The sequence below is a fragment of the Chitinophaga agri genome (assembly GCF_010093065.1).
GTDB lineage: Bacteria > Bacteroidota > Bacteroidia > Chitinophagales > Chitinophagaceae > Chitinophaga > Chitinophaga agri.
Genome location: NZ_CP048113.1, coordinates 519044 through 576714 on the forward strand (window position 1 = coordinate 519044; position 57671 = coordinate 576714).

A 57671-nucleotide genomic window follows, 5' to 3' on the forward strand; every position below is an offset into this window, starting at 1 on the left:
TTTATCGGTAGAAATATAGATGCTGCCATCAAACCCGATCACCGGTGTGGCGGTTGCCTGTGCATTATTGGCAAGTTCTCTGGAAAAGGCCATATTGCTGTTCGGATCAAAAACGTTCAGGAGGTTACCTGTATTGCCGGTGAGACAATAGGTATAGCCTTTCCTGTCAGCGACAGGTCCGTACTTCACCACTCCCGCGCCGTCTATAGAAGATGCGCCTAACTGTTTGCCCCGCTGCGATAATGTCAGTAACCAGTGTGCCGGTGATGTAGATGTCACATAATACATCATGAGCTTATCATCATTTAGTATGGGGTCCGACTTAATATAATTGGGGCCGGCAAAGAATGGCATTTCTACCCGGAAACCGGTAGGGTTCGTATTACTTTGCCATCCCTGCATGGCTGTATGCTGAGCATCGTATTTGTATTGCGGCCAGCTTTTTTTCCTGATCTGGTCAGCAGGCATGTGGTAGTAAATGACCAGCTTCGGCTGTCGCGACATATCATCTGACCGCTCTGTATAATACCCATACGTTTGCGCTTCTTCTGCTGCCAGGATGCAATAGAAGTTACCTTTCCGCTCTGTTACCCAGGTATTACCATTGGTGATATCCGGCCGCAGATGTATTGCCTGTGAGATGTCATTTTTTGATACGAGGCTCATGGCACTGCTGGAGGAGTCGGCAATATTTATCGTTTGATTGTCTCTCGGACGATTGAGCTCGTAAAGGTTCACTCCCTGTTCAAATACAGCGGAAGTATTTTTAACTTTCTTCAGATAGATGAGCAGATCTACAGTATCGATGATCGCGCCTTCGGGTATAGACGCCAGACTAAACTGCAGGTAGGCGGAATAATCATGATTCACCTTACGGCCGGTAGTAGAAGAGGAGATGAAGAAGAATGTATCCGCACGGCAGAATGTCCTGGTATCTTCACTGACAGTAGCTTCCCCGGGGCGCTGGGTCTGTGTAACATTAGGCAGGATCACTGCTACCCTGGTATCATTGTATTGTTGTGCGGTACCGTTTGTAGCAAATACCAGCAACAGCAGTGTCGCTATCAGCTGTATAGATAGAGATCGTGTATATTTTATCAGATGTATTTTCATTATCGTTGTTTTTGGGGTGATCAGGTAAGCCTTGTGTGTACGCTATGGCATCGGACAGGCATAGTATAAACGGGATACTTCAATATTCCCCTTCGACACATAAGCCATTACAATTGTCCACGCACAGCCATTGAATCCTATCGTGGCCGCAGCGAAGCTTCGTGCCGTATCAAAGGCTGCCGTCAGCTCTGGTGTAGTGACAGCCACATTGCTCCACTTACAATAGTTACGTGCGGTATCCACAGCTGATATCCAGTTACAGGATAATTTTTTTCCTACGCCTGTAATGTCATTAATGTTACTTGATAATATGTAACGGTAAGAGCCGGTGGCAGGATCCGGTACGCTGTTATTATTCGTCCGTACGTAGCACAGTGATGCTGCGGTGAGCCACTCATCACTATACTGCAGGTCTGCACTGCCATCGCTGTTCCGTACCTTCTGCCAGCCAGCTCTTTTATATACCCACAAATCGTTCAGGGTACTGCCATTGTACCTGACAGCGCCCCCGCCGATCCAGATGCTTTTTTCGCCGTTGACATCTGTTTGTACCGTAGCGGCAAACTGACAACGTTTTGGAAATATTACTCCGGTAGTAGGTACTGCTGCCCAGGTGTCGCCATTATACCGCCAAACATCGTTCAAACCATTACCATTCTTGTCGGCTCCGCCGATCACCCAGATGTTGTCATTCCCGGTTGTATCCGGATAGACGACCACCGCATGCATGGCACGTGGCTTCATGTCGGCAGGTGCATCAATGTAGCTTCTGCCGCCGTTGGTGAGACTGACTACCGTGATCCTGTTACTATATACACTGATATCGGTCTTGCTACCCCCGACAAAATAGAGAGAATCATTACCAAAATGTACACAGGGGCAATGTGCCAGTTCAGCAGGAATAGACAGATGTACTAACCGGTACTGTTCATCATCTCCCAGGATATTGATGAGATGTGGTTCCCAACTGGCGCCATCGCGTGACTTCCAGATGTATGCCAGCGGATCCGCTAAAGCAGTAGTGCTCCTTTTCTGCATCACTGCCCACATCATGTCTTTGTATTCGTTTAATACAAGATCGACCGGCTTATACTGCTCCAGTCTCGAAATGATCGTTCCGTCCTCTTCCACCGTTTCCACCCACGTACTAAAATCATCCATCACATTCCAGTCTGCATTATCTACCCTGATGACATTTGCCACGGTATTCTCCTGCGCTTCCATTACGCCATCCCTGGCACTAAGATAGAAGGGGGGACGGATAGAAGAAGTGGCGCTTCCCAGCTGTACCTTGTAATTAACACGAAAAGGCTTTGTCTGGTCGATATGGGTATAGGTACATATCACATTCCCTGGCTTATCCTTCACTTCACAGGTAGTAGCGTTTATAGTCTCAAACGCAATGATCACCTCATTGCTGTTACGGGTGATAGAAGGACTTATCCTGAAGGTCATAATCTCAGGTTTCTTCGCAGAGACGAGTATGTTATTAAAAACGTAGTCGTCCGGATAAGTGCCGATCACTGCGGAAATCGTTCTAAGTTTGAATTTAATAGGAGCGGATGCGGGAAAAGTCTGTCCCTCCTTCTTTTTCAGATTGACCAATGTAAATTCGATCCGGTTACCACAATCGCTGAAGGAAGTCGCGTAGCTGAAGGTGAATGTAATCGTACCGGTTTTTGTTCCCGACGATTCTACTTTTGCAGACGCATGCGGTTCCCGGATATTGGTGATAGATGGAATGACCCCCGTCCAGTCTACGATCTCCGCCAGACTTTGTACATCAATCTCAATTGCTTTTATCTTTGCCGTATTGTCCGGATTGTCACATGTGATGGCAAACCTCACGTCTGCATTGTCGTCAGATATTGTGTTATTGACGGTGTTTAAAATAAATTTGTCCATGATCTTTAAATGCTGCGGTAAAGTATTATTGATGGGGTGTAGCAGGTAGTAACGATAAAAAGCCTTCCTGTATGAGTTGGCTGTTGATCGAGCCGGTTTGTAATGGCATTTGATTGTCGACGTTGGTTTGTTGCCAGCCTGCTGCTGTTTGTTGTTTTAATATCCATTGCCGGTCGGGTTCCGCGCCCAGTGGTACAAAGGGGGTTGCCGGTGCTCCCAGGAATGGTGCGATGAGCATATCCAGTTCCATATGTTTGAGTCCTTCGGTATAGGTAGCCGGCAGATCGATGAGCTTCGCGGGTAATATCCCGGAATCTGCCTGTACACCACCTCTGGGATCCATCAGGATCGTGATGCCCTCAGGTGCTGCGTGGCTATTGATCGTCAGCGTAATGTCTCCGCTGGTGAAATACTCACTTGCCGGTTTTGGTGTACCAAACGGGATATGCATTTCGCTAAAGCCCTTTCCCTTGTCAGTGAAATAACCGATCAGGCCATCTTTGTTATTACGGCTGTCTCCCAGCGCAACAGGGAACTGTATATTATCTAATCCCGGTGGTTGTGTTTTCGTTTCTTCCGTGATCGTATGTGCATAGTGCTGCGGTTGCGCCGGTAAGCCCCTTAATTCAAGTTTCAGTGAGGCCCTGACCACTGCAACGGGTTGTCCCATCAACCCGGCAATACCCGGTGCCTGTTCCGCTCCGGAGGTGGAGAGGAACAGGGCGGTACGGTTACACAATGCAAACAATGAGCGTAGTGCCGCGCCTCCTGCCAGCTGACCATTGTTATCCCGGAAGTTAAGCAGGCCCTTCACAAAGTCCAGCAGGAACGTATTGCTGATCGCTGCATCCGGTGTCCGGTCGGCGGCGATACCCGGTGGATTGCTCCATTGTAACTGTATCACACCGTTGATGACTCCCATTTTCAGCGCACCGCATTTTACGCCTTCAGCAGTGTATACATCCAGCGACTGATCCAGGTGATCGGGGAGTATCCAGCCACAAACGGGATTAGTCGCAGGGTCAATGGTACTTTCTTCCATCGGCCCCGGTTTGGCTGCACACCATCTGAATAAAAGCCTGGCCGGCTGTATGATCTTAGGAGAGAGCGTTATCTGGAAATTACTATTCAGTTTGTTCAGGTTCTCTGCGATATGCAGCTGTCCTTTCTGAATGACATTGCCGCTGGTATCTGTGTCAATGATTTTCTGTACCTGGCCGAAAGTATCTGTGATCCATAACCGCGTCAGCCGAAGGTGCCCTGCCCTGAGGGGAAAGAATCGCGCAGCCCCGCCTGATACCGCGTCTGCATCCGGGAAATAATAGTCTTCTTTATACAGATAATCAGCCACGCTATTGTCTGGTAACAAGACCCCATCTGTGTCCGCGAGGTTCCTCAGCAGCGGTATATGGATCGGTTGTTCCCGCATCAGTAATGCATCTGAAAAAGACCCCAGTGCCTGTGATAAATGCGCGCCTGCATTTACGTGACCGGGAAGCCGCTGCTGTATCAGGCTGGTCACCATATCAGTGAGCAGCACCTTGCCGGCATACTCAATCGATTTTGTGATATCAGGAGCGGCGCCTTTATAACGATATTGCTTATTCTCCCATTGCCAGTCTTCCTGTTTATATCGCCATTGTCCGTTGCTGACACTATAGGTGGGGATGAATCTGGCATACCATATCAGGTTTAATGGTGTCCAGGGGTGTTGCCAACGCTGGATACCTCTTGTTGCCAGTAATTGTGAAAGCGTATCAGCCGTCCAGTTGTCCGGCCTGATCTGCGTATTATTCCGTAACACCACCGCTTTAAATTTATCCGCCGGTACACCTGCTGACAGTTGCAGCATATTTCTAAGGTAGGTGGCCAGCGCCTGTATACTGACGTTATTACCAGGACTATCTTTATAATATTGCTGGGCCCATACGAGTGTCCACGCCGGGTCAAACAGGATCGCTTCCTGATAGAGCTGGCTGATAAGCGGAATATTGTTTTTCAGCGAGCCTAACTCCTTCAATGAAAGCGCAATAGTGCCTGGTGTGATCGTGCGGCCATCTCCCGTGCTGAGATCATTCAATACCATGCCGGCTATGACCTCTGGTGGGATGCGGCAGGGCAGCTTATCAGTCTTACCCGGATTTTTGTATTTGGAAGATGTTGTCACACCCGGGCCTGTAAATAGCATTGTCGGTTCGTTCGGCTGCCAGTACCGCGCCATCTTTTTCTCTGACAGTTCAAATAATGCAGGTTTGTCGCCATCGGGCAGGAAAGCAGGCAGTTGCCTGATAATATCCTGTTGGACAGTGACAGCATTATGGTGTTGTGCTATACCGGTGGTGGCAGCGTCGATGTCCTGTTGTAATGCGTTGCGGCGGGTCATCAGGGAGGCGGCTAATGCTGTGTCTTCGTCCCTTTCTGCCATAATGATCTTATCACTCAATGCCCTGAATTCAAGCATGTATGACTTTTTCATTTCTGTTAGTCTGTCCTTCGCCTGCTGTTCGGTATTGATCTTTTTAAAAGCTGCTGATAGTCCCGGGTTCGTTACCGGATCAGGAAAAACAGGTATTGCTTCTTTCTCTTCTCTGGTACTGGCGTCTTTTTCTACCTGTTTGATCTCCCATAGGGTACCGCCGTCATAAGCCGTATAGGCATGACTGTCTATCTGGGTGTCCAGCACAGTCGCATCTACCGTGTCTTTCAGGATATCATAGAAGTAGCCGCTGAGCAGTTTTTCGGCAGCGCCTGTTTGCCTTGAGAGTTGTGCTGTCTTTGCTTCGATGGCTGTCATACCTACCCCTGTATTGACTGCGGCGCCGCTTACCGGCAGGGTATATAGCCGCGCAGGGTCCCAGTTGACGCTGTGTATAAAACCATGACACAGGATGCTGTCGGGGAAAGGATTATTGGTAGCGCCTGATAACTCCCACCTGTTCCTGATATTATCAATGATGAGCGCATCGCCGTTCATCAGCGGCTCAATAGCCGGATCAGAATACCAGCCCGTCACCAGGTAGGAGAAGGAGGCGACCGTCGCATCCATTCCGGTCAGGTCGTCCCAGAGGCCGAATACATTCCGGCAATACTGATAGATACCTGCAAAGCTGGCGTTGCCAGGCGCCATGGCTGTCAGCGGTGTCGTGCTGCGTGGCTGCTCTACCGTCCAGTTTTCAAGCACAGTTGCCTTGCCGATGTTGTGCGAAGGAGAGTAGCTGCCATCTTCATTTTGTATGGCCCAGGTGCTTTTATCAGATCGCAGTGGCGTAATGTGATCACTTTCGAGCAGCCATTTTTTAATAACAGGCTGGTTATTGACCAGATGTGTCCTGATCACCAGCCACCTGTTAGGCACTGCCGGGAACAACGCGCTACCTTCTTTCTGTATACCGTTGGTCAGGACGGCAGGTAGTGCCCAGTGCAGGTGTATACCTTTTTCACAGAAACCTCCCTGGTTCAGCGATTTCAGGTCGCCGGGTTCCAGTTCTGTACCCAGGCGGGCATATAGTCCTTCATAATCTATGTAAAAGTTCTTCCAGTTAAATGCAGTGTCTTTCGCCGTGACCTTATCAACTACCAGCGCTTCTATTTTTACCGGCACTAATATTTTCTCACTCATGACCGAATCGGTTTACTTGTTGGGGTGGGGTTATTTGTTCCAGTTATCTAAAATGTTGAGGGTGTATATCACCGGACTTTCGAGCAACTGAAAAGCCAGTTCGGCGGACGTACTGACGGTGGTACCTTTTTCAGTGATAGCGCCCGCAATGTTATTCAGGGACAGTACACCTTTACTGCTCACCGCGAGCGTAACTTTTGTCTGTCCTACATTGCCGGCTTTATCCCGCAGCGCTTTCTGCCATCCTTCACTGCTCTCATCGACACCAAAGTGTGTTCCTTCCGGTGGTTGTATGAATTGCAGCTGTTGTACCTTACCTGAAAATACACAGAGCTGTATATCGTCCGATAACCGTTCTATCTTCAATGGATGCTGCATCCAGGCGCCTGTTTCGTCCCTGGCAAAGACCTTAATGCCCTTCCATCCCGATACCAGTTGTGAACGGAGAAAGAAGCCCGTAATGTGTCCGCTGATGACTTTGGGTAATGGAACTGCTTCCCCTTCTCCGCGTGGTACAAAAGAGGCGTTCGCTTTATTCACCATGATGTTATCAGGGAGGAAGCGGCCATCTTTCAGCATATTCAGCAGGGATACCGAATCTGCTGTATCAACAATGCTTAATGCGCCACCCAGCAGGGCTTCAATCCAGTCATAGTCTATATAGAAAGTGCCTACTGCTTCTTTTTCAATGGTTCCTCCTTCACGGCTGATGAGATAATTTTCATGTGGCAGTAGATAATTCACCGGCACGCCTTCCAGCAGGAACAGTTTGCCCAGCCAGTCAGTGATGGTGGATGGTATTTCATGTATGCCGCCACCACTGCCGGCGATATTGTTTAACTGCTGATCAATATCTTCCGGTTTATTGGAAAAGGGAACGGGTGTTTCGGTAAAGGGATTACCTGCGTTATAATGACTGGCCAGAAAACCTTTCATGGTGTCTTCCAGTGAGGCCGTCTCCGTGATATTGCTGCCGTATCCGGCAGGGAACAAACCGGCTATCTGCTGCCGGGCAGCTGATTTCACTATCTGTCTTTTACCCTGCAGTTTCCACTGATACAGGGCCGTGTTGAATGTTTTGTCTTTTAAGGCCAGTAGTCGTCCCAGTTGCCAGGCGGCCGCATAGGAAATGTCCGTCATGCCGGTCGTGTGGTCAAACCGAAGTGCTTCATCGGCGGTCTTGTACGTCTTGGTCTTCGGATTGGCAGGCAGGAAGTTCGGATTGAACGGACCCCGATACCAGGAATAGGTCTGTGCACCATTACGCGTGACATGTGGTAACAGGGTATATCCGTAGTCATATGATCTTTTCAGCGCCTCATGGGTCCCTGCGGGATAGTTGATCTTGAAGGGACTTACATGTAGTCCTTCACAAAGCTCCAGGAAGTTTTTACCCGCGGCTACTGTAAAACTCCAGGATTGCAGTACCACCAGCCGCACCTTATTTTTTCCTTTGCTTTCGATGTACTGATCTTTCAGGTAATGGTTGTGATAGCCTTCCAGTGATACAAGGAAGATGGTATTCCTGACACCACTGGTGTTGTCGCTGCTGCTGACCGGTAGCCGGTTACACATGAGCGTGGAAAAGTAGCCATCATCTGCAATGGATGCGCGTTCTTTGCTATCATCCACTGTTACCTTTCTCACATGTGCGAGATAGGGCAGGTCGTCCTTTGCAGGTGCTACCTGCCTGAATAGTGCCAGCGGCACATCTATTACATCGTAAGAGGTATTGATGTCTTCCCAGGGGGCCAGCTTGGGATTTTTGCCATGGACGATATCGGCTGATATTTCCGGTACGAATACCTGGCTGCCGGGGTCTTTCAGACTCTTTTTGGTGGGTATGATGGCATTTTCTGCGATACCTGATCCCTGCATTTCATCTTCGCTGAATAGTAACAGGGCCATCCAGGGGGCATGCCGCACCGGATGACTGAATTTAAACTGTGTGTTGGTATGCTGCTCTCCGTCTATTGTCCTTTCCCAGGGTAATGTACGGCGGTTGAAGACGATCTGTGGTAAGGTTGTTTCAAAATGTCCGGTCGCATCTTTCGGAGGGTAGACCGTATAGACAGTTGCTTCTTCAAGGATAAAACGGGGGGCGCCTACCCAGACCTTTTTAACAGCCTTTTCAAAATCGGCGTCGCTGGCCTTTGCCACAGACACTGACAGGTCAGCGCTTACCGTATATTCTCCGGCCACCAGTTGCGGCAAGCTTTCATGTATGAACGTCAGTAGCTCCGGGTTTTGTAATAGTTGTTGCTCAGTTGCCATTGTCCGCTTTATTAGTATTACCTGTTTCGTTCCTGTACTGTGGAAGGCCACCTAACTGCACGATCACCGGATCGGCATTGAATGTGGTCACCCATTCTGGCAGATTGCCTGTGGTATCAGCCTGCTGCATGTCCTGTACAAGCAGGGCAGCCTCGATGATGCTTTGGCGTTTTGCCGTGATGCTCACATCGGTCAGCTTATTCGTGATGATCGTTTTAATGGCCTCGCTATACGCGGTATTATCGGGGCCTGTCAATGCTGCCACATAACTCCAGCTGAGTGATTCATTGACTGCCCTGAACTTTCCACTGAGGTCGAAGCCTGGCGGATCGGGTGGGGGCGGTGCTTCTCTGGCCGTGATAACAACTCCTTTCAGGGTATTTTGTAAGATCTTTACTTCCTCCGGATGGTCCTTGTCATTGCTGCCGGGTGTATTGCTCCACAATGATCCGGGCACGCCAGTGGTATATGTAGCGTAATGAGGGGCGAAGTCGCCGCTGAGCGGACTACCATTCATCAGTACTTCTACCCTGAGTGTAGCAGGAAGCGTAGCGGCCCCCATCGGCCGGATACCGAGCGTTGTGTTACGGTCTGCATACTGCAGCATACCGTTGGCTGTCTGCATCTTTGCATCCGCCGCCATTTCATTCACCACACCTGACTGATCGGGCACTTCCACGGTGGTCACCGGCATTGGTATGTCAACATTAATGCTAAGCTGATGCGGATTGACAAGCAGGTATTTTATTTCACCGGAGGCTGTCTTTACCTTGTATTCATTAATAATACCGGTATTGATAATGATCTCCGGTGCGATCTTCTTATTCGTATTGGTAGGGATAAACTGCTGTTTGAATCCGGGCCAGTCCAGCCATTCCTTTTTCGTTCTGCCAGCGTTGCCGAATGGAATTGTGAAAGAGAAAATATGCCAGTCCACGTAGGCTTCGCCTGCAAATGGTGGTCCCCAGATATGCAGTTCTGCACCCATTTCAAGTTTGAAGTGAATGGTGAACAGTCCCATGTCTATATGGGCGTCTATCTTCACGCGGATACCCATATCGATCGCATACTGGAAAGGCGCCCAGGCAATGAGCATGTCGGCCCATAAATTAACACTGGCGGTCAGGAAGCTGAGGCTGAAGGTGACTTCTAATCTTCCACCCGCCATGATCGCATTAGGTGTAAGTGCATAATACAGTCCGCCTTTGATCTGTAACTGGTTGGAGATTTTCCAGTTCAGTCCTAAACGGTCTACATCAGGATAGTGGTCCGGTTTCTTAAATTTGGGATGGTATCCACCCAGGGTAATGACAAAATCTCCGGCGTGTTGTCCTTTGACCCATGCATAGAATGCAAAGCCGCCGGTGAGTTTACAGTTTTTGTCCAGCACGTATGAGTTGGAAGTCAGCATGGCTTCCACAGCGATCACGCCGCTATCAGGACCAAAGCTGACCCTTACGGCCAGTTCTACATAGGCAATGGCTTTCTCTTTTGAAGGCCATGCCAGAATAGAGAGACCGAGGATGGCAAATTCGGTGCGGGTACCAAATTGTGCCATGACGAGTATAAATGAATCGATCAGTTTGAACGAGGTGAATTTGATACCTACGGCCAGCCAGTAATCGCCGGGGGATGCAGGGATCCATTGCTTCGCTACTAATTCTGTTAATATATCATTCAGTGATTTGTCTGGGTTCGGATGCAGCGCCATGGCCACCAGTGGGAAGGTATTGACTTCCCGGATCGCAGGTGTTTTTACCCGGCGGTTGTATCCAAAACCTGCTGCTATACCCGTTACAAAGAAGAAGGCGGGTCCACCAATCGTGCCGGCATACATGGCATAGATGAACAGGGAGACCGTACCATCAGGTTTAGGCGCTATCAGTTTGCTATAGCCGCCGATACCGCTCACGCTGAACTGTGCAAGTGAGAGTTGTGCGGAGCCATAATAGGAGTATTGTTCAGTTTCCAGCGGTGTTGCTCTGAGGAACATACCGCTGATGCGTACAGGGTCTTTGGTATATGATAATCCTATGCCGTCTATATAAAATTCAGGCAGCGCAGGAGGAAATTTCCATTCCAGTTTGAACCCTAGTCCCAAACTTATCAGCTGCATACCGATATCTGCCATCTGCACGGAAGCATCCAGCAGTAACACCACCCGGCCGTTATTGTACATGAAGCCCAGTCTTTGCAGGATAACAGGCCCGATCTGTTTATTTACTTTCGTCCACTTTGCCTTAGCCGCAATTTCTCCGGGAAGCGTGCTTACCTGCGCTGTATTGCTGCCATCTTCTGTTGGGGTAGGGTAGGTTTTACCCGGGCCGTCATTGAGTGCATAATATGCTGAACGTCCATTGATCAGCAGTTGCGCGGAGATGTTAAATCCGGCAGTGACATGAATGTCGGGCATGCCTGCATAGCGCTGCAATTCGGTTTGGGTGAAGTTACCACTGGCATACAGTGCCAGTACCTCGCGGAAGGCGAACGCATCGTCTTTGGCAAATAGTGATCCCGCAAGCGGGAGGTCTTCAAGATCGAGATGGAGGCCGGCACCCAGGCCGACCAGTACATCCGTATCGCCTTCACCTGTTTTCCGGTAGAGCAGGAAGGCTTTGAAATCATTCAGGGTGAGTGCCGCATCAGGGATCGCATTGGGGTTGCTGAAAACTTTACCAGCGATGTCTCTCAGATTGAGGGTGGTTATGCCTGTATGGATATAGGTCGCAAACATATACCAGGTATCATCCACTTTGGTATAGCTGAGCCCAAATTTGTGACTCTCTATGCGCAGGATGCCACTAAACGTAAATGAGGCATCAGTATTATCTGCTTTTTTATAGGCGATCAGCAGCGTGCTATCGATCTCTTTACCGTTGATGTTAAGTACTGTCTCGATAGATAGACTGAACTCACTGGAATGGGCCCCAGTACCATATTTTATTGAGATCTCCCTGATGCCTGGCAACTGGTCCAGGAAACCGGGGATCTCTGTTTTATCATCCGGATCAAACGCGTTGAGTAATGCTGGTAAAGTGATACCGTTGGGATTTTCCGTTTTCAGTATGGCATACATCGATTTGTCGGCGCCATTTATCCGGAAGCCCAATGCAATTTCAAACTCAACCGCATTGGTAGTACCAATGCGGGTTGAGCCTGAAATGTCCAGCAGGAAGTGAGATGGATCTGCCATAATGTTGACTACCAGTTAAGGGATGATATTCCGGGCAGGTAATATTGCTGCGGGTGTGTTAACGTCAGTGTTCAATCATTTGTAAAGGGCGGGGCCTTAGCTTTTTGGTGCTTCCAGGGATGGGTTTACGGCAATATTCGTTACCCTGAAGCCTACTTTCTTGATAGTGAAGGCGCCGAATGTAATGGTCTGACCGTCTTTTGACGTTACCCAGAAATCAAATGTTTTCTGTGTAATGTTGTAATAGAAGTCTTTGAACTCGATGATGAAATCTTCTGGTTTTTTTGCCACACCGTCTTCACCCTTTACCGGTGGCAGTTCAGGTACAGCGCCGGTGTCACCGGTGTTTCTCTTGATCCAGTCGATAAGTACTTTCAGGTTAATGGAACTTCCACCCGCATCATCTGTTTTGTCGCTGAAGTCAATGATCCAGTCGCCTTTCGGATTGATCTTCGTTACCAGGTTGCCCATTCTGACATTCACGATGGCCGCAGCGTCATCCTGGCCTTCAGGGCCGATGAGTAACTGACCGTTTACGCCTATACTATATTTTGAAGCGTTAGCGAGACCGCTGATCGTAACGGTGGTGCCGGTTTGTGCGAATGTACCGCCTACTGCACGACTGACAACGGTAGCGCCGTTTGACCAGGTTACCTGAATGTTGTCATTGGCGGTAGCGAACGTCGCCCATGTGGCGGCTGTCACGCCTGTGGCTGTGATCTTTTCAGCAAATGCGTCTTTGCTATCAAATTTTGCCAGTTCTGCTGCGTCGGTGATAGGGGCGATGTTGTTTGAGAGATTCTCAATTTTAGTAATTGCCATTGTATTTGTGTTTTGAGGTAAATGTTATGGGTAATAGCCGGCGTCGCCGGATGTTTAGTTTAGTATTTGATAATGTAATTGAGTGCAAGCCATTTTGGGCGGGTTTTCCCGGTGGTACTGCTGGTGTACAGCTGAAGGCCTGTAACAGTTACCTGATGCGCGTGATTTCCTGAGTCTTGTGTAGCTTGATAGGTCACGTCGTCTCCACCTGTATCAATGCCTGTGAAGCCACCTTTTGCAAATCCTCTGAAATACCATTTAGTGGGAAATCTATGGCTATGAATACCTGCCGGTGTGGTGGAAAATGTTCTTTCAGGCATCCAGACACTGTGACTATGCTGTTCTGCGCCGCCTGCGAGGCCCAGCCCATCGCCAAGACCGGTACCCTGAATGAAGGTGCCACGCAGATCAGGTACCCTGAAGGTATTTGCATCGCCACCATACGTAGTGCCGATAACGTCAAAGAGTTCTTTCTGATCGCCGGCCTTCGGATAGGAAGTACCATCACAGAATACCCATCCGGGAGGAGGTGTGCTGCCTGCATAAGGGATGACCGCACCAACGGGCATCACAGATCCGGATTTGTCTATGAACCTGCTATTGGATTTGATGTTACCATCTACCTGAAGCTTTTCTGAAGGAGTCTCCGTACCGATACCGACATTGCCATTTGCCGAAATGTTGAGGGCATTAGTTTGTGATTGCGCATTTATTTTTCCGATCGTTGTGGCGCATACAAATGCCGTAATGAAAAAATGTTTCATTAGTTTTTGAGTATGGGATTAAAAAAAAATAATAAATGACCAGTTATAGCCTGCGTTGCATTTTCGTTTGGAATTTGCCGTGAGGAACAGGGGATCGTTCCGGAGCTGTTACAACAGCGCCCGGGAACAACAACAATGTACCGTTATGTTGAGGTTGTATACTGGGATGCTACATGTTTTGGACTGTTAGTATTGTTAGGGTAACAGTGAAATATGCCAGCAAAACTATATCGGAAACAAATATCCGGCAATGGTTTTCTGTATGAGCGGCAAGCACCTGCTTTTCATGGGTTTACCCCGGAAACCTTTGCCAGTTATTTTTTTCGGGGTGATGGGCGGAATAAAAAATTATCGAGTCGGCGGAACAAAAATCCGGTTTCAACGGTTGGAAGGCGGGCTGTTGACATTCATTGCCAATTCGTTTTGTTTTGATTAAATTCGCATGATAACGCCCTATCTATGAGCCAGTGCGCAACCCTATACCGGATCAGCCAACTGAATTTCGGCCATCTTACAGAGAATCCTGACAATTTTCAGGTGTTTCCCAATGCAAAGTCATATCTTACCCTGGATCAAACGTTCGAGGCACTAAGATTCATTTTATCCAAAGAACAGGATGATGCTAATTCATACTAAAGACACTATGCGCGACAAACGACCTATATTAACTGCCCTATCCAATTTCAGAACTAAAGATAAATTTTCCTACAATGAATTTCAGGAAAGAGGATTAAGCCCTTCTGACCCTGATAAGTGTAATGACATGCAGTTGATCGTTAATGATTGCACTGATGAAATAATTGCCGGAATAACAAATGACCTGAGCAAACGGGAACTGACAAAGATCTTCCGGAACCATTTGCATGCAGTGAATAAATTCCATTATGATACCGGAGAGCGGGAGTACCTGTGCGATCGTCTTTATGACCTTTCTGTGATCGTAGATGCAGATATCAAACATGATCTGAATAGCTGGCAGTATGGTAGCGTGTTTAATACGCTGATGCGTATCACCAATTTTCTGAGAGGGGCAGGAAAAGTCGTGGAAGTGAGGCAGCAAAGATGTACCGCATGTGATACGATGTTAAAGACTTCCATTATGGGCAGGCAGGAAGGAATACCTGATTATAACTGGCATATCATCAGGTGTGGTGGTTGCAGGGAATATAACCTGTCGTCAATCGGGCCTGGTGTGAACGGGTATAGATCTGAGAACTATCAGTTGGTAGAGCAGTTGCCGAAGGCGAATTATAGCGAGGAGGAGGCGCATGTGCGGTTAGAGCAGATAAAGTATTTCAGGAAGGATAGGTGAGGGGAAGTTGCTTTCATGATACAGGCTGTAAATAAAACGCTAAATCAGACAATAACGACGCCCAATACTACAACAAAGGTGTTACACTAATAACCTGACTGCATATTTAACCCTTCCGTTAACAGTTTATTAACCAGTCGGCGTTGGCAATACGTTATCATTGTAATAACATCGCTTATACCAAAATAGCTAACCACAACATCGCCGGACTATGTTCTCTAACAAAAACACAAGATTCCTGGAGGAAGTACAGCAGCAGATTCATATTATCAATTTGGAGAATGAAAACCTGAAAAAGAGTTTGCAGGATTGCACCTCACAGATCGACCTCCTGAGGAGAGAATATCCTGGATTCATTCATCCTGACTATATGACAAACAATAAGGCAGTAAATTCCCCTGATCAATGGACAATAGATATCATGAAAGGAAAATTTACACGCACCCTGGACCTTCATATGTAATAGCGGGCTAACAGAACCAAATGTGTCAATGATCAGGTATTAGATCTGAGGCAATCACCATGCAGTTATAACTAGCGCCAATGCTGAAAGCGGCTGTACTACAGCCACGATTCCCGGCAAGCCAGGTATAGCAGCCGATGTCCTGTATCACTAATAGTAGTGACAGGTATACCAAACCAGCATACCCCAATCAAAACGCGCCTGTAAGATCGTTGTAGTCCAACATCTTACAGGCGCTTCTTTGATCATATATCACTGACAACCATGCTGTGAGACATATCACATAAATCAGTATCTTTAATGTACAACGCTACTAACTATTGCTTTTCTCATCCCTTCGTGACCGACATGCACGAATGTCCTGATATGCCCGGATAACCTCAATATTCTCAACCACGTGTATCAAATATGATAGTACGATGCCAAAGTCTTTTTACCAGAACATTTCCATTAAATTCCTGGCTGCCGTAGCCGGTGTTATGACACTTGGCGGACTGTTTGGAGCCATCAACGACGCGCGTGAACTAGTGAGCAATTTCACCATTGCAATATGGGCGACCACCGTTTTTTTGCTCTGCGGTATCATTGCTTATTTATTCCTGAAATATTGCAAGCCGGAATGGGGCAGTGGGCCTGGACCGTTGCCGAGAGTGATCAGGTTCGGGGAAAGCATCTATTGGGGACTGGGAGGAATGCTGACCCTGATATGGACCGGTGCATTATTAAATGCCGCAAGTGTCGTGGATAGGCCCACAACGGCTACCACCTCTCAGAACGTGACTGCCGATACTGCTGTAACTTTTACACGTCCGCTATTCGATCGTAATGATAAACGTTTCAGGATACTGATCCTGCCCTGGGTACAGCAGTGTCAGGAAAAGATGCAGCAGAATAATTCTATTGGGTAATTGTTGTGAGCGGACGCTCACATCCATGGTAAAATGTAATTATGTAACTTTGTTGCAAAAAGGGAAGAGCCATGCTAAATGATACCAATAAGCCGGAGTTCTGGGAGACTGCCTTTAAAGAAAAGCAGGAGATGTGGGGTTTTCAGCCGTCAAGGTCCGCCGTAATAGTGAACGACTTTTTTGTCAGGGAAGGCGTGAGGAACATCCTGATTCCCGGTATTGGCTATGGCCGGAATGCGCAGCTATTCAAAGACAACGGCATGACGGTTACCGGCATAGAGATCTCTGAGACTGCCATAGAAATGGCTCGGAAGCATTATGGACCGGATATGGTGATACATCACGGGTCCGTCACTGCGATGCCTTTTGATGCGTACAAGTATGATGGCATATTCTGCTATGCATTGATCCATTTGCTCGATGGTGAAGAAAGAGCTAAGCTGATCAGCGATTGTTACAATCAGTTGTCCGAAGGTGGATATATGGTTTTTACTGTCATCTCCAGGACGGCACAGACCTATGGACAGGGAACCATGATCGGGAAGGACCGCTTTGAAATGTTTGGAGGGGTGAAGATGTTCTTTTATGACCATACCTCCATTCAGGAGGAGTTTGGGAATGCGGGGTTATTTGAAATAACAGCGGTACAGGAGAACTACCCGTTCTTCCTCATCAAGTGCAGGAAGGATGGGAGTAGTACTGCCGGATAGTATATAAAAGAAAAGCCTCCGGTTTAACCAGAGGCTTTTCTTTTATATACTATCCGGCAGTAATTAGGCTATGTCAAATCTATCCAGGTTGGATACTTTCGTCCAGGCAGCTACGAAGTCTTTGAGGAACTTTTCTTTTCCATCGCTGCTGGCATACACCTCTGCAATGGCTCTCAGTTCAGCGTTAGATCCAAACACCAGGTCTGCACGGGTGGCAGTCCATTTGTTAGCGCTGGTCGTACGGTCGGTACCCAGGTACAGTTCCTTGTCGTCTGACATCGCTTTCCATGCGGTGTTCATGTCCAGCAGATTTACGAAGAAATCGTTGGTCAGTACACCCGGAGTAGCCGTGAATACACCATGATTGGAACCATCATAGTTGATGTTCAGCACGCGTAAGCCACCTAATAATACCGTCAGCTCGGGCGCTGTCAGCGTCAGTAACTGCGCTTTGTCAATCAGCAGTTCTTCAGTAGATGCAGGTACGCGTGACCTCCGGTAGTTACGGAAGCCATCGGCCAGCGGCTCCAGGTAAGCAACTGATTCAACATCAGTTTTATCCTGTGTAGCGTCCGTACGGCCAGGTGTGAATGGCACTGTTACGGCCTGTCCGGCGTCTTTCGCTGCTTTCTCGATACCCGCAGCACCTGCCAGTACGATCAGGTCCGCCAGGGAAACTTTCTTACCGCCGGACTGTGCGCCGTTGAAAGCCTGCTGAATACCTTCCAGCTTGTCTAATACTTTCTGTAACTGGATCGGATTATTCACCTGCCAGTCTTTCTGAGGTGCCAGGCGGATCCGTGCACCATTGGCGCCACCGCGTTTGTCTGACCCACGGAAAGTAGACGCTGAGGCCCATGCTGTACCCACCAGTTCCGATACAGTCAGACCTGCGTCCAGTATAGTTGCTTTCAGCGATGCAATATCATTGTCATCGATGAGTGGATGGTCTACCGCCGGTACCGGGTCCTGCCAGAGCAGCTCTTCTGCCGGAACATCAGGTCCCAGGTAACGGGCGCGTGGTCCCATATCTCTGTGTGTTAATTTAAACCATGCCCTCGCGAATGCGTCTGCAAAAGCATCAGGATTCTGCAGGAAGTGCCTGGAGATCTTTTCAAAGCCCGGGTCCATTCTCAGTGCCAGGTCGGTTGTCAACATGGTAGGCCGGTGCTTTTTGTTGCTGTCATACGCATCGGGGATGAAGCTTTCTGCATTTTTAGCTACCCATTGATGAGCGCCTGCAGGACTCTTGGTCAGCTCCCAGTCAAAAGCAAAAAGGTTCTCGAAGAAGTTGTTGCTCCATTGCGTAGGTGTCTTGGTCCAGATCACTTCTAGTCCGCTGGTGATCGTGTCGGCACCTTTACCCGAGCCATAGCTGTTACTCCAGCCAAGTCCCTGTGCTTCCAGTCCCGCAGCTTCCGGCTCTTTACCCACGTGTGTGGATGGAGCGGCGCCATGGGTTTTACCGAAACTGTGTCCACCTGCTATCAGCGCTACGGTTTCTTCATCATTCATTGCCATCCGACCGAAGGTATCACGGATATCTTTTGCTGCTGCAATTGGATCAGGATTACCATCAGGACCTTCAGGATTCACATAGATCAGTCCCATCTGTACGGCAGCCAGTGGCTTCTCCAGATTGCGGGAGTGGATATCACCATCTGCATCATCATCAGATGAAACAATGCCCTGACCTTCTACACCTGGTGAGCCATGCGCATAACGCAGGTCGCCACCCAGCCAGGTTGTTTCTGCACCCCAGTATACATCCTCATCTGCTTCCCATTTGTCTTCACGACCACCAGCAAAACCAAATGTCTTAAAGCCCATTGATTCCAGTGCCACGTTACCTGTCAGGATCAGCAGGTCGGCCCAGGAGATGCTGCTTCCATACTTTTGTTTGATCGGCCAGAGCAGTCTGCGTGCCTTATCCAGACTAACGTTATCAGGCCAGCTGTTCAGCGGTGCGAAACGTTGCTGTCCGCCACCAGCGCCACCACGTCCGTCTGTTACCCGGTAGGTACCTGCACTGTGCCAGGCCATACGGATGAATAACGGACCGTAATGTCCGAAGTCCGCCGGCCACCATTCCTGTGAGTCAGTCATCAATGCATGCAGGTCTTTTTTCACGGCTTCCAGGTCCAGACTTTTAAATGCTTCCGCATAATTGAACTGCTTGCCGAAAGGATCCGACATGGTGGAATGCTGACGCAGGATGTTTAACTTTAGTTGGTTAGGCCACCAGTCGCGGTTTCTGGTGCCGCCACCGCCAACGTTGCTTTTCAGAGTGCCATTGTGAAAGGGGCATTTACTAATGTCGTTTGACTCTTTTCCCATTTTTAGCGATTTATGGTATGAATGAATGCTTGCTTATCAGATTTCCTTCGCGCAGAATTTTAAAATTATGATATTGAAGAAATAAACACAAACAATTAGTTTCTATATTTAGATAGTTTAAATCTATATGATTGTCAGGTGGCTTTCTGCTGCGTACATACGCCAATGTATTTCGTGTAGCCATCTGCTTACGCCGGACAGCCCGCGCCTGTTCTTTCCTGATTACACAAAGCCCTGCCTGTATGTGTTGTAACGGTTATCATCATTTCTCTGAAAGTTCACAGGCGCAAAGATGACGGCGATGAATGGAAATCCCGTTGTCCTTATTCACGTGTTTGAAGTATTTTTCCCTGCTTTTGGCTATCCGGGTACAGATTTAACAAAAAAAAGATCGCAGTGTTCAATGGAGATGCTTTCCTGTTTCAGTGCACATACCGTAAATAGCCGCTCATTTATAAATCTTACAGAGAATGTTATAAATGCTACCCATATCCCGGTGAATGACATTTTATCTTTGGCCAAAAGATTAACAACTATGCGCGCGACAAATATCTCCAGAAAGGATTTTATCAGGAATTCGGCTATGGCCACCCTGGGACTTGGCCTCACCCCTTCATTACTCGCCACGGCCCACGCTGAAGCGCCGGCAGGGGACGGACCATCTGCTACGGGAGGCAAAAAGACGAAATGGAAGAATGTCAGACTGGAAACAGGATTTGAATATGAAGGAGAGGAGGTCATCGCTACAAAAACGGACTTATTTTGTATAGAAGCAGCCGATGGCCGGATCACGGCCATATCGCCTAATGACCCGAAAGCCAATGCGACTGATGCAAAAGGATGGCTCATGCTGCCGGCTTTTAAAGATATGCATATCCACCTGGACAAGACGTTCTACGGTGGTCCCTGGAAGGCCGCCAGAAAGAAGACAAACGGCGTCAAAGGCATGATCGCACTGGAACAGCAGATCCTTCCGGACATGCTCAGGACCTCCACCGCTCATGCCGAAAGGACTATCGAACTGTTACAGTCCTGTGGCTCCGGTTTCGCCAGAAGCCACGTGAACATCGAGCCTACTTCCAGACTCGATTCGCTGAAAAACCTGCAAAAAGCGCTGGAGCATAAAAAGACCACCTTCGGGGCCGAACTGGTCGCCTTCCCGCAACATGGCCTGTTCTATACCGACTCCGTGCCTTACATGAAGGAAGCGGCTACAATGGATATTGATTTTATCGGTGGCGTTGATCCGTTCTCTCTGGATGGCGAGATCGCTAAACCAATGGACTTTATCGTAAAACTTGCCCTTGATAACAATAAAGGCATCGATATACACCTGCACGAATCCGGAGAGTCCGGTCTGAAGACGGTAGAATACCTCATCGACAGGGTCAATGAGAACCCTGTGCTGAAAGGCAAAACCTTCCTCAGCCACTGTTTTGTACTGGCCAAACTGGAAAAGGCCAAACAGGAGGAAATAGCAGATAGGCTGGCACAGGCGCAGATAGGTATCATGTCTACCATTCCCTTCGGTGGACTGATCATGCCTATCCCTACCCTCTATAAATATGGGGTGACTGTCGGCACGGGTAATGACAGCATCATTGACCACTGGAATACCTGGGGACTGGGTAGCGTATTGCAAAAGGCAAACGTGATGGCTCAGCTATATGGTTACGCTACTGAGTTCCTGTTGTCCAGAAGTCTGAAGCTGGCCACCTACAACGTACTTCCGCTGGATGATAAAGGCAATCAGCAATGGCCTGAAAAAGGGGATGCTGCGGACATGGTACTCCTGGATGCCAGCTGCTCAGCAGAAGCCGTATCCCGTATATCACCAGTGAAATCGCTCATCCACCAGGGTAATATTGTTTTCTGATAACAGCTGCTACTGACAACGACGGCCGTACGTCCCTGCAGCATGCAAAGCCAGCTGGTTACAATGTCATCATCGAAATACGGAAGGCCGGTAAGCTACAGCTGATCAGCAATCTGCCGTATAGTCCGGAGCCGTTTCCAACTACTATGGAGGCGGCTTTCGGCATTATATGCCCGCTATCGGTCGCGTGCGTAGCAGCCAAATTGTTTTTTGCCTAATTTAGCCGCATAGAGGTAATCCGCGGCTCCTGGTCCGTCAGGTTACCCTGTCTTCAGCAAACGATATAGCGCAGATGGACTATCAGAAAGATCATTTTCCGGTATTAAGTATTCAGGCGTTCAGTCAGGGTAGATCTGCCGACTGTACCGTCCTGTTTCATGAGCTGCTGGGAGAGCGGTCTATCGATGAAGCCCACAAACATGACTTCTTCATTGTAATACTTTTTGAAAAGGGAAAAGGCTCACACACCATTGATTTCGTGGAGCACACCATCGCCGACTATCAGTTACATATGGTCTTTCCAGAACAGGTGCATCAATGGAAAATAGCGCAGGAAACCGTCGGCTATCAACTGATGATAGGAAGGGAGCGGTTTGAGACTTTCCTCCCTTATCTCCGTTTCTCCGCGGCTTTCTACCAGCATCACCCGGTGATAGACCTTGCAGAAGACGTTTTTAATACGCTGCTATACGAGTTTAAGTCCGTAAAAAACGAACTGGAAGCAACCGCCATCTTCTGGGAGCTGATACAGGCCCGTTGCAGCACGATCGGTCTGCTGATCAGTCGTGTGGCGGAGAACGTTTTCAAAGACCTGGATAGCTATAGCTCCAACGCGATCCTTCCCCGTTTTATCAGTTTGACCGACAGGCATTTTAAAGCACAACGGTCTGTCGCCTTCTACGCCAGTGAGATCGGGATCTCTGCTAACTATCTGAATATGGTCTGCAAAAAGCAACTGAACGTCTCTGCCTCGTCCCTGATCCAGAACAGGGTACTGCTGGAGGCTAAACGATTACTGAAAGCATCTGAAATGACGGTGAAAGAGATCGTATTTGACCTGGGCTTTTATGATCATGCCAACTTCTCAAAGTTTTTCAAGTCCCACACGGGCATGACCCCTTCTGAATTTAAAGAACTGAAGTGACAACATAGATTTGCCGGTTGTAATACAAAAAGCTATCTTGGTTTCTTCAAACCATTTACCTATACATTAGCAATTTACAACAATGGGACTTTTCTCCGGATTACTCGGCAATGCTGGCGCTGTAGACCAGGCGCAGCTCATCAAAGATTATGGCAAACTCCTGACTCCAAACGAAAGCATTGAACTGGGGTTCAAACTCATCAGGGACACATTCATCTTCACAAACAAACGTCTTATCCTGGTTGACAAGCAGGGTATTACCGGCAGCAAAGTGGAATACCTGAGCATTACCTACAAAAGCATTTCCCGCTTTAGTATCGAAACGGCCGGCACATTTGACCTGGACGCAGAACTGAAGATCTGGATCTCCAGTGAAGTACAACCCAGCATCCGCAAACAGTTTAATAAGTCTGTGGATGTATATGAAGTACAGAAGGTACTGGCCCAGCATGTACTGGGATAATCCCTTTGACCTCACCGTATTTAAAAGCAACAGGCCGGAATCATCATTTCCGGCCTGTTGCTTTTAATATAGTTGCTACCGGCCTTTTCCTACGGACAGTTACATTTCTTCTTTATTGGCTCCAGGACATCATCCAGCCATTTATTGGTCACCGTACATATATTGCTGCCATCAGGATGGTTGCAGCTGATGTATTCTTCCGAGATGACTGTTTTCGTCGCAGGGTCGGGATGCATATTCGCCAGGTTCCTTGTCTCTATATGTGGTGTGATCTTTTTCTGTTCGCCGTCAATCGTCAGCAGTAGCCCGCTCGATAGCACATATCCGCTGGATGCCAGTTCCTGAATATAGATGTCCGTTTGACCGTCGAAGTTATAGTCATCATATGTGGCATGAAAATACAGTTGTCCCAGTGCGTATCCTTCAATGCTGTCTTTTAGCTGCCAGGTATTATTTTGTAAACTATATAGTTTTATGAGGTAGGTGCTATCCCTCGGTGCACAAAAGAACAGCGCATTCCGTTCATTTTTACTGAGGAAATAACCCGACTTGAAAAAGACAAATGGCTCCGGAGAGTGGCTGCCATACTCGACGGTGTCCGTAGTCAGCGAGCTGTCAAGCAGTTTCTCCAATGTACCTGCCAGGAATGCGGACGTTGACCCGGGCGCAGGGATAGGAGGGCCTTTGTCTGCCTGTGGCGATTGGCAGGCGTAATGAGCGCCAGTCAGCAGGAGAATACCTAAGGTGGTCATAGCAGACCTGAGGACATGCATAATATAGTTGTTGTGGAGTGATAATATTGCCGGGGGAGTCATCGAAACAGGCTGCTTACCTTGTAACTTACGCCCGCCTGTAACTGTAATGCTTTGCTTTTATCCCGCAGTTCTTCGTACGTACCTTCTTTCTTATAAAGTGAGTTGAAGAAATACTGAGCGCCAACCATCATCTCCAGTTGCTTCACTACCGCAAAACGCATATTGAAATGACCACCCCACACCAGCCGCCGGGCATCGCCCTTTGTTTCAAATGTACCGCCGGAAGCGGCGCCTGTACTGGCATCATAACGAACGATCACGTTGCTGAATTGTTTGTCGATGAGGTAATTAAATACAGGGCCTGCCTGTACCGAAAACCGACCCAAGGACCGCGTTACATTCAACGGACGGGCAGTCACGTAGGTAAACCGTGTATCTCCATGTTTTTTCGAAAGTTCGCTTAAATACATGGGCCTGTTTTCCGCTGATTGCCCCATATAGGTGTCATAGTCATATTTAAGCTGCATAACACCTATGGCGAGGGACCATTTCCAGTGACCGTTCAATGGTTTCACTGCTTCCACTTCAAGGTTAAAGCCTATCCGGGCATTAGTAGTGGCAGCCGTCTGTGTAACAGCTGGCGGAGAAACGGCATTGTCAATACGGACCAGATCAGGTATGACAAAACGCTCCACATACACGACCTCGTTCCGGAAGTCCGGTAGCAGACTGGTATTAGCACTGACGTTAACTTTCAGCGCTGTTTTCTGGGCGGTCGCAAAAGGGGCACTCAGCATACAGATCAGGATAGGTATGGGGAGTTTCATTTTTCTTTTTAAGATAGAGAAAAAAAACTACTCAAAGCTATCTGATGAGTAACAATACTCTATAGAATTACGAATTAATCTTTCCCTTCCACCAGGAACTTCCTCATATTGTCCAGCAGTTCATCCGATGTATCCGAATTGGTGAAAATAGCATATCCCATCTTCATATCCTTGTACACTTCAAACTGGCATTTGAAATCCCCGTTATTGCCTCCATGTCCAAAGGTCTTTCCATAAGGTGTTTCCCTGATCTCAAGGCTCATGCCCATATAGGTCGGTACTTTCGGTCTGTCAGAGTCATCGAAGGGGTAATCCGAATGTTTGGAAAAAATGGTATCGTAGGTACTCGCTTTCAGCCCTTTCTGTTCCATCAGGTACAACATGAACCGGGTGAAGATAGCTGCCTCGGTATGCATGGAATAGGCCATACCCGGGTTTTCCGGCAGGTCGTTATTGTTGGGTAGCTTATTGATATGTCCAAAGGCAACGACCCGCTGGAGGGAGTCATTCTTCGAGAAGAAAGTGTGGTAAAGTCCCACAGGCTGGATCACTTCTTCTTCCAGGACCTGTTCGACCTTCTTCCCCGTGATCTTCTCTACCACCATTTTCAGGTATTCAAAGCCTTCTCCCGAATAGCCGAAAGATGTACCTGGCGTAAACTTCAGGTCCAGTTTTCCATTGTCATTGATCCAGCGCCAGTTAGGAAAGCCTGTCCGGTGTGTCAATACATGTCTGGCCGTGATCAGCTTATACCGTTCGTCGTATTCAATATCTTTATAGGGGAGGTACAGGTATAAGGGTTTATCCAGGTCGATCACCCCACGCTCTGCCAGCTTTTCAACAGCCAGCGCAAATACCGGTTTCGTAATAGACGCTGCCTCAAATAAGGTGCTGTCTGTCACTTTCTGCCCTGTCATGGTATTCGTGACTCCGTAAGTCTTATGATAGACCAGCTTCCCATCTTTGATCAGCGCCAGCGATACGCCGGGAATACCATAATACTGACGATAGGTCTCGATGAAACGGTCCGTCTGTGCTGCACTACCCGCTGTGAAGTCGGCCAGCAATAGGCCGCTGTCAGGGATCATGTCAGGCATAGGGGTATTGGAAAGCACAACGTCCTTCGCGGTTACCTGTTGCCCGCTCTTCACCACCACGGTGACAGGTGTTTCCTCTTTGGCGGCATACAATTGTTTATCCGGGTGATAGTAGGTATCTGCCAGGGTAAGCATGTATTTGCCTGCGGGTACTAAGGTGGTATAGTTGCCCAGGCTATCGACCATTGCGGTTAACCAAAGTCCGGGTTTGCCGGGGTTGTCCAGTCTGATCCGTCCGGGTAACCGGGTAGCGGAAGTCTTATCCCAGCGTAACTTCCCCGAGATTGTCGCCAGTTTGGCGCCGGCTGGCAGCAAAAGGACGTCGCCCAGGCTATTGGGATTGACATATTTGGAACCACCTTGTCCCCAGGCTGACCAGGAGAAACTACCGTCTTTGTCTTTGTCAAATACGTGAAAGTCAAGCCCTATAGACTTTCCTACCGCTAACTGATCTCCCAGCCGGATGCGCCATTCATAGTAACGGGTATTGCCCCGGCGTATCATCGCCACTTCCATCATCTCCCACGTGGCTTTACTGGCAAAAGGATCATAGAACGCATTGTTGGTATTACGCAGCTTCTGGCTGTACATAAAAGACGCTACTCCTGAACCGGTGATCAGGTGGCGGGCATCAATGCTCAGCTCCAGTCCGTCCTGAGTGTTCCACCGCACATTGGCGGAGGTGTCTTCTATAAAGTCATCATCTGTAATAGTAAATGCCAGGTACAGGGACTGGTTGTTTTCATTATACCCGAGCTGGAAAAAGCCGGAGAGGTCTGCGTCATTTTTCGGCCTGGTGTCCGAAGGATGCACGGCTATTTTATACCGGATCGCGTCCCTGGGCCAGTCTGACAGGTCACCGTCCACTTTGATCTTACCCAGTGGATAGGCATACGCAATACTCCCGTTATGTGCAGAAAGCTGTAGTTGGAACAGGATACCTGATACAAGCAGGCAAATCGCTTTAAAAGATGGGACTGGCATGTGTTTGCGGTTTGAGGTTTGCATAAAGACGCCCCATACCGGAAAAAGTTGCTTAGCTCACTTCTTTTTTGCTTTTACTGAACCTATGCTCCCTGTATTCCGCCAGCCGCATGTCCAGCAAGGCTTTAATTTTCGCGTAATTCTCTTCATTGAACGCAATCTCGTTTAGCGACTTTGTCGCCGCTTCACCAAAGTAGTTTTCCTTTTCCTGCGGATCGGTCAGCAGTGTGAACGCAAAGTCTCGCCCATATAACACGTCATGACCACTCAGGTTCTTGATATAGGCATGTACGAAATCGCGGTCAGTGGCAAAATCTTCTTCCTGTATGTATCCTCTGTCCAGCACACGTATCCACTCTGTTACAGGTGATTTGCCCTCTTTGATGTCACGTACGACTGGTGCTGTTACCGCATCCGTTTTCACCAGGTCACGTTCAATGGCCCAACGCAGGAACATCAGATCGGAAGTGATATAGTGACTTTTTGATTTTAGGAAGGTATCGAAAGTGCCATACAGGTATTCATAGTATAATTTGAATACGGGCATGGAATACTGGAGTTCCAGTGTGATGTTAGTAACAGCCAGATCATCCCCATACTGGACGCCCCAGACGATTGACTTCTCAGGTACCAGCGGCACTTCCCATCTGTAAAAACTTTCACTGCCATCATCATTGAGCCAGATAGGTGTGATATCACTGCTCTTTAGCGTAGGGGCGCCCAGTTTAGCCTGCAGCGTATCAAAATCATGCGTAAAGTCAATTCCCTGCGGAAAGGTTGTTTTTGACTTGTTATTATGGAACCTTACATGGCTGAGGAGGGGTATAAAAACGCCCTTTTTATCGCCAGGTACAGGCGGATAATCTTTCAGATAGGTGTTGATATTGAATAACAGGTCAAATCCGAGTTTCTTGTTTTCTACCCAGTAGGAGGTGTCTGCCGAACGGTTTGAAATAGTGATTTTCTTAGGGTATTTAAATCCGTTAGTCTCAATAAATGAGATGATCTGTGCATCATCAATCCTTCGGCCCAGCAGGCCGGTTAGTGTATTGAACATGTTGAATGTTTTGAAGTAGCATGAACTGCCCTGCAAAATAGAAAAAACAGGTAGTAAAAAATAATCATCTTTGTGTTATCTTAGCCGCTCAAGGCCCCTGATACCTTAAAAGCTATCTCGTAAGTAATGACGGTCTTCCATTTTACCACAACAAGAAATACCATTCATGAGCATTAAAGTAAGTAAGCATATTATAGCAATGCCATTAAACGCGTAACCTATAAAGATGATCTTGAAATAAACTAAATACGCTAAAACGGGAAACCCTGATTTCTTAACCATATAGTATCCTTAATCCATTATCCGATATGGAAAAATCTGTAAATGTCCCTGCGGCAGCTGTCTGGAATTCGACCGACAACCAATGGGAGCTGGGCGAAAAGAATGCCGCCGGACAACCCACCGGCACCTGGAAATACTGGCATGTGGACGGGCATTTTGCCGGTACTGTTGAATACGGAGACGGTACTTCCCCTTATCAGATAAAGCGTTTTCATCCCGATGGCACCATCGCCCAGGAAGGCTTATGGTGTGGTGGAGATCTCTGGACGGGTACCTATCGCTGGACCAAAAGCGACCATCCCACTACAGAACCCTTCCCGGTGCCAGCCGAATATGATAGCCCGTTTGTATGGATCGCTGAATTTGATTATCCGGGCGATGGCCCCTGGTACAATGCCCAGCGATATTTTAACCGGGAGCGCCAGCCTGTCAATGCCGAAGGAGTGCCTTTACCCGCCCGTCCTGCTACCGTATCACAACGTGCTCATTATGCCATAGAACATGGTCAGCACAAATGGGTCATGGGAACAGTCAATATCCGCATTGCAAAATATGTGGGTGAATACCAGGAATGGGACCTGAATGGGGCGCTGAAGGTGAGAAGAATATATAATGAAGACGGTGAGATAGCACTGGAAGAGTCGTATGAATACGGCAGTCTATGGATGTCAAAAGCACATTCACCCGGCGAATTGTTACAGACCTTTTATTACATCAGTAGCCAGCCTCCTGTTGCTAAATCCGCCAGTTTATACCGTAATGGGGGGCAGGATGTTACGACTGCTTACTTTAATACGGCCGGTAACAAGCTTTATTCCGTCAGAAGTGAAAGATTGATGCCACTGCACGAGCGCAGATATTACAATGATGCACTGGTATATGAAGGGGTCCAGCTTGACGATAAACCAAAGACGCTGCTCAGCGTAAAGTATTTTTATCCTGATGGCAGCATACTGGTCGATTATACCTCTAACGGAGACGGTACCGGCGTCTGGCGCCTGTATGAAAGATCGGGAGCGGAGATGTTAAGTATGGAGGAAAAGGAAGAGGCTTTCCGCAGTAAAAGGAAACGTTGGGCATACCTGTTACCTTCGCTGTCTGACTACGAGGAGGATACCCTGCTACCTGACTGGGAGTCAGTGATAGAGAACTTTAAAATGGAGAAGCGACGCCAGCTGACAAGAGAAAAAATGGCCGCCCTGGTAGCACCTGCGCATCTCAGCAAAGAACTGAAGAAGACTGACTGGGAAAACATCGATACTGCGATGGGAGGTGGTAGCAGACTGCCACTTGCTGTTAAGGGTTTGCTGTCGGACGATAACGACGTGGCAAGCATGTCTGCCGACATTATCTGGTATGAAATAGAACACCAGCAAAGTCTCTATGAGGCTACGTATAAAATAGCCGGTATCGTTGCAAAAATGCTTCCCCTGTATGGAGACACACCTGCGATACAACAGCGGATGAGGAGCTTCCTCTTTGAAGTGTTCGGACAGGCATATTTCGATTATCCGAAGAAAGCCTACAAAGCGACGATCAAATCGTTACTGCCAGCTGCTCCGCTGCTTTTGAGATGGGCGAACGACAGCGATAATGATACCGCCCGTCAGGCACAGTACCTGCTGCTGCACATGGGAGAAGCAGTACCAGACACAGAGACATTATTGTTACAGGAATGGAATAATACGGCTCATACAGCTCAGCGACGCCAATTCGCTGCTTTTTTACTGGCGCGGTACTATTTGAACAGTAAACAACCGGCAAAACTGGTCAGCATGTTCTCTGAGGCCCTGCAAACAGAGACAGACAAGATGTTACGCCTGATCATGGCGATCCACCTGGTGCTGGCCACCAAGAAACAGGCACAGGCAGCATGGTTGTCTGAACTGTTGCAGGCGCTGACTGATCCGGACGCTGCTCATTATGATGACTTCTATGCGCTCACGCCTTACACAACCGGAACAGACGTTTCGGAATATGCGTTGATGGTATTAGGCCATGCGAAGAAAGCAGTGCTCGAAGATAACATCTTCGTCCTGATCAATATGCTGCCGGAATCGAATAGCCTGAAACAGGTAACCTTATTACAGGCACTGTTTTCGGTCCTGTTCCCTGATGGAGTGGAGCTGAATAAGTTCAGCCCTGCTCAGCAGCAAACATTGCTGGCAGCAGCGACCGTTATTGATCAGCATCCAAACTTCGTCAACCATATGGAGGTCTTCAGTAATTTTAATATACCATACGACACGTATGAGTTAACGCAATTGGCCGCCAGACCGGTGGCCCGTAGTAGAAAGAAAGCTGAATAATATTAACATGGCAGAAGCCCGCAGGTAATGCGGGCTTTTCCATAGACAGGATACCCACGTCTGTGAATAGTGCCCTCCGGTAAACGCTTAGAAAATATTTTCCCAACCTTGTAAGGTTTTACCTCCTCCCTATACTAATGAATAAAACCCTTACACAATGAGCACATGTAAGTTAATCAGAACTATCTTGGTTGCACTGGCACTGGCCTTTACAGCATTGACTCCGGCAGTTGCGCAAAAGCAGCCGCAAAACGGATTATTATGGGAAATATCCGGCAGGAACATGACAGCTCCTGCCTATTTGTTTGGTACCATTCACTTGTATGACACCAGCACCTATCAGCTGCCACAACCTCCTTTCGAGCTGCTGGAGAAGACGGGCAGGGTCTACTTCGAACTGGACTTTGGTAAAATAAATATGGCGGAAATGAGCGCGGGTATGTTTATTACCGACACGTCTCAGTATATTAACAAATTACTGGATCCGGTTTCACTGGCCAGGCTGAATAAATTACTGGAGGGTTCCGCCAGTGCAAAGATGCTGGGAGACAGGGTCTATACCATAAAACCGCTGTTTGTATCAGTGATGCTGCTTGGTAATGAAAAAACTTCTTCTGTGGACCTGGAATTATACAAGGCCGCCATGTCCGGGAAACATGCAGTAGGTGGCCTGGAAACAGTCAAAGAACAAATGGAGGCATTTAATACCATGAGCATCGCGGCACAGACAGAGGCCCTGCGCCAGTTCCTCAGCAATGACCTGTCAGGACAGGAAATACTGTCAAAGATGACGGCTATTTACGCCAGACAAAATATTACAAACATGCTGAAAGAACTGGAACAGTTCATGCCATTGGATGCCAATACCAGTGAAACGCTGGTCAATAAAAGAAACATCATCATGACTGACCGTATAGACTCCCTTTTGCAGCAGCAAGAACATCCGCTCATAGCAGTAGGAGCCGGACACCTGGGCAGTGATGCCGGTATTGTTGAACTTTTAAGAAAGAAAGGATATACCCTGAAAAATATCCCTTTTACGATCAAAAAGGCGCATGAGTAATGACCAAAACCGAGTTCCTGGACCATACCATGCCTCACCAGGCTATTATCTTTAAAGTGGTCAATATCTATACAGATAACAAAGAGGATAAAGAAGACCTGTTGCAGGAGATCTGGTTGCAGTTGTGGTTGTCTTATCCACGGTTCCGCGGTCAGAGCAAGCTTTCTACCTGGATGTACCAGGTAGCCCTGAACACCGCCCTGACTTACACCAGGAAATCTGCCACGCGTGATAAACACCTCCGGCAGGCAGCTGCGGTAGCTGTCACCCACGAGCAGGAGAATGTCCAGCATGAGCAGGAGCGCCTGTTATGGGACAATATCCGTTCCCTGCAGAAGGCAGAGAAAGCCCTCATCCTCCTATACATTGATGGCATTAGTTACAGGGAGATCGCAGAGATCACCGGTGACTCTGAAAGCAATGTAGGAACAAAGCTGAGCCGCATCAGGCAGAAACTGAAAGATTTAATTACCAGTGAAAAAATCAAGCAATAATGGAACCGCTGGATGACTTTGATTCCCTGCTGAAGGGAGCCGCCGATAGATATAGTAATCCGCAGCTTGCTGAACAGGCAGTGAGTAAAATGATAGATGAACGCCTGATAACAGGCAGGAAAAGAATGATCGCCACAGTCAGAAAAGAGATCATCATTATAGCGGTCTGTATTGTGACCACGATCTTTTCCTGTTATATGAGTGCAAAGGTCAGGCATAAACTAAGCCCTGAACTGGTCATGGCCATCGGTATCAGTTATGTGGGGGCCATGGTTTACTTCCTGTTGTCACTGTTCCTGTTCATCAGGTTGATCATGATCTCTCTTGCTCCCAAGGGTACCGATATCAGGGAGTACATTACGGGCATCTACCAGAAAACACAACGTACCGTACAACTGTACCTCTGGTTCTCTACCGTGGCCAGCGTTTCCATGGTGGCCATCCCGCTGGTATTGAGCAGTAAGGTGAGCTGGTATTGGATGCTACTGATAATAGCGTTATTTGGGGGAGCGGTACATTATAGCAATATCTGGTACGTCCGGAAACGTTTTGGGAAACGCCTGGATGAGCTGAAAGCAATGATGACGGATTTCACCTGAGTGAGTAAACAGGGTGGTGAAAGCGCTGGTTTATCAGCACCTGTCCCGTTATGCATGGACAGAAGAATGATCTGTACCAGCAGGTAACACCTCTTCAATGCCATTTTCGCCGGATATGACCGCCTTATGGGCCATTTTCAGGAATAAGGAATGTCCCACTATGCCTGGAATCATTTTAACCTGCCTATCCAGTTGGGTCAGATCAGGGAATGTGTCGAAGTAGATATCCGCCAGCATATTGCCATTATCGGAAATGAGTGCACCATTCTTTTCGCTGCTCAGGCGCTGTACGAACCTGGTACCCGGATACAGTTGAGCGATCTTCCGGCGTACGATCCCCAGCGCCTGCGGCAGCAGTTCTATGGCCAGCGGGTATTGGGGATCCAACGCTTCCCGGCGTTTACCGGCATCTCCCAGTAATACGAACTGTTCTGCCGCTGCTGCCAGCAGTTTCTCCATGACATGGATCCCGCCGCCGCTTTTTAATGCGTTCAGCTGCCTGTCAAATACATCACATCCATCAAAGTAAATATCCAGCTGACTGATAAGTGAAGGTGCCACAAGCCGGAAGCCCAGTTCATGCAGCAGCACCGTCGTGTCAAACGAGGAAGAAGTGACGGTCAGTGATGACAACAAAGCGGGGTCTTCCGCCAGCTGGCTGGCCAGGTATACAATGGTTTTGCCACCGCCTAACCCGATGGTCTGTCCGGCGCTGATCATCTTAGCTGCGGCTTTCGCCGCTGCCAGTTTATGGTCTGTCATCTGTTCATGTCATTAATGAATGAGTAATATATGCGGAGAGCAAGATAATCCCTTTGTGGCAGAAAATAATACCGTCAGCCGATGCGGCAGCCCCGAAGTTATTCCCCTGCATCACTTCTTCCTGTGTATAGTCACAGATAGCGAAGAATACCTACCTTTATCTCCACAAACCTATAAACAGGTATATGCAACCAACAGCAATAAAGGAGACACTGAAGACACATATATCCAAAGTGACCACGCTTACAGACGAGCAGTTTGATTATTTCTTTTCTCACTTTCAATACCAGCAGTATAAAAAAGGACAATCCATCATTGCTGAGGGTAGTATGGTCAACTGTGAATACTTCGTACTATCAGGGTGCCTGAAATCCTTTTTCATTAACGATGAACTGAAGATGTTCATCCTGCAGTTTGCCATGCCTACCTGGTGGGCGTCTGATTATAACGCCCTGTATGCCCATACCAAAGCCACTGTCAATGTAGACTGTATCACTGATGCGGAACTACTGTGCCTGACCAATGAGGACAGGGAGAAGTTATGCCGGGAGCTGCATAATGTTGAGTACTTCTTCCGCTGGCGTACCAACAAAGGCTATGTAGCCAGCCAGAAACGCCTGCTGTCTTTTATGAATAACAATGTGAAGTACCGCTATGAAGAGCTCATGGCCCTCTATCCGCAGCTCTATAACATGGTACCTAAAAACCTCATTGCCGCCTACCTGGGTGTTTCCCGCGAAACCCTCAGCCGCCTCTATAACCCCTGAGAAGTGATCCAGATCACTTTCTCCCTGAATGTGATCCAGGTCACGCAACCACCCCGATTTTCCGGCTGACATTTGTGTTGTAATCATAACAAACAAAAACACAAACACAATGGAAAATCAGAAATTTCAAATCGTTAGTGCGCAAAGCAATATTGACTGGGTGGGTAAAAAAGTAACCGGTGCTCATAATGGTACCATTGCTATCAAAGACGGCCACCTCGTCCTGAACGGTAACCAGCTTACCGGTGGTCACTTCGTAGTAGATACTACCTCTATCAGAATACTCGACATCGCCGACCAGGCTACGAATGCCCAGTTCCTCGGTCACCTTGTTTCCGACGACTTCTTCTCTACAGACAAATATCCCGAAGCCAGTCTGGTGATCACTACCGTATCCGGCAATCATGTGCATGGTGACCTGACCATCAAAGGCATCACCCATCCTGTCGCTTTCGACGCGGCTGTAAATGTCAAGGACGGCCAGCTGACCGCCAGCGGTAAACTGATCATTGACCGTACCAAATACGCGATGCGCTTCCGCTCCGGTAACTTTTTCAAAGACCTGGGTGATACGCTCATCTATAACGACTTCGAATTAACAGTTACGCTCACCGCTAAAGCCGCTTAATCAACGGCGCTGGCTTAAAACAATGTGTTATGCCTTACGTAAAGATCGAGGTAACCCGTGAAGGTGTTACCAGAGAACAGAAACAGGCGCTCATTAAAGGAGTGACCGACCTGATCACAGACGTACTGAATAAAGACCCGCAACTCACCCATGTGGTCATTCAGGAAATAGAACTGGATGACTGGGGTTTTGCAGGTGAGCAGGTATCCGTACTGAGAGAGAAAGGAATTACTGCAGACCGGAAATAGTACAATCATTTCACAACGTATCAAACCTCATAAAATGAAAAAGCAAACTATAATCGTTACCGGCGCTTCTCAGGGCATAGGAAAGGAAGTCGCCCGTTATTTCCTGGAGAAAGGTGATAATGTGATCATCAATTCTGCAACCGCCGAAAAGCTGGAACAGGTCTACAGGGAACTGGGCGCCGGTGATAACCTGGCCATGGTCGCAGGTAATGTAAAAGATAAAAGTACCGGCGAACGCCTGCTGGCGACAGCGATTGAGCAGTTCGGCGGCGTAGATGTACTGGTGAATAACGCTGGTATATACGAGACAAAACCGTTCCTGGAAGTCGATGAAGCTTACCTGGACCGCTTCCTCGACACCAACCTGAAAGGCACTTTCTTTACCACACAGGCCGTTATTCCCCAGATGATCAAACAAAAAGGCGGGACAGTCATTAATATTGGTACGCCTTTGGTCTATCACGCGCTGGGTGGTGGTCCTTCTACTGCGCCGATTTCCTCCAAAGGAGCTATACATGCACTGACCCTGCAACTGGCTGCTGAATTTGGCAAACAGAACATCCGCGTGAATACCATCGCTCCAGGTGTGATCCGTACGCCTATGCATGGCGACGAAGCTGATAAGAGCGCTGGCATCCACCTGCTGAACAGGGTAGGAGAAGTGGAACAGGTAGCGCAAATGGTATATGCAGTGGCGAAGAATGATTTCATCAGCGGCACCATTATCAACGTGGACGGTGGTATGGGGGCCGGCCATCATCTGAACTGATCATGAAAGCACTTTTATTGACCGCTTTGCTGTATGGTCTCATACCTGTACTCAAAGCACAAAAGGCAGATAAGATGAAAAATAATGAACAGGATTCCCTGGCTATTGCTACGGCCCTGGAGAATAATTACTTTAACGCCATTTATGAAGGCGATACAGATAGATTAGGTAGTATCCTGTATCCGGGTACCTTACTGTTCGGCGATGTAAAAGGGCAACCTTATGCGAAGAGCAGGGATGAGTACCTGACAGGGGTGAAGAACCGGCAAAGTCCCAAAGATTCCGGCAAGCCTTTCCATGGCGATATCACGTCAATCGACATCGTGAACTCCATCGCAGTGGCCCGGGTCAAGGTGAAGATGTATGACTTTCATTACAACGAAATCCTTTCCTTTCACAAGATCGACGGACGCTGGTACATCGTCAATAAGATGATGAGCGATATCAGCGAATAATAATAATCAGACGTTATGTGGTACCAGACAAAAGCATCGGCAATACTCGGCATTGAATATCCCATCCTGCAGGGGCCCTTTGGAGGCAATTTATCTTCTGTAGCATTGGTGTCAACCGTATCGAACGCAGGTGGGCTGGGCGGCTTCGGAGCCTATTCTATGAGCCCGCAGGAGATCGCTGCCGTAGATGAGCAGATCAGGGCAGCTACGGATAGACCGTATAATATCAACCTGTGGGTCAATGATACTGACGCCGTGGACGGCACCGTCTCTGACGAACTGTATCAGCATACCCGGGAGCTGTTCCGCCCTTATTTTGAAGAAATGGGTATTGCCGTACCGGATAAACCTGCTCCCTTCCAATCCAGGTTTGAAGATCAGGTAGACGTGCTGCTGCATCGTAAGCCGCCGGTATTCAGCTTTATGTTTGGTATCCCATCCGCCGATATCCTGGCGCAATGCCGCCGCCTCGGTATTGTCACTATCGGCGCCGCTACCACGCTGGACGAAGCCATTGCACTGGAAGCGGCGGGTGTGGACCTTATCATCGCGTCTGGTTTCGAAGCGGGTGGACATCGTCCTTCCTTCCTCGCCTCCGCCGAAAATTCTGTAACGGGTACGTTCGTACTGTTACAACTCATCCGGGAAAAGGTGAAGGTGCCCGTCATCGCTGCTGGCGGAATTGCCAGTGGAAAAGGTATCGCCGCTGCCATGGCGCTCGGTGCTGATGCGGTGCAGATAGGGACGGCCTTCCTCGCCTGTGAGGAATCCAACGCTACGCCCTTACACAGGGATATGCTGTTCTCTGATGCCGCTAAGTATACCACTTTGACCAGCGCGTTTACCGGTCGCCTCGGCAGAGGTATCGCTAACCGTATCACCGCGGAGTTGAACCCACAGGCTGCACATTATCTGCCCTTTCCCTTACAGACCACCTTCATGTCTCACCTGAGAAAAGCGGCTATGGAAAAGGCGCAGTGGGATATGCTCTACTTCTGGGGTGGACAGATAGCGCCGGTATTGAAACATAGAAGGGCGGAAGAGCTGATGCAGGCGCTGATTGAAGAAACGACGGCATATTTCGGCGGACTACCCGGGACGCAAAGCCAGACAGGCTGAACCGGAATAATGGATGACATGAGCTATCAGTGAGGACGTTGATCAGTGAATGACTCGTCTGCTAAGCATATAGTGTTGGTTTTTTTACGTTGGATTGTACGCGGCAGGGCATGATTTCCTGCATACTGCCGCACCTTTGTGTGTGTGCTAATGGCCTGATCGTTGTCAATGACATGATTCAGGTCCATTAGCTTTTTAGTCAGCTGTATTTATTCTTACAGTAATGTATACACCCGACTATCTTCTGCGAAGATCGCAGTCGTAACGTTATCACTGGTTTACCAGCGAATAAAGAGGCCCGTATTGTGTGTCAATACGGGCCTCTTTATTATCCTTACAGCTCATTTATTCAGTCTCTTATCATATGTCTTTTGCCAGTAGTCCAGTACCTCGTCATAACCGGCACGGTCACTAAACGCTGCCGGATGATAAGGATCGCCTGGCTGGTGTTTCTTATGCAGGTCATACTGACTGGCATGTGCGGCCAGCCACAGGTCAAACTGTACTTCTTTCATGACCTTCAGTGTATGTGCATAATCTTTCCCGACTTCCGGATACAGCGGCATTCCCGCGAGCTGTGTATCATCAAGAATGGAAGGAATATTGGCGATCAGCACCCTGTAGGTATGCGCAGTGTCCTGAACATTGAACAGGAAGCTGTTAGCCCCCGGGGTATGCCCCGGATGATGTAATACAACGATGTTCATGCCGCCGAGTGAGATCGTATCCTTATCATGCAGGATCCTGTCTGCTTTCACTGGCAGGAACATCATGCCCTTTCCCCCCATGACATAATCGGAATTGCCCCCGTCAGCCAGCAGCGCGGCATCTTTTTCATTGACCATCATACGGGCATGCGTCTGCTTTTTGATGGCGGCCATCGCGCCTACATGATCATAGTGGGCATGGGTGGTAAGCAGTATACGGATGTCCTTGAATTTAAATCCCAGCGCTTTCATATGCGCCTTGATCAGCGCTTCAGAATCCGCAGCGCCGGTATTGATCAGTATATGTCCTGCCGGTGTGGTGATCAGGAAGATGCCCAGGTCGTAAGTACCGATGTAATAAAGGTTACCAGCTATGCGGAATGGCTGATAGTCCTTCGACCATTCTTTATCTACATACAGGTCTTTGATCAGCTGCTGGGCAGTGGCGGGCTTGTATAAGCTGGCGGATAAAATAGTCAGGAGTATGACTGGTAACAGTCTTTTATGGAATTTCATGCACTGGGTTTTGAAGACTGCGAAGGTAGCCAATAGGCACGGTGATACAAAAAGAAGCCGCTGAAATATCAGCCTTTGGTTGCCTGGCTGGCTGCCGACCCTGCTCATCCGGAAATAGTACCTGATATTTGAGTACAACACGGGAATCGGTAGGAAATCTTCCGCAGGGGCAGTACATTTGCGGTATTCGAATTTGACACAATGAAGCTGAAAGCATTATTCAATGAATATAAAGTCAGGATTATTTTCCTGACGGTGTTTGTTTTCCTGACCGTTGTATTCCCCTATACACAGAAGAAATACTACATGGCCGATACTGTCAGTCATTTTGAAGACGCTTACCTGTGGCCGATACTGTTATGGGTATGGATAGGCCTATCTGTTATTGGCATCATATACGCACTTGTGAAAATAAGGCCGTTTGCGGAGGCCCTGAAAGGGATATTATCCGCCGTGATCACCTGTGCCTTTATCTTTTTCATCACCCGTGGCTTCTTCCTGGGGGTGGCATTGCTGGTGAACCGGGCGATCGTTACGCCTGTGCAGCAGGAAAGATACAGCGTCTATTTCGATAGTGAACGCCGGGGTAAACCTGACTACCTGCATCTGCGGCATGTAAAGACCGGTGAACTGGTTCATGACGGCCTGTTGCCGGAACGTATATACTACACTGGTCTAAGGAGTGGAGATACCATCCCTGTCACGTTCAGAAAAGGATTGCTGGGAATCGTATTACCACCTGTTGCAAAATAACGCGTTGACTCCTTTCCGCTTTGTATTGTCAAAATCCTCAGTTGAGGGTCACTGCGTTTTGCAACCAGCTCTTTTTAAAATAATTTAGTCGCCATAATTCAGTCTTTAGATGAAATCCTCCATACTCACGCTGATCCTGCTATTTTCGATCAGTATTACCTATGCACAGCTACCTTACACAAAAGTATTTGGTGACAGTACCAGTAAACCGCTGATCTTTCTGCACGGCGGTCCGGGCAGCAACGCTGGCTCCTTTGAGCTCACCACCGCACAGGAGATCGCAGATATGGGGTATTTTGTCATCCTGTATGACCGGAGGGGAGAAGGCCGCTCGGCTGACCTGAAAGCGAAGTACACCTTCCGTCAGACCTTCGACGATCTCAATGACCTCTATAAGCGTTTCGGTATAAAAAGGGCCACCCTGATCGGGTACAGTTTCGGTGGATTACTGGCGACCCTGTATGCAGAGAAGTATAGTGATAAAGTATCCTCACTGGTATTGGTGAGTTCACTGCTTTCCCTGCAGGACACGTATGCGGCCATCCTGGATAGATCAGGTGTTGTTTTCAGGGAGAAGCATGATACTGCCGGACTACAGCAATTACAACAGGTGGCGGGAATGGACAGGAGTTCCATAGCTTTCAGGACGAACTGCTTTGCGCTGGCCACGAAAAACGCCTTCTTTGATACCCCGCATCCTAATGAACGGGCTGTTGTATTAAACAAAAAGGTAAAAGAGGACGCTGTACTGACAAGCCTCCGGGCTGATACCAGTACAGCGCCCGGCAGAGGATTCTGGCGGAATGAACATTATACCACCATTGATATTACACCTAAAATAGAAAAGCTCAGAGATAGTCATATCAACATCTTCGCTTTCTATGGAAAGGATGACGGATTATTCGCTGCTACGCAGATAGACCGGCTGAAAACATTGATCGGTAGTGATCATGTATGGTACCTGGACGATTGCGCACATGCTGCGTTCATCGATCAGCAGACCCTCTTTATGGAAGCGATCGCTTCCTGGATCAGGTAAGACCTATTTACAGAATATCTTCTCCAGCAGCGTGTTGTTGTAATCCAGGTTATTGTGGAATACATTGTACAGTTCAGCTGCAATGGCCAGTGTCCGGTCTGCTGAACTATCTGCAGGGATCTCCTGCTGGTTTTCCAGGTAACGGATGATCTTACCATTTTTCACATAGATACGGTGCTCAATTCTGGAATCTTGTCCGTCGGCTGAACTACCTACGATCACTTCATAACTGAAGAAAAATTTACCCTCCCGGAAATAGTATTCTGTTGTCCAGCTGCCGTCACCTGCAGCGCCGGCATCAACGATCTTGAGGATGTCCTGCCCCTGGGTGAAACACTGGATACGTCCTTCCGGCGCACAGGAAAGTCCCTCATAGTTTATTTCCTCCTTCGCTAACTTTAAGGTGTTGATCTTTTGAAACTCAGCGCGGATAGATTTGATGTCTGCCTCACTGGCTGTGGGTATTTTAACGGATGTCTTCTGTTGCCCGCTAACTGTTATAGACGGCCAGCTCCATGCTAATACGACCAATGCGGGGATAAGCAGTTTTTTCTTCATTTCAGTTTAAGGATAGTTAAAATATGAAGATAGGGGAATCCCGGCTAATTATTGTGCCCGGTTTCCCTTCCTCTTAGCTGTCAGATACTTACGTACCGGTGTGTCATACGCCACCATCGCGATGTAGGCCAGACCCACCAATACCAGCAGACCTATGCAGATGATACCGGTCAATTGTGCAGTACCGGGTTTGTACTGGGTATAGTAACCGGCAAATGCCCACATTACCGCATAATGTACCATGTAGAGCGGATAGGAGATCTTACCGAAGAAATGACAGATGCCCTGTACCAGTTTGCCGGGTTGTGCGCCGGCGCCGAGTGCCAGCAGGAAAGGAAAATACAGGGTAACGATCACCAGTTCCACCAGCCAGTTCTGTCGGAAGACTGGTATCAGCAATGCCAGCAGCAGTAAAACTGTCAGGCCGGAAAAACCCAGTTTATTCTTAATGATCATGTTATAACGATAGACCAGCATCCCCGCGAGGAAAGAGAAGGCAATACGCGCGCCACCATGCCACCAGTTGTCACTGCTCCAGCCACCCATCAGGTTTTGTGCTGTGTAGGCAATATAGCCTAACCAGCCAGCGGCCAGTATCACCAGGATCAGTAATACACGTCTGTGAAGTTTCCATAGGATCACTCCATAAACAATATTGGCCACATACTCCCAGAAAAGTGACCAGCACGGTGCATTCAGGCCGAACAGGTTGAAGGCTCTTTCTCCCATCACCGGAAAAGGCGCCATCAGGATAGACGCCAGGAAGATGAGTGCCAGTTTCCCGAAGTTATAGCTTTCAGGTACGGATGCGAACGGGTCAAACAGAAAGGCCAGTAAACCCAGTACAGACCCGAGTACGACCAGCGGATGTAAACGAATGATACGGGAGATAAAGAACTCGCCAAGACCGATCTTCTCAATACGGTTATCATACGCATACGCAATCACAAAACCACTCAGGCAAAAGAAAAAGTCTACCGCCAGAAATCCGTGTCCGGCAAAGTTTGTCTTAGGATCGGTATATACTATTTCCAGAAAATGAAAGGCCACTACGACGATGGCCGCTACACCACGTAGCCCGTCCAGTATCTCGAAATGTTGTTTTGTTTGCAGTAGATTCTTCCGCTCCGGCGGTGCTGTGATGGTCCCCGTAGTTATCATGATTCGATTAAAGTAAGTGCGGAAGATAGAAAAATAATTTCCAATTCCTGCTTCTATAATAAGTGTACATTAAACAATAAAACCGCTGAATAAATAAATTTCCTTATTTTAACCGCAAAGAATACAGTATAATGCGGTGGACAATGATGTTATGGCTATGCCTTGCAGCGAAATCTCTATTTGCTGCGGGTGAGCCGCCCAGAAATCTAAGTATAGAAAATGGCCTATCCAACAACGCTGTATTAAACGTATACCAGGACTATAAAGGTTTCATGTGGTTCGGTACTTATGATGGTTTGAATCGTTATGATGGCTACAAATTCAAGATCTACAGAAATAAGATAGGCGATTCCACGTCCCTTATCGATAACGGGATATATACTATGGACGGCGACTCTGACCACCGGTTATGGATCGGCGGCAGAAAAGGTATCAGCGTGTTTGATCCGGTAACTGAACAGTTCTCCGTGGCCAGATTTGCTACCGGCAAACTGGTGCAGGGGAACATTCATATTATAAAGGCCGGTAACGGCGGACTGGTACTCGTTGGTTCCGAGAATAATGGTCTGATACAGTTCAGCCAGTGGCCCGGCACCGGTAAACAGATACCCCTGGAAAATAACATCAGCTATGAAGTCACCGCTATCGAATTCACACCTGATAAATCAGCCGCCTTTGTTTTCGTACAGCATGTAGGTCTTTGCAGATACGATTGCCGCAAAGGGACCATGACTGTGCTCAACCGTACTATCACACTTGGTAACTGCCTGAAGGCAGATAAGAAAGGGATGCTCTGGCTGGGTACAGAGCAGGGCATTTTCAGTTATAATGATGGCTGGTCTGCCAACTATCTGAAAGAGAACTGCAATATCGTGAACCTTTGCGCCGATCAGGGGGGCGCTATATGGGCCGGATCAGATGGTCATGGGATCTTTATCGCCAAAGATGGTCACGCAGCGCACAGTCAGCAGACACTGACCAGCAACGCGGTCTATTCTATCTGTGAAGACCGGGAAGGCCGTAAATGGATCGGTACCTTACGTGGCGGGGTCAATATCATTGACGCCCGCAAACACCTCTTTGAGCAGCATGCATTTACCGGCACTGTAGAGAACTTTATCCTTTCCTTCTGTGAAGGTGCGGGCAGGCATGTCTGGATCGGTACAGATGGTGGTGGACTGAAATACTGGGACCGCGAAGCCAATACCTTTAAGATCTACAAATACAGCCCTGCCGTACCAGGTGCGCTCAGCAGCAACTTTATCACCAGCATGGTGCAGGACGGACAGGGCGATCTCTGGATCGCCACCTGGTTTGGTGGGCTGAACCGCTATAACCGCCAGCAGGATGCCTTTGAACAGTTTCACTGCTTCAATCCGTTCACAAAGGCAGAAGAAAATAACGTATGGGTGGTCTATGAAGATGCCAGAAAACAGCTATGGGCCAGTACCACCAACAATGGTACACTGTACCTTTTCAATCGTGCAAAGAATAACTTCGAACTCTTTGATAAAACCCTCGTCAATATCCAGTGCCTTGCGGAAGATCGCAAAGGCAATATGTGGGGCGGTAATTATTCTGGTCTTATCAGAATAGACCGCGACAACCGGCAGCACCACACCTTCCCCCTGGGATATACCGTTCGTTCCATCCATGAGGACAAACGCGGGAACCTCTGGGTGGGTACAGAAGGAGGAGGTTTACTACTCGTAGATGGTGCGACCGGGAAATTCACCCGCTTCACGGAAGCAAATGGACTGCCCAGTAACACCATCCTGCGCCTGCTCGAAGATAATAAAGGCTTCCTCTGGCTCACCACTTTCAACGGACTGGCGAAGTTCGACCCGGTGCTGCATACTTCCCGTAACTTCTCCCGTTCTGATGGTCTGCAAAGCAACCAGTTTGCCTACAATGCCGCCCTGAGACTACGCTCCGGTGAGTTCCTGTTCGGAGGTATCAACGGGTTCAATGTCTTCTATCCGGATAGTATCTATGAACGGAGCAGCTTCGCCCCGGTATTCCTGACCGGTATCCGGATCAATAACAGCCCGGTACAGCAGCAGACCGACCTCGTGTCCGCACGCTCCCTGGAGAATATTGAAGAGGTGACCATTCCGTATAATAAGGCGGCCATTTCCCTGGATTTTGTCTCACTGGAATACACATCTCCCGATAAGATCAGCTATGCCTATTTACTGGATGGCTGGGACAAGAACTGGAATGATGCGGGGGAAGCCCGGTCAGCTAACTATACCCGTTTGCAGGAGGGCCGGTACACCTTTAGGGTCCGGGCGACCAACGCGGATGGTAAATGGGGGGAGGAACTACCATTACTGAAAGTCATTGTCCTGCCGCCCTGGTACAGAACGGCCTGGGCATACCTGGCTTATCTCGTACTTATCTCCCTGGTGATCTATGGTTATATAAAATATAAGTCCCGCCAGGAAAGATTGAAGTATGAGATCAAGCTTGCACACCTGGAAAGCGAAAAGGAAAAAGAGATCAATGAAAAGAAACTCTCCTTCTTCACCAATATTTCACACGAGTTCAGAACGCCGCTGACACTGATCATCAATCCGCTCAAAGAGCTGAAAGATAATGAGAAACTGGGTGTTGTTTACCGAAATGCCAGAAGACTACTCAGTCTCGTGGATCAGCTGCTGTTATTCCGTAAGGCAGGTAACGACGAACTGAAAGTCGCCCGCTTCGACATCGTGGCGCTCTGTAATGAAGTGTTCCTCTGTTTCACCCAGCAGGCAGAAACCCGGCATATCAGTTACCAGTTCGTGACGGCCGATGCGGCAGCCGATGTATATGCCAACTATGAACAGATTGAGATCGCATTATTTAACCTGCTCTCCAACGCCTTCAAGTTTACGCCGGATGGCGGGCAGATCTCCTGCGAGGTGACTGGTACCGCCAGTGAGGTAAAGATCACGGTCACTGATTCGGGATCGGGCATCCCAGCGCATATGCAAAGCCGCATCTTCGACAAGTTCCAGCAGGCCGACAGTACACAGACTGGTTTCGGGATCGGTTTATACCTCGTGAAGCAATTCATTGAAAACCATCATGGTAAAGTGACTTTCAATAGTACGGTGGGGCAGGGGACTGTGTTCTCCCTCCACCTGCTGACCGGCTCCGCTCACTTTGAAGCAGCCCAACTGATCACCGAACCGGTAAAGAAGTCCCCTATCCTGGATGAACTGATAGAGGATGTCTACAGTAAGCCGGCCAAACCTGCCGTTTCGGAAGCACTGATCACAGAAAAGAAATCCATGCTGCTGATAGATGACAATGCCGAGATCCGGGGCTACCTGCGGCAGCTGTTTGCCGATAAATATATCATTTATGAGGCGGAGAATGGCACCGACGGATTTGCTGCTGTAGAGAAATATGTGCCCGACCTGGTCATCAGCGATATCCAGATGGAAGGCATGGACGGGCTGGCACTCTGCCGGAAAATAAAGGAAACGGAAGCCTTCTGCCATATCCCGGTCATCCTGCTGACGGCGGCGTCTTCCCAGGAGGTCCGGCTGGAAGGGATCGAAGGCGGGGCGGACGATTATATTACCAAACCATTTGATAATGAACTGTTAATGGTGAAGGTGCAGACGATCCTGAAGAACCGGAACCTGCTCAGAGAGTATTTCCTGGAAAGGATCACCCTGAAACGCAGTGACCTGAAAGTACCTGCTGAATACCAGGACTTCCTGAAAAAATGTATCGAGATCGTAGAAACCAACATCGGCAACGAGGATTTTTCTATTAAGACCTTCACCCAGGCTATCGGTATGAGCCATTCAAGCCTGTATAAAAAAGTGAAGTCCATATCCGGTCAAACCATCAACGCCTTTATCCGCTCTATCCGTTTGCGGAAAGCAGCAGTATTGATGCTGAAAGAGAACTATACGGTCAACCAGGCTGCCTTTCAGGTGGGGATCGGGGACATTAAATACTTCAGGGAGCAGTTTTTTAAGTTGTTCGGAATGAATCCTTCCGAGTACGTGAAGAAATACCGGCACTCTTTTACAGAAGACCTGACAGTGGTCAGATCAGATGCCTGAAAAAAGGGGGTAAAATATGAATCTACCCCCTTTTTTAAGTGATTTACCCCCTCTGTCAGTCACTTTTATCCTCCTAATTTGGGCTCATAAATACCACGTAAACATAGTACAACCAACTATCAGTCAATTTTAAAGGAAAGTACGTTATGAAAAAATGCTTATCTATGATAGTGAAGTCAGCTTCACTACGGCAATGGCTCCTTATCCTCCTTTTTTTGCTCTCACTGGCACCTGGGCTTTATGCGCAGAAGCAGTCCGTTGCAGGAAGGGTTACTGAGGGAAAGGATGCATTACCAGGGGTAAGTGTCCGGGTTAAGGGGACTAACCAGGGAACACTTACAAATGAACAGGGCCGCTTTACACTGTCCGTGGCCAACGGTGATACCCTGATCTTCAATCACATGGGCTATACTCCACAGGAAGTTATTGTAAAAGGAGGGGCGCCGATCAATATCACCCTCTCCACTAACACACAGAATGTCAATGAGGTGGTCGTTGTTGGTTACGGTACCCAGAAAAAGGCAACCCTGACCGGTTCTATATCTGTGGTGAAAGGTTCCGACATCGTTAAAAGCCCGCAGCCTAACGTATCCAATGCACTGGCGGGACGCTTTTCCGGTGTGATCACCAATAACAGGTCCGGTGAGCCGGGTTATGACGGCTCCAGCGTGACAGTCCGTGGGCTGGCGACGCCGGGTAACAATGATGTACTGATCGTGGTAGATGGTGTACCCGGACAGATCGGTGGTCTGGACAGGCTGGACCCGAATGATATCGAGAGTATCAGCGTACTGAAAGATGCATCCGCTGCTGTTTATGGTAGCCGTGCAGCGAACGGAGTGATCCTGGTAACCACCAAACGTGGTAAGACCGGTAAACCAGCTATCAGCTACAGCTTCAACCAGGGTTTTTCTTCTCCTACCAGACTGCCTAAAATGGCAGATGCAGCTACCTATGCGGAGATCGTGAATGAGATCCGTTATTATGGTACGCCGGCTGGTGGTATGAACCAGGTATATTCCGCCGATGAGATCCGGAAATTCAGAGATGGTTCCGATCCGCTGAACTATCCCAATACCGACTGGCAGAAAGAAACGCTGAGGAAAGTGGCGTTGCAGAATCAGCACAACCTTTCTGTAAGTGGTGGTACTGACAACGTAAGGTATTACGCTTCCCTGGGTATGATCAAACAGAATGGTATTTATAAGCAGGGGGTTACTGAATACAATCAGTACAACTTCCGCTCAAATATCGATGCAGATGTGACCAAGAGACTGAAAGTGGGTATTTACCTTTCCGGCCGTCAGGAAGACCGTCTGTATCCTCAAACGGGTGCCGGTGATATCTTCCGCTCCATCTATCGCGCTTATCCGACTGTAGCGCCACGTTATCCGAACGGACTGCCAACCGCTGGTATCGAAAATAATAACCCTGTGTTGCAGGTGACGGATATCGGTGGTGTGAACAGGAACCCTACACAGGTATTCAATGGTATCCTCAAAGGTAGCTATCTGATCCCGGGTGTAGATGGACTGTCAATGGACGGTTTCTTCTCCGTGGATAAATCCTGGAGCTTCTCCAAATCATTCAGCAAACCTTACTCAGTATATCAGTACAATAAAACTACTGATACCTATAATAAAAATATCATCGGAGGTTCTGCCGGTGCAGCGTCGCTTACACAGGGACAGCTGAACCGCTCACAGGTGACTTCCAACATCAAACTGAACTATGTTAAGAAGTTTGGTCCGCATGATATCAGTGCGTTCGTAGCCTATGAACAGAGCAGGATCGCGCAGGATAGTATGGGTGCCTACAGAATTAACTTCCCGACACCCGCTACACCTGAACTGTCTCAGGGTGGTGCCGCTGCCGGCGACAGGGGCAACTCAGGTAACAGCTACAATTTCACCAGAAAAAGTTACTTCGGCCGGCTGGCTTACAACTACCAGGAGAAATACCTGCTGGAAGCACAGGCGCGTATAGATGGTTCTTCTACCTTCCCTAAAGGCAATCAGTATGGTTTCTTCCCATCTGTATCTGCAGGATGGAGAGTGTCTCAGGAAGACTGGTTCAAGTCGGTGAGCTTTATCGATGACCTGAAACTAAGAGGTTCCTATGGTACCCTGGGTAATGACAACGTGGGACTGTTCCAGTATTATGACAACTACTCTTTCAATAACCAGTATGTACTCGGTGGTGCTATACAGCCCGGTATTGACCTGATCAAACTGGGTAATGCCGGTATTACCTGGGAAACAGCTAAGAAACTGGACGTCGGTATCAATGCACAGTTCCTGAAGCATTTCAACTTTGAGTTCATCTATTTCCAGCAGAAACGTTCCAACATCCTGGCACTGAGAAATGCTTCTATCCCCCAGATGACCGGTATCGTGAATCCGAATGGTAGCCAGTCACTGGTGCCTTTTGAGAACATCGGTAAAGTGAACAGCAAAGGTCTGGAAGCAACCCTGGGGTATAACAATCAAACCAAAGGTGGTCTGCACTACAGCATCAATGGTAACATCACCTATGCAAAGAGCAAGATCATCTTCCTGGATGAACCAGCTGGTGCACTGGATTACCAGCGCATCACCGGCAGACCGCTCAACACCTATCTGCTGTATAACGCCATCGGTATCTTCCAGTCACAGGAAGAGATCAATAAGACACCTCACATCACCGGTGCGAAGCCTGGTGACCTGATCTATGAGGACTATAACAAAGATGGCAAGATCGATGGTAATGACCCTGTAAGATCCAAGTATGGCAATATTCCGGAAATCACCTACGGTGTGGTAATGAGCGCTGACTATAAAGGTGTGGACCTGTCTATCGTTGTATCAGGACAAACACGCGTAAGCCAGTATGTATTACCTGAATCCGGTACTATCGGTAACTTCTATAGCAGCTGGGCTGACAACCGCTGGAGCCCCACCAACATGGGTGGTAACTATCCAAGAGTGGATGAAAGAGCTTCTTCTTCTGTGAACGGTGGCCTGTATCAGAACAACTTCTGGCTGAATGATGCGTCCTTCGTACGTCTGAAGAACGTGGAACTGGGCTACACCCTGAACAGCAACCTGCTTTCCAGAATGAAACTTGCTGGCGTGCGGATTTACGCCAACGCATTTAACCTGTTCACCATTACCAAAGTGAAAGATTATGATCCGGAAGGTAACAGCGGCAGCGGCCAGTTCTATCCGCAGCAGCGTATCGTGAATGCAGGCGTGAACGTTAAATTTTAATCCGTAAAAATTCCATCGATGAAAACTAAGCACTTTATTTATTCTTTAATAGCCTTCGCAGGCGTCACTTTTACCTCCTGTAAGAAAGATTACCTGGACATCGTACCGACGGACAGGGTATCTGACGCAGCGATCCTGGCGGATTCTTCTCTCTTCAATGATTTCGTATTGAACCGTTACCTGAGCATCAAACTGCAGGACAAGGAAGGGGAAGGTACCAATCCGGGTTTCGGCAGGGGATTCGAATATGCCATGTGGGCTTCCGTGAGCGACGAAGCAATTTACAATAACGATGATAACACCTGGCTGATCCAGCGTGGTTTGCTGGCGCCTGAGAACACCGGCATCGCTGGTACACTGTGGGGCAGAAGCTACCGCAGTATCAGGGAAGTGAACTGGGGACTGGCCAATATCATGCAGGTGCAGATGGGCGAAGGACTGAGAACCAGACTGAGAGGAGAACTGCACTTCATCCGTGCATTCCGCTATCATGACCTGATCAGGAACTATGGTAAAGTGATCCTGGTAGGTGATAAGGTATATGAGCTGAACGATAAACCAACAGAAGCGGATTACACCCGCTCTTCGCTGAAAGAATGTATGGACTATGCAGTTGCTGAACTGGATTCTGCTATTGCACAACTGCCGGCAGCGAACGATGGTTCCTGGGAGTCAGGCAGAGCGATCAAGGGCGCTGCTATGGCGTTGAAAGCAAGACTGCTGCTGTACGCAGCAAGTCCGCTGTATAATGTGGGTTCCTGGGCAGATGCCGCTGCTGCTGCCAAAGCAGTAATGGATCTCAATCAATATTCAATCGCACCGGACTATGCTAAGTTGTTCCTGGATGTGAACAATAATGAGATCATTTTCGCCCGTCAGTATGCGATCGGTGCACGCCACGTGTGCCTTGAAATTGCGAATGGTGCAAATGGTTATAACGGATGGGCAGGCAATACACCGCTGCAGAACATGGTGGATGCCTATGAAATGAACAATGGTAAACCCATCACGGATGCTACTTCCGGTTATGATGCGGCGAATCCATATGTGAACAGGGACGCCCGTTTCTATGCCAGCATTCTGTATAACGGTGCTACCTACAGGAACTCAACCGTACAGACCTACACACCGGGTGGAAAGGATAGTAAAGATGGTCCTTCCAACTGGAATACGTCTAAAACGGGTTACTACCTGCGTAAGTTCATGGATGACAGGAACCCGATCGATAACCCATGGGATGTGGCAGGTTTACAGCCATGGATCTACATGCGCTATGCAGAGATCCTGCTGAGCTATGCAGAAGCACAGAATGAAGCAGTCGGTCCGGATGCTACCGTATACGATGCTGTTAATCAGGTAAGACAACGCCAGAGCGTGAAACAGCCCGTACTTACAGCAGGGCTGACCAAAGAGCAGATGCGTACAGTGATACGGAGAGAACGTCAGGTAGAACTGGCATTCGAAGAGCATCGTTACTATGATGTACGTCGCTGGAACATTGCAATGCAGACGGAGAACGTACCTGCGTATGGGATCGATGTGACTGTCTCAAATGGTCAGTTGGTGTATACCAGAAAAGAAGCCCTCAGCGGACGCCTGTTCGCAGAAAAGAACAACTGGTTACCTATCCCAAGATCAGAGATCTTAGCAACTAATAACAAACTGGAACAAACCACCGGATATTAAGCATGAGAAGACTCTTTATACCGGTGTTGATGGTGTTTACATGTAAGACTGCGGTGGCTCAGACCACCGCAGTTCATATCAGCATCGACCCGGGTACGACTTACCAGACGATTGATAATTTCAGTGCGTCTGATGCCTGGTCTGTGCAGTTTGCAGGCAACTGGCCTGAGCAGAAGAAAAATACCATGGCTGACTGGCTATTCAGCACAGATACCAGTACTACCGGGTCGCCCATTGGTATCGGCCTGTCGATGTGGCGCTATAATATTGGCGCCGGCAGTGCGGAACAGGGAGACAGCAGTGCCATACGGGATGAATGGAGAAGGACCACTGACTGGCAGCAGCAATCCGGACAACTGTGGTTCCTGCAGGCCGCACACAAAAGGAACGTCCGTCAGTTCCTGGGCTTTCTGAATAGTCCGCCGGTACACCTGACCCTCAATGGTAAAGCATTTGCCTTTAACGGGAAGAGTAATATCACTGCGGATAAATACGGCGCACTGGCTGAATATATAGCTACCGCTATCAGGGGTATCCATCAACTTACAGGTGTACAGTTTGATGTGATCAGCCCGATCAATGAACCGCAGTGGGACTGGAGTGATGGCGGACAGGAAGGATGTCCGTATGACAATGAGCAGATCAGCGGTGTTACAAAGAGCCTAAGCAGGACATTAACGTCGAAGAAGATCAAAACAAAAATATTAGTAGGGGAAGCCGGTAAACTGGACTATCTGTTCAGCGAGGCAGATAAACCCGGAAAAGGTACACAGGTCTCAGCTTTTTTTGATAAATCTTCGCCTTATTATGTCGGGCATCTTTCTAACGTAAGCCGTAACATTGCTGCGCATAGTTATTTCACCACTTCTCCCGCAGCCCTGGCTGTCAGTACAAGAGAAGCCGTAGCGAAGGCCGTTGCCGCCGTGCCCGGACTGGGTTTCTGGCAGTCCGAATATTGTATCCTCGGCGATAACGCCGGTGAGATCAACGGTAACAAAAGGGACTATGGCATGGATGCCGCATTGTACCTGGCCACCGTGATCCACCGCGATCTGACCATAGCGAATGCCAGGGCCTGGCAATACTGGCTGGCGATCTCTCCGTACGATTATAAGGATGGACTGATCTACATTGATAAGAACAAGACGGATGGTGAATACCGTGATAGCAAGATGTTGTGGGCGATGGGTAACTACAGCCGGTTTATCAGACCAGGTGCACAACGTATCAGAACAGGTATCCAGGGAGATAGCACCCTGCTGGTATCTGCGTATAGGAACACAGATAAAACGGTGTGTCTTGTGATCGTGAATAATTCACAGCGGGAGATGAAGATCGCTGCCGCCAGTGAAAAAGGTACGTTCACCCATACACGCGCTTATATCACTTCCGCTGCCGGGAACCTCCGACCCTTACCGGCAGACAATAACATTATTATACCTGCACGTGCGGTGGTAACAGTGACAGGTAGTATCAAATCATAAAAGAACCGGCATGAAAAAGACTGGCTTTATTACACTCCTCATTGTTTTTTCCCATTTATTTTCATTCGCACAACAGCATACATTCGCCCTCGGTGATACAGCCTTTCTGCTGGATGGTAAACCTTTCCTGATGATCTCGGGAGAGATCCATTATCCGCGTGTGCCGAAGGAATGCTGGCGCGACAGAATGAAAATGGCCAAGGCAATGGGACTGAACACTATTGGTACCTATGTTTTCTGGAATGTACATGAACCGGAGCAGGGCAGGTATGAATTCTCAGGCAATAATGATATTGCCGCTTTCGTGAAGATGGCCAAAGAAGAAGGATTGTGGGTGGTGTTAAGACCCAGTCCCTATGTATGTGCGGAATGGGAGTTTGGTGGCTATCCATACTGGTTGCAGGAGATCAGGGGACTGAAGGTACGTAGCAAGGAGCCACAGTACCTGGCGGCTTACAAAAATTATATCAATGCCGTGGGAAAACAGCTGTCGCCTTTACTGGTCACACATGGTGGCAACATCCTGATGGTGCAGATAGAGAACGAGTACGGCTCTTACTCCGATGATAAAGACTACCTGGATGTGAACCGCAGGATGTTCATAGAGGCGGGCTTTGATGGACTGTTATATACCTGTGATCCGAAGGCTGCGATTAAAAACGGCCATTTACCAGGCTTATTGCCCGCTATTAATGGTGTCGATGATCCCATACAGGTAAAACAGCTGATCAACGAAAATCACGGCGGAAAAGGGCCTTACTACATAGCAGAATGGTATCCTGCCTGGTTTGACTGGTGGGGTACGAAACATCATACTGTTCCGTATCAGCAATACCTGGGTAAACTGGACAGCGTACTGGCGGCAGGCATCTCTATCAATATGTATATGTTCCATGGCGGCACAACCCGTGGTTTCATGAACGGGGCGAATGCCAATGACAAAGATCCGTATGAACCACAGATCAGCAGTTACGATTACGACGCGCCACTGGATGAAGCGGGTAATGCCACAGAGAAGTTCATGCAGTTCAGGCAGGTAATAGCACGACACCTGCCTGCAGGTACCGTGTTACCGGAAGTGCCGGCAAAGCGCCCCGTGATCACCATCCCTGAGATCAGACTGACGGCTGCCAACAGTGTATTTGATCTACTGCCTAAGCCGGTGAGCAGCGTAACACCGCGTACATTCGAAGACCTCCACCAGGCTTACGGATGGGTGTTGTACAGCACCACGCTCCAGGGCGGCAGAAAAGGCTTGTTACAATTAAAAGAGCTCCGCGACTATTGCATCGTGATGGTCAATGGAAAACGTGTAGGCGTTTTGGACAGACGCTCCAAACTGGATAGTATCGAGTTGCAGTTGCCCGCCGGAAAGGTGAAGCTTGACCTGCTGGTAGAGAACCTGGGACGTATCAACTTCGGCCCTTACCTGTTGTCTAACCGCAAGGGTATCACAGAGAAGGTACTCTTCGATCATAAAGCGTTGAAAGGCTGGCGACAGTACGGGCTGCCGTTTGATCACCTGCCGCAGGTGAAGACGGGAGTGGTGAAAGCAGGTGCGAACGTTCCGGTATACAGAACGGGTACCTTCACGCTGGAGAAAACCGGCGATACCTGGCTGGATCTCAGTAACTGGGGTAAAGGCGCTGTATGGATCAACGGTCATCACCTGGGAAGGTATTGGCAGGTCGGTCCGCAACAGACGATCTACGTGCCTGCGGAATGGCTGAAAGCCGGGAAGAATGATATTGCCGTAATGGAGCTGACGAAACCGGAGCAGGAGACCTTACAGGGCATAGATCATCCTATACTGGATGTATTGAACCCAGGTATGTAGCTATTGGAAAGAACAATGAATAATTATACAGAGCGTTCCGCTTCGGCGGGCGCTCTTTTTTTATGCACTGTATAATTTGCCGGCTATTTTTCAGACGAGCAGCAATTCCCTCACCGTACCCCTGCCCGGCAGGTCGGACGCGGTAACAATGATCCTGCCTCCGGCAGGCAATGCCCTGGCTTTATAATGCCAGTCTATTCCATTCCAGCCTAATGCTGCACGGCCGCTTTCCGTCACCACACCTTCTGCATCTACGACCTTTATTTCCACTGCCGCAACGCGGAATTCATCTTTCGCTGTGACGATCACCTCCGTTTCTTCCAACCGGATGTTCTGTACTTCAGGAGAGCGGTAGGCATCTTTCACGGCCATATTATAGGCATTTTGCCCTGGTCCCGCCATGGATGCATAATAGGCCTTCACCGCAGGATCTGCTATCATTGACTGGGCTAACGCTGCCGCAATGATCATTTTATGTCTTGCTTCCAGCTGTTTTTGCGTGGGTTTCTTCCTGGATGGGCCGCGTTTTTTCGCCATAATGATCTGCCCATTCCTTTCGTAGATGGTGAGTTGTCTGCCGATAGTCCCCCGGACGAACTGCATGAGGATGTTATCCTTGATAATTGCCATAATAGGTTGTTTTGAGGTCTGACAAAGGTAGCAGATGGTAACGAAGTATGTATGCAGTCGTGTATAAAAACGGGATTTACAGGGTACTTCAATATCAGAGGGATATTGAAGTGTGCTTTATCTGATAGTTTGGTGACGGAACAGATACGGACTCAAAACGGCGGTCGGACGGCGGAGAGAGGATGGTGGAGAGCGACGGTTTCAATTAAATGAGCACCTTCATAAGGCACACATTGAAGTTGTAACGAAAAATCCTAATATTACGATGCCTTATTCGGCGACAGGTAGGGTACTATTTGTATACCGTGATTTTACAGGAGAAAGATGGCCGAAAAAGGCGGGATAGTTGAAAAACAAATGAAATGGAAGGATTTAAGTATGTCATGGCGACATTAGGCAGTTTTATTGTTGTCGTATTTTTACTCGCGCTTTTGTTCATTCCGGGACAAGATGATCTCACCACACATAATATCATTGAGATTAACTCGCCGGTAGACGGTGGAAAGGCTTTTATTCACTTCAAAAATTGGGGTATCAGCGCAGATCATCAGCGCGTATTTATCAGCGGGAAGAAAAATGAGAAGTTTGTTCCGGACGAATCCGCTGATTATATCTATAATGGACTTGATGCGGTGTATTATAAGCAACGAAAGGATACGCTGTTTATTTATTGCGCAATAGTGTCCGCTGTTCCCGTACATTATTCGGGCGGTATTACAGTCGTTCAGACAGGTTTAGGGGATGCAGAAATGATGGATTTGTATAAGGATAATAATTATCTGAAGAAGGGGCTTCGGGTAAGTCAATAGGATAGAAGGCGAATTTTTGTTGATCGTATAAACGTTGTATAGATAAGCGTACTATTTCACAAAGCGGCAATTGGGAGAATTGAGGCTTGTAGTTAAAGCTATATTCACCCGCATGATTTGCTATCGTAATGAATGATCGATCGAATTAACTGAATATTGATCAAAGCGGACTCTTTTACACCGGCCATACTTTCATCGGATTGCATGGTCTTTACTGAGAGGTAGAGGTTAAACGTTTTCATATACTGCTGGCTTAATGCCCTGGTCTCATGTGTTGGTGATCTGGGTCTGATGTGTGTCGCAATGAATTCGCATAAGTCCAGTAACAACAGACGTAGCGATAACTTGTCGACAGGCGTAGGGTAATACGCAGTAAGTTTGTTTTCGATGGTATCAAGCGCACTTATCATCCCGCAGAATTTAGTTGTAGGTATAGGTATGCTAAGTTACTGGTTTTATTTTAGCTTTTTGTAATACTAAAGTATTGTTTTCCTGGCGTGCTGTAGTGTAAAACAAACCCCCGCAACTATCACTGTTGCGGGGGTATAACCATAAAAATATCAGCAGATAGGACTATTTCAATCCGTTCATCTCTTCCATCATCTCCATGAAATATTTCAGGGCATTTTCCTTTTCTTTAGGTACATCCGCAGTCATATCGACACCGATATAACCATCTTTGATACCTGTCGATGTCATGTACACATTACCTGCTCCATTCATCAGCTTACGCAGTCTTTCTGCCGTTTCACCCACTTCGCTGGTCGGTATTACCTGCCCCATGTTCCTGGGATTGAAGAACAGGGAGAAATTATTTTTGGTCAGCAGTTGTCTCTGCTCTTTGGTAACATTTGCCTTAAAGGTGCCATTTTGTATCCGGGTAAGTTCGTCTCTGGAAGTACCCATGAATACGATACCATCTTTGATCAGCAGGTGTAAGCTTAAAGGCATTTTTCTCGTTTGTTCAAAACTGTAGATGCCGTCCTGGAGGACCGCCTTCTCTTTTCTGATGGCGTATTGCAGTAATCTTTCTATCATGGAAGCATCATCAGAAGAGAACATAAGCAGGAAGTCAGGCAGTGTTTCCGTTTTTGTTCTGACGGTATCCTTATATTCAAAAGTCTCCTGGTCGTAAACGTAGCTGCTGTAAGTGACCTGTTTTTCACTGATGCCGGATAACAGGAACAGCGCATCACCTTTAATCACTTTGGCTACCGCTTTCTCATCAAGCAGCAGGGAGATCATATCGCCGGCGATCATCATTTCCTCATCGTAACGTGCATATATGCCAGTGAACATCTTCGGTATTTCATTCAGGTAGGCCTCGGTGTTGTATGCGTAGCTCATGAAGCCCACCAGGCTGTCACTGTTGATGTATTTGAAGAATTTCTTGTTCAGCTGATGGTTGCAGATCTTGTTATAGATAGCTGATTTATTTTCATCCAGCCCTATTTCAGTGGTCATCCGCATGTGTTCTTTGTCCATATACAGTCTGGCGTTGACAGTACCGTATCCTTTCATGCCGTAGCCATATTTCATTAGGGAGTACGGCAGGAAGGAAGCATACATGCGCTGGATGTCGGTCATCCAGAAGGAGGCCACCGCCTCGGGATCGTTAGCTCGTTTAAAGCCGGGAACGTTCAGGATAGATGAGCTGCCTTCTTTTTTATCAAACACTAGTCTGGAGTAGTCAACGAGCCACGCCTGAGAGAGGCTGTCTTTTCTTTTGTCTTGTTGCTTATAGTGTTCCATTTGTTCCTCCGTGTCTTCCTGGTAACTGTCAGGAAGCATCGGTGGAGGAGGTGCATCATCCGGTACCGCCGTTGGTACGTCCATTATATCTGGTACCGCGTAAGCAGTGTCGATGAGCGCAACCGCGCTATCAACGAGCACCTCATCACTATCTTCATAAGGCGCTGTGACAGCTGCAGTATCCGCTTCTACATACACCGGACGAACATCCGGGTCAATACCATACCTTGCAGCGGTAGCAGAATCAGAAAAGAAAGATGCTTTTGCATGACCTGAGGTGAGAACAAGCATTTCATTATTCCAGGA

The 57671-nt window shown here is 48.2% G+C and carries 44 protein-coding genes (2 of these 44 running past the window's edge); 25 read left to right on the plus strand and 19 right to left on the minus strand.

All coding sequences use genetic code 11. The features are described from left to right. The 7 genes from GWR21_RS02020 to GWR21_RS02050 all read right to left on the minus strand — a co-directional run. A protein-coding gene (locus tag GWR21_RS02020) for a PQQ-like beta-propeller repeat protein (RefSeq protein WP_162330113.1) crosses the window boundary here: on the minus strand, positions 1-1113 show its 5' portion. Its footprint begins 882 nt before the window's first position; 1113 of the gene's 1995 nt are visible here — the first part of the coding sequence; its start codon is at positions 1111-1113; its stop codon lies off the left edge, out of view. Between the two features lie 42 nt (positions 1114-1155). Further along, positions 1156-3018 carry a Kelch repeat-containing protein gene (locus tag GWR21_RS02025; RefSeq protein WP_162330114.1) on the minus strand — a complete coding sequence of 621 codons (1863 nt, stop codon included), beginning with the start codon at positions 3016-3018 and terminating at the stop codon, positions 1156-1158. Between the two features lie 25 nt (positions 3019-3043). Next, positions 3044-6637 (minus strand): DUF3450 domain-containing protein, encoded by a 3594-nt coding sequence (locus tag GWR21_RS02030; protein ID WP_162330115.1) that lies wholly within the window; start codon positions 6635-6637, stop codon positions 3044-3046. Between the two features lie 30 nt (positions 6638-6667). Beyond that, on the minus strand, positions 6668-8911 hold the full coding sequence (locus tag GWR21_RS02035; RefSeq protein ID WP_162330116.1) for a hypothetical protein: 2244 nt from the start codon (positions 8909-8911) through the stop codon (positions 6668-6670). Beyond that, complete coding sequence (locus GWR21_RS02040; protein WP_162330117.1) at positions 8901-12104, minus strand: DUF6603 domain-containing protein; 3204 nt, start codon at positions 12102-12104, stop codon at positions 8901-8903. The genes GWR21_RS02035 and GWR21_RS02040 overlap by 11 nt, the downstream gene beginning before the upstream one ends. A gap of 96 nt (positions 12105-12200) precedes the next feature. Continuing rightward, a complete protein-coding gene (locus GWR21_RS02045; protein ID WP_162330118.1) occupies positions 12201-12926 on the minus strand; it encodes a hypothetical protein in 726 nt (241 codons plus the stop codon). Positions 12927-12985: 59 nt separating this feature from the next. Further along, positions 12986-13690: a phage tail protein gene (locus GWR21_RS02050; RefSeq protein WP_162330119.1), complete on the minus strand. Its 705-nt coding sequence runs from the start codon at positions 13688-13690 to the stop codon at positions 12986-12988. A gap of 643 nt (positions 13691-14333) precedes the next feature. Here GWR21_RS02050 and GWR21_RS02055 point away from each other — a divergent pair. The 4 genes from GWR21_RS02055 (at position 14334) to GWR21_RS02070 (ending at position 17083) form a co-directional block, all read left to right on the plus strand. Next, the gene (locus GWR21_RS02055; RefSeq protein ID WP_162330120.1) at positions 14334-15002 is read left to right on the plus strand and encodes a DUF4844 domain-containing protein; all 669 of its coding nucleotides are present in this window, start codon (positions 14334-14336) and stop codon (positions 15000-15002) included. A 211-nt stretch (positions 15003-15213) separates the two neighbouring features. Continuing rightward, positions 15214-15465 carry a hypothetical protein gene (locus GWR21_RS02060; protein ID WP_162330121.1) on the plus strand — a complete coding sequence of 84 codons (252 nt, stop codon included), beginning with the start codon at positions 15214-15216 and terminating at the stop codon, positions 15463-15465. 419 nt (positions 15466-15884) lie between these two features. After that, positions 15885-16373: a hypothetical protein gene (locus GWR21_RS02065; protein ID WP_162330122.1), complete on the plus strand. Its 489-nt coding sequence runs from the start codon at positions 15885-15887 to the stop codon at positions 16371-16373. 71 nt (positions 16374-16444) lie between these two features. Further along, positions 16445-17083, plus strand: a complete 639-nt coding sequence (locus GWR21_RS02070) for a class I SAM-dependent methyltransferase (protein ID WP_162330123.1) — start codon at positions 16445-16447, stop codon at positions 17081-17083. Between the two features lie 63 nt (positions 17084-17146). Here GWR21_RS02070 and katG read toward each other — a convergent pair whose 3' ends face one another. Continuing rightward, complete coding sequence (gene katG, locus GWR21_RS02075; protein WP_162330124.1) at positions 17147-19420, minus strand: catalase/peroxidase HPI; 2274 nt, start codon at positions 19418-19420, stop codon at positions 17147-17149. 535 nt (positions 19421-19955) lie between these two features. Between katG and GWR21_RS02080 the strand changes: the two genes are divergently transcribed. The 3 genes from GWR21_RS02080 (at position 19956) to GWR21_RS02090 (ending at position 22903) form a co-directional block, all read left to right on the plus strand. After that, positions 19956-21296, plus strand: coding sequence for an amidohydrolase (locus tag GWR21_RS02080; RefSeq protein ID WP_162330125.1), 1341 nt, complete (start codon positions 19956-19958; stop codon positions 21294-21296). A 292-nt stretch (positions 21297-21588) separates the two neighbouring features. After that, positions 21589-22440, plus strand: coding sequence for a helix-turn-helix domain-containing protein (locus GWR21_RS02085; RefSeq protein WP_162330126.1), 852 nt, complete (start codon positions 21589-21591; stop codon positions 22438-22440). 82 nt (positions 22441-22522) lie between these two features. Then, on the plus strand, positions 22523-22903 hold the full coding sequence (locus GWR21_RS02090; RefSeq protein WP_162330127.1) for a PH domain-containing protein: 381 nt from the start codon (positions 22523-22525) through the stop codon (positions 22901-22903). Positions 22904-22992: 89 nt separating this feature from the next. Here the strand turns inward: GWR21_RS02090 and GWR21_RS02095 are convergent, their stop codons facing one another. From GWR21_RS02095 to GWR21_RS02110, 4 genes are all read right to left on the minus strand, one after another. Continuing rightward, entirely contained in the window at positions 22993-23676 is a 684-nt protein-coding gene (locus tag GWR21_RS02095) for a hypothetical protein (protein ID WP_162330128.1), read from the minus strand. 38 nt (positions 23677-23714) lie between these two features. After that, the gene (locus GWR21_RS02100) at positions 23715-24485 is read right to left on the minus strand and encodes a PorT family protein (protein ID WP_162330129.1); all 771 of its coding nucleotides are present in this window, start codon (positions 24483-24485) and stop codon (positions 23715-23717) included. 74 nt (positions 24486-24559) lie between these two features. Continuing rightward, complete coding sequence (locus GWR21_RS02105; protein WP_162330130.1) at positions 24560-26566, minus strand: serine hydrolase; 2007 nt, start codon at positions 26564-26566, stop codon at positions 24560-24562. Positions 26567-26618: 52 nt separating this feature from the next. Next, positions 26619-27623, minus strand: coding sequence for a hypothetical protein (locus tag GWR21_RS02110; protein WP_162330131.1), 1005 nt, complete (start codon positions 27621-27623; stop codon positions 26619-26621). 308 nt (positions 27624-27931) lie between these two features. Here GWR21_RS02110 and GWR21_RS02115 point away from each other — a divergent pair, with 308 nt between their 5' ends. From GWR21_RS02115 to GWR21_RS02130, 4 genes are all read left to right on the plus strand, one after another. Continuing rightward, positions 27932-30214, plus strand: coding sequence for a hypothetical protein (locus GWR21_RS02115; RefSeq protein WP_162330132.1), 2283 nt, complete (start codon positions 27932-27934; stop codon positions 30212-30214). A gap of 157 nt (positions 30215-30371) precedes the next feature. Beyond that, positions 30372-31277: a TraB/GumN family protein gene (locus GWR21_RS02120; RefSeq protein WP_162330133.1), complete on the plus strand. Its 906-nt coding sequence runs from the start codon at positions 30372-30374 to the stop codon at positions 31275-31277. Next, on the plus strand, positions 31277-31771 hold the full coding sequence (locus GWR21_RS02125) for an RNA polymerase sigma factor (RefSeq protein WP_162330134.1): 495 nt from the start codon (positions 31277-31279) through the stop codon (positions 31769-31771). Before GWR21_RS02120 ends, GWR21_RS02125 begins: the two co-directional genes overlap by 1 nt. Further along, complete coding sequence (locus GWR21_RS02130) at positions 31771-32370, plus strand: hypothetical protein (protein WP_162330135.1); 600 nt, start codon at positions 31771-31773, stop codon at positions 32368-32370. The genes GWR21_RS02125 and GWR21_RS02130 overlap by 1 nt, the downstream gene beginning before the upstream one ends. Positions 32371-32418: 48 nt before the next feature. Here GWR21_RS02130 and rpiA read toward each other — a convergent pair whose 3' ends face one another. Continuing rightward, positions 32419-33132, minus strand: a complete 714-nt coding sequence (gene rpiA, locus GWR21_RS02135) for a ribose 5-phosphate isomerase A (protein WP_162330136.1) — start codon at positions 33130-33132, stop codon at positions 32419-32421. Between the two features lie 185 nt (positions 33133-33317). Here rpiA and GWR21_RS02140 point away from each other — a divergent pair, with 185 nt between their 5' ends. From GWR21_RS02140 to GWR21_RS02165, 6 genes are all read left to right on the plus strand, one after another. Continuing rightward, on the plus strand, positions 33318-33899 hold the full coding sequence (locus GWR21_RS02140; RefSeq protein ID WP_162330137.1) for a Crp/Fnr family transcriptional regulator: 582 nt from the start codon (positions 33318-33320) through the stop codon (positions 33897-33899). Between the two features lie 109 nt (positions 33900-34008). Further along, a complete protein-coding gene (locus GWR21_RS02145) occupies positions 34009-34527 on the plus strand; it encodes a YceI family protein (protein WP_162330138.1) in 519 nt (172 codons plus the stop codon). A gap of 29 nt (positions 34528-34556) precedes the next feature. Then, positions 34557-34775, plus strand: coding sequence for a tautomerase family protein (locus tag GWR21_RS02150; protein ID WP_162330139.1), 219 nt, complete (start codon positions 34557-34559; stop codon positions 34773-34775). Positions 34776-34809: 34 nt separating this feature from the next. Next, positions 34810-35544, plus strand: a complete 735-nt coding sequence (locus tag GWR21_RS02155; protein WP_162330140.1) for an SDR family NAD(P)-dependent oxidoreductase — start codon at positions 34810-34812, stop codon at positions 35542-35544. Positions 35545-35546: 2 nt separating this feature from the next. Beyond that, positions 35547-35999, plus strand: a complete 453-nt coding sequence (locus tag GWR21_RS02160) for a nuclear transport factor 2 family protein (protein WP_162330141.1) — start codon at positions 35547-35549, stop codon at positions 35997-35999. 15 nt (positions 36000-36014) lie between these two features. Further along, on the plus strand, positions 36015-37118 hold the full coding sequence (locus GWR21_RS02165; RefSeq protein WP_162330142.1) for an NAD(P)H-dependent flavin oxidoreductase: 1104 nt from the start codon (positions 36015-36017) through the stop codon (positions 37116-37118). A 341-nt stretch (positions 37119-37459) separates the two neighbouring features. On the opposite strand, the gene bla is transcribed toward GWR21_RS02165, so the two are convergent. Further along, the gene (bla, locus tag GWR21_RS02170; RefSeq protein ID WP_162330143.1) at positions 37460-38341 is read right to left on the minus strand and encodes a subclass B3 metallo-beta-lactamase; all 882 of its coding nucleotides are present in this window, start codon (positions 38339-38341) and stop codon (positions 37460-37462) included. Between the two features lie 201 nt (positions 38342-38542). Between bla and GWR21_RS02175 the strand changes: the two genes are divergently transcribed. Both GWR21_RS02175 and GWR21_RS02180 read left to right on the plus strand, forming a co-directional pair. Beyond that, a complete protein-coding gene (locus GWR21_RS02175; RefSeq protein ID WP_162330144.1) occupies positions 38543-39094 on the plus strand; it encodes a hypothetical protein in 552 nt (183 codons plus the stop codon). Between the two features lie 109 nt (positions 39095-39203). Next, positions 39204-40133 carry an alpha/beta fold hydrolase gene (locus GWR21_RS02180; RefSeq protein WP_162330145.1) on the plus strand — a complete coding sequence of 310 codons (930 nt, stop codon included), beginning with the start codon at positions 39204-39206 and terminating at the stop codon, positions 40131-40133. A gap of 3 nt (positions 40134-40136) precedes the next feature. On the opposite strand, the gene GWR21_RS02185 is transcribed toward GWR21_RS02180, so the two are convergent. Both GWR21_RS02185 and GWR21_RS02190 read right to left on the minus strand, forming a co-directional pair. Beyond that, positions 40137-40691, minus strand: a complete 555-nt coding sequence (locus GWR21_RS02185) for a hypothetical protein (protein WP_162330146.1) — start codon at positions 40689-40691, stop codon at positions 40137-40139. Between the two features lie 48 nt (positions 40692-40739). Then, on the minus strand, positions 40740-41852 hold the full coding sequence (locus tag GWR21_RS02190; RefSeq protein WP_162330147.1) for an acyltransferase family protein: 1113 nt from the start codon (positions 41850-41852) through the stop codon (positions 40740-40742). Positions 41853-41995: 143 nt separating this feature from the next. Here GWR21_RS02190 and GWR21_RS02195 point away from each other — a divergent pair, with 143 nt between their 5' ends. From GWR21_RS02195 to GWR21_RS02215, 5 genes are all read left to right on the plus strand, one after another. Next, on the plus strand, positions 41996-45919 hold the full coding sequence (locus GWR21_RS02195) for a two-component regulator propeller domain-containing protein (RefSeq protein WP_238430138.1): 3924 nt from the start codon (positions 41996-41998) through the stop codon (positions 45917-45919). 164 nt (positions 45920-46083) lie between these two features. After that, positions 46084-49167, plus strand: coding sequence for a SusC/RagA family TonB-linked outer membrane protein (locus GWR21_RS02200; protein ID WP_238430139.1), 3084 nt, complete (start codon positions 46084-46086; stop codon positions 49165-49167). Positions 49168-49185: 18 nt separating this feature from the next. After that, on the plus strand, positions 49186-50853 hold the full coding sequence (locus GWR21_RS02205) for a RagB/SusD family nutrient uptake outer membrane protein (RefSeq protein WP_162330150.1): 1668 nt from the start codon (positions 49186-49188) through the stop codon (positions 50851-50853). A gap of 2 nt (positions 50854-50855) precedes the next feature. Beyond that, positions 50856-52337, plus strand: a complete 1482-nt coding sequence (locus GWR21_RS02210; protein ID WP_162330151.1) for a glycoside hydrolase — start codon at positions 50856-50858, stop codon at positions 52335-52337. Between the two features lie 10 nt (positions 52338-52347). Then, positions 52348-54174, plus strand: coding sequence for a glycoside hydrolase family 35 protein (locus GWR21_RS02215; protein WP_162330152.1), 1827 nt, complete (start codon positions 52348-52350; stop codon positions 54172-54174). Positions 54175-54264: 90 nt separating this feature from the next. On the opposite strand, the gene GWR21_RS02220 is transcribed toward GWR21_RS02215, so the two are convergent. Beyond that, a complete protein-coding gene (locus GWR21_RS02220; protein WP_162330153.1) occupies positions 54265-54804 on the minus strand; it encodes a hypothetical protein in 540 nt (179 codons plus the stop codon). 362 nt (positions 54805-55166) lie between these two features. Here GWR21_RS02220 and GWR21_RS02225 point away from each other — a divergent pair, with 362 nt between their 5' ends. Further along, a complete protein-coding gene (locus GWR21_RS02225) occupies positions 55167-55613 on the plus strand; it encodes a hypothetical protein (RefSeq protein WP_162330154.1) in 447 nt (148 codons plus the stop codon). Between the two features lie 104 nt (positions 55614-55717). Here the strand turns inward: GWR21_RS02225 and GWR21_RS02230 are convergent, their stop codons facing one another. Continuing rightward, entirely contained in the window at positions 55718-56023 is a 306-nt protein-coding gene (locus GWR21_RS02230) for a hypothetical protein (RefSeq protein WP_162330155.1), read from the minus strand. Between the two features lie 163 nt (positions 56024-56186). Further along, positions 56187-57671, minus strand: the 3' portion of a protein-coding gene (locus tag GWR21_RS31315) for a hypothetical protein (protein WP_202929032.1). The gene runs 426 nt beyond the window's last position; the window shows 1485 of its 1911 coding nt (coding positions 427-1911); its start codon lies beyond the right edge, outside the window; it ends in the stop codon at positions 56187-56189.

Excerpts from the sequence above, each read along its gene's own strand:
- GWR21_RS02025 (WP_162330114.1), bottom strand. The coding sequence starts at position 3,018 with ATGGACAAATTTATTTTAAACACCGTCAATAACACAATATCTGACGAC.
- GWR21_RS02030 (WP_162330115.1), bottom strand. The coding sequence starts at position 6,637 with ATGAGTGAGAAAATATTAGTGCCGGTAAAAATAGAAGCGCTGGTAGTT.
- GWR21_RS02035 (WP_162330116.1), bottom strand. The coding sequence starts at position 8,911 with ATGGCAACTGAGCAACAACTATTACAAAACCCGGAGCTACTGACGTTC.
- GWR21_RS02040 (WP_162330117.1), bottom strand. The coding sequence starts at position 12,104 with ATGGCAGATCCATCTCACTTCCTGCTGGACATTTCAGGCTCAACCCGC.
- GWR21_RS02045 (WP_162330118.1), bottom strand. The coding sequence starts at position 12,926 with ATGGCAATTACTAAAATTGAGAATCTCTCAAACAACATCGCCCCTATC.
- GWR21_RS02050 (WP_162330119.1), bottom strand. The coding sequence starts at position 13,690 with ATGAAACATTTTTTCATTACGGCATTTGTATGCGCCACAACGATCGGA.
- GWR21_RS02055 (WP_162330120.1), top strand. The coding sequence starts at position 14,334 with ATGCGCGACAAACGACCTATATTAACTGCCCTATCCAATTTCAGAACT.
- GWR21_RS02060 (WP_162330121.1), top strand. The coding sequence starts at position 15,214 with ATGTTCTCTAACAAAAACACAAGATTCCTGGAGGAAGTACAGCAGCAG.
- GWR21_RS02065 (WP_162330122.1), top strand. The coding sequence starts at position 15,885 with ATGCCAAAGTCTTTTTACCAGAACATTTCCATTAAATTCCTGGCTGCC.
- GWR21_RS02070 (WP_162330123.1), top strand. The coding sequence starts at position 16,445 with ATGCTAAATGATACCAATAAGCCGGAGTTCTGGGAGACTGCCTTTAAA.
- katG (WP_162330124.1), bottom strand. The coding sequence starts at position 19,420 with ATGGGAAAAGAGTCAAACGACATTAGTAAATGCCCCTTTCACAATGGC.
- GWR21_RS02080 (WP_162330125.1), top strand. The coding sequence starts at position 19,956 with ATGCGCGCGACAAATATCTCCAGAAAGGATTTTATCAGGAATTCGGCT.
- GWR21_RS02085 (WP_162330126.1), top strand. The coding sequence starts at position 21,589 with ATGGACTATCAGAAAGATCATTTTCCGGTATTAAGTATTCAGGCGTTC.
- GWR21_RS02090 (WP_162330127.1), top strand. The coding sequence starts at position 22,523 with ATGGGACTTTTCTCCGGATTACTCGGCAATGCTGGCGCTGTAGACCAG.
- GWR21_RS02095 (WP_162330128.1), bottom strand. The coding sequence starts at position 23,676 with ATGCATGTCCTCAGGTCTGCTATGACCACCTTAGGTATTCTCCTGCTG.
- GWR21_RS02100 (WP_162330129.1), bottom strand. The coding sequence starts at position 24,485 with ATGAAACTCCCCATACCTATCCTGATCTGTATGCTGAGTGCCCCTTTT.
- GWR21_RS02105 (WP_162330130.1), bottom strand. The coding sequence starts at position 26,566 with ATGCCAGTCCCATCTTTTAAAGCGATTTGCCTGCTTGTATCAGGTATC.
- GWR21_RS02110 (WP_162330131.1), bottom strand. The coding sequence starts at position 27,623 with ATGTTCAATACACTAACCGGCCTGCTGGGCCGAAGGATTGATGATGCA.
- GWR21_RS02115 (WP_162330132.1), top strand. The coding sequence starts at position 27,932 with ATGGAAAAATCTGTAAATGTCCCTGCGGCAGCTGTCTGGAATTCGACC.
- GWR21_RS02120 (WP_162330133.1), top strand. The coding sequence starts at position 30,372 with ATGAGCACATGTAAGTTAATCAGAACTATCTTGGTTGCACTGGCACTG.
- GWR21_RS02125 (WP_162330134.1), top strand. The coding sequence starts at position 31,277 with ATGACCAAAACCGAGTTCCTGGACCATACCATGCCTCACCAGGCTATT.
- GWR21_RS02130 (WP_162330135.1), top strand. The coding sequence starts at position 31,771 with ATGGAACCGCTGGATGACTTTGATTCCCTGCTGAAGGGAGCCGCCGAT.
- rpiA (WP_162330136.1), bottom strand. The coding sequence starts at position 33,132 with ATGACAGACCATAAACTGGCAGCGGCGAAAGCCGCAGCTAAGATGATC.
- GWR21_RS02140 (WP_162330137.1), top strand. The coding sequence starts at position 33,318 with ATGCAACCAACAGCAATAAAGGAGACACTGAAGACACATATATCCAAA.
- GWR21_RS02145 (WP_162330138.1), top strand. The coding sequence starts at position 34,009 with ATGGAAAATCAGAAATTTCAAATCGTTAGTGCGCAAAGCAATATTGAC.
- GWR21_RS02150 (WP_162330139.1), top strand. The coding sequence starts at position 34,557 with ATGCCTTACGTAAAGATCGAGGTAACCCGTGAAGGTGTTACCAGAGAA.
- GWR21_RS02155 (WP_162330140.1), top strand. The coding sequence starts at position 34,810 with ATGAAAAAGCAAACTATAATCGTTACCGGCGCTTCTCAGGGCATAGGA.
- GWR21_RS02160 (WP_162330141.1), top strand. The coding sequence starts at position 35,547 with ATGAAAGCACTTTTATTGACCGCTTTGCTGTATGGTCTCATACCTGTA.
- GWR21_RS02165 (WP_162330142.1), top strand. The coding sequence starts at position 36,015 with ATGTGGTACCAGACAAAAGCATCGGCAATACTCGGCATTGAATATCCC.
- bla (WP_162330143.1), bottom strand. The coding sequence starts at position 38,341 with ATGAAATTCCATAAAAGACTGTTACCAGTCATACTCCTGACTATTTTA.
- GWR21_RS02175 (WP_162330144.1), top strand. The coding sequence starts at position 38,543 with ATGAAGCTGAAAGCATTATTCAATGAATATAAAGTCAGGATTATTTTC.
- GWR21_RS02180 (WP_162330145.1), top strand. The coding sequence starts at position 39,204 with ATGAAATCCTCCATACTCACGCTGATCCTGCTATTTTCGATCAGTATT.
- GWR21_RS02185 (WP_162330146.1), bottom strand. The coding sequence starts at position 40,691 with ATGAAGAAAAAACTGCTTATCCCCGCATTGGTCGTATTAGCATGGAGC.
- GWR21_RS02190 (WP_162330147.1), bottom strand. The coding sequence starts at position 41,852 with ATGATAACTACGGGGACCATCACAGCACCGCCGGAGCGGAAGAATCTA.
- GWR21_RS02195 (WP_238430138.1), top strand. The coding sequence starts at position 41,996 with ATGATGTTATGGCTATGCCTTGCAGCGAAATCTCTATTTGCTGCGGGT.
- GWR21_RS02200 (WP_238430139.1), top strand. The coding sequence starts at position 46,084 with ATGATAGTGAAGTCAGCTTCACTACGGCAATGGCTCCTTATCCTCCTT.
- GWR21_RS02205 (WP_162330150.1), top strand. The coding sequence starts at position 49,186 with ATGAAAACTAAGCACTTTATTTATTCTTTAATAGCCTTCGCAGGCGTC.
- GWR21_RS02210 (WP_162330151.1), top strand. The coding sequence starts at position 50,856 with ATGAGAAGACTCTTTATACCGGTGTTGATGGTGTTTACATGTAAGACT.
- GWR21_RS02215 (WP_162330152.1), top strand. The coding sequence starts at position 52,348 with ATGAAAAAGACTGGCTTTATTACACTCCTCATTGTTTTTTCCCATTTA.
- GWR21_RS02220 (WP_162330153.1), bottom strand. The coding sequence starts at position 54,804 with ATGGCAATTATCAAGGATAACATCCTCATGCAGTTCGTCCGGGGGACT.
- GWR21_RS02225 (WP_162330154.1), top strand. The coding sequence starts at position 55,167 with ATGGAAGGATTTAAGTATGTCATGGCGACATTAGGCAGTTTTATTGTT.
- GWR21_RS02230 (WP_162330155.1), bottom strand. The coding sequence starts at position 56,023 with ATGATAAGTGCGCTTGATACCATCGAAAACAAACTTACTGCGTATTAC.